Here is a 57671-nt window from a genome sequence, read left to right on the forward strand (position 1 = left end):
AATCCTCGGCGGCGCAACCCCACGTGAAATACTTAACGAACTATTCAAGCGTGGCGCATCCACCGCTTGATTCCGCCCAATAAGGGCTAAAGGGAGAAAAACATTAAACTTACGCTTCAGTTTCAACGGTTCTTGAGCCATCAGAGAGAAAATTAATGCTGGCTTTCTTTGCACCGAAGGGGCTACGTGAGTCATCGCTATTACCTCCCAGCCCCTTCGATATCCGCACTACCCGTCATCGTTAGGAAGGCATCCTCCAAAGTGTGGCTTTGAATTGTTGCACTAGCAATGGGGGATCCTTCAGTCACAATTGAAGTAATAATTTGGGACGACAGCTCCCTGTCTTGGTATCGCAATCGAATTTTTCCGTCATCAAGGATTGAGTAAGGGATACCTCGCCGGTCTAATACTTGCTCCACTTCGGAAGAATTCAGAGCATCAATCACAAGAGAAGGAGCACCGATTAGACTGCTAAGCTCCCCCTCATAACGCAAAGAACCTTCATGGATAATGCCTACGACATCAGCAACTTGTTCAATTTCGGAGAGGATGTGACTAGAGACGACTACGGTTTTTCCCATTTCTCTGGAAAATCGCAAAATTAACTCACGAATTTCTCTAATTCCATCTGGGTCTAGGCCGTTAGTAGGTTCGTCGAGCAATAAGATGTCGGGGTCACCAACCAAGGCTAGCGCGATTCCCAGTCTTTGCTTCATGCCCAGAGAGTATTCTCCGGCTTTTCGTTTTCCGTGATTAGAGAGACCTACCATCTCAAGAATGTGACTAGTGTTTGTTTTGACCCCCCTGAGCTTGCCAAGGTAGGAGATATTTTCCGCCCCAGTTAAATTAGGATAAAATGATGGCTCTTCGATCAGGCTCCCGATATGAGAGAGATAGCTTGTGTCCCCGCCAGCCACCGGCCTTCCTTCAAGCTCAACAGTGCCAGTATCAGGCCTCAAAAGACCCAAAATGATTTTCATCACCGTGGATTTTCCCGCTCCATTTCGGCCCAGGAAGCCGTAGACTTTACCAGTAGGAACGGTGATTGAAAGATCTTTGATTACTTCAGTCTTTCCGAGTATTTGAGTCACGTGGTTTAAGTGGAGTTTTGTTCCCCTGTCCATTTTCCCTCTTTCTTTAAGAACTTCGAAGCGGCCGTAGTGGCCTCGGAGCTCATTGTTCAATGAACGGGAGTAGAAATCCATCATAAGGAGACTTTTGTCCCCTACAGGGGACAATCCTAAAGCTGACGACGTAGAGTTAAACTGACTAGGAATTTCGCTTGAAGAAACTAAATCAATCTGCCATTGTGGACGTTAACTACCCCCCTACCGCTCCTCGAAATTTTTTGGACAAGATAGCTGAAGCGTGGCAATCTTCCCCCTCAGCTCCATTACTAGGGGCACTTCTGAGTGCGTCGATACAATTTGCAGTCTCGCTGTCCTTCCACGTAAATAGTCTTTTCGAGCCTGACTACCTGTGGTGGATATGGGTGTCGTCGCAGTCGATTGTGTTACTTTTCAGGCGGCGAGCGCCGTTCCTTATTCTCATTATTCAATGCATCTTTATGGTTTCTGCGGAAGTTTTTTATTCTGCAGGCGCTTTTTGCCTTATTCCACTACTCATATCCGTCCATAGCACAAGTTCTCGCTCTACCGCTTGGAAAATCGGGGTAGGACTCCTAATGGCCCTAGCGGCCGACTTCCCCGCTTCATGGAAAATGTTTCCTACTTACGGAATCAGCGCCTTCCTACCAGCTTTCTTCTATGTGGGAACAATCTCCACCATTTCTTTGGGGGCGAGATTTCGAAAGCTATCGTTAGCTCGCCAAGATGACGTTTTCGCAGCTGAGCATCATGCTAGATTGTCCGAAAACAAAAGGCTTCAGGCAGAACGTTCTACCCGTATTGCCACTGGTCTTCACGACAGCGTGGGACATAGTCTGACTGCTATAGCAGCGCTAAGCGAAGGTGTCAAAGGTCAGTTAGGCCGTCCTGATCTAGAAGAAGCTTTGGAAATGATTGATGAATTGGCGCGTGACGCTCTTGCAGATACGCGTCGGACTGTTTATGAGATAAACCAAGAGGAAGTACCCCCCGATCTAGCAACCTTAACCGAGGAGGGACAACACACATGGAATGATTTGGCTTCCCTCATAGAAGTAACTCGGAAAACTGGGATATCTGTTGCATTTCTAGAAAACGGTAAACGCACAGAGTACCAGTGTATCCAGGAACTGTGTTTTCAAGTCATAAGGGAATGCACGACTAACACGATTCGACATGCACAAGAAGCAAGCCAAATTACCGTTTCGTTAGATTTTTCTCCACATTCGGTTCGTATTCATTTTTCCGATAATGGAAAACTACAGACCTCTGTAGTGAAACCCGGAAATGGAATCCTAGGAATGCGTAGACGTCTAGAAAAGGTAGGAGGAAGCTTAACCGCGAGCTCTACACGTAGGGGATGGAAAGTGGACGCGATAATCCCTATTTACCCAGGTTCAAGGGAAGGAAACACCAGTGCAGAACGATATAAATAATGACTCTTCAATTAGAGTAATGATCGTGGACGACCAAAAGGCCGCTCGGTTCGGACTTTCCTTGCTCGTAAAAAAGGCAGCCGATATGCATGTAATGGTGTCCGCAACCAACGGTCAAGAAGCGATTGAAGTACTTTCCCGAATGAAGGAAGCCAATGATCTCCTCCCCCAAGTCATATTAATGGATATCCGCATGCCTTTTCTGAATGGAATCGAAGCAACAGAACGGATAATTGCTTCGTTTGACAAGATAAAAATATTAATAATGACTACATATGATCAGGATGATTACGCTCTTAGCGCTCTCGATGCGGGAGCCTCCGGATATCTACTTAAGGATGCCCGTTCACGTGATTTACAGAATGCTATTCGATCTGTATACGGGGGAGACGCAGTCCTTACTCCTCGGATAACGGCCACCCTTCTTCAAGAGCGCAGACCAGTAAAAGCTTCGACAAAGCGTCAACGAGACGCCCAAAACTCCATAGCATCACTGTCTCCGCGCGAAAAAGAAGTTGCAGAGTTAATCTCCCAAGGACTCAATAACAAGGAAATAGCGGAAAAGCTTGTAATACAGCGGGACAGTGTGAAAAAGACCGTTTCACGAATACTCTCCAGATTAGAGATGCGGGATCGTGTGCAGATAGCGATACTATGGAACGAAGCACACGCGCAATAATGGACTATCGCTTCATAAAATTCGCCCCCTGAATAATGACCGCTAGCGTTTGAGCGTATGCGAAAAGACTCCCCCTCGGAGATCCTTGGGCGCGCAGCTGAGGAACCCTTGATGCCTCACCTCGAGGAAACCGATACAAACACAAAATAGCCGCTACTCCGTGTCTGCGGATAGTGTATCAACGTGAGGCGGATTCTGTCGGGTATTTTCACCGGCAGCACGTTGTCACAGTGTCGCCTGAACTGGATAAAATTAACTATCTATATAGCGACTTGTTTTATGCTCTGCCGTCATGGGGTTGCGTCCATCAGTGTGGTGTATCTTTAGGCTGCGGTATGCCTCGTGCCAATGCGCATAAAGACGACCATCGCGGGTACTGAAGTGCCTTGGGTTTTTGCTCCTAGGTATTTGCTTTGATTTCTATTTTCCTGTGCCGGGTTCTAATTCCAAAATCCGGTTTCGACCTCGCCCCACCTGCGGAAACGCTAAGAAAGAGGACTGTTTCTGCCATTGCTGCGGCGCATCGCTTATTCCGACTGTCGCCCTGCATTCTCCGCCCACACACGCACGCCCACAGAAGCGGCAGTCATAACAATCATGAGGACGACTGCTAAACCGAGCCCGATGACGTCTGTCACCCACAAAATAAATAATGCTAAAGAGACAACAGCTAAAGCGAGTAAAACTCCAGTTTTTATCTTCTGTGTTCTATCCATAGCGCCATTATTCAATAATAAAACCCCACCATGTGAGGGATTTCCTCTTCTTGCAGAAGATTTCTTCGCTCCGAAACGTCTTCGCAGTATGGCATGGCTACTCAACGCACGTACTAAAGAGCGGTCGAATCCCAGCTTTAGACTAGCTCTTATTGCTTGATTGAACCGTGAATATGCAGTTAAAAACACTGCAATAGTCAATCTCTGCTCGGCTATACCAAGCATGTTGCCCCTCAATGTTCCCTAATCTCTGTCTTCACCTAGATGAAGCGCGTCGGCAATCATTACCCTTAAAGAGTGATTACGAACGAACTTCGAAATTTGCTAGCCAAAGCAACTACTCACGCACGGCGCTTTCAGGACGGAGGAGATCACACTGTAGCCGCAGCACTCCTTACCAAATCAGGCAAACACGTACTCGGTTTGAACGCGCACCACTTCCTCGATGGTCCTTGCGGGGAAGTCTCGGCTTTAGCCAACCATGCTGCTAGTTATCCAAGCAGTAGTCGCCGTATACGGACCTACTGGTCAAGTTATTCCGGCCTGCGGTAAGTGCCGCCAGGTACTTTTTGATGTTAACCCTTCTATTCGGTGCATCGTGCGCGGAAGCAATGGACTTGAAGCACCTACCGTAGAAGAACTCTTGCCATTCGCATTCAACTGGCGAGATATGGAACAAGAGCAGCGCATCTACATGTGGGAAGGCTACGAGGAATCAATTCGTAGCGGAGAAAAGCAACAGACAATTCGGGTAGATGATCCTTTCCATGAAGGAAATGCCCAAATAGTCTTCGAGAAAGAATCCGGAGAGGTCGTCACCATTCCTGCACAGGTCACGGCCGTTTCCTCTATCCAGCGAAGTAAATTGTCGGAAAAGCAAGCTCGAAATGACGGCTTTGGCTCTCTCGCCGAGCTTCAGAAAGCGCTAGATGCTCACTATCCCGGATTAGCTGCCGATGATGAAGTAGACGTCGTCGAGTTCAAACTGCGGTAATCCATCCAGACCGAAAGGTGGAATAGCCCTCCTCCCCGCGTGCAGAATTCACCTCATCCATAACGTCATTTTGCGGGGTGAAGATTGCGGCAGCTAGCGCTGAGGGTCTTCTATTTCCCTTATCCAGAAGTTCATCATCTCACCGATAGGATCCGAGGAGGAAAACACTTCGCTCGCTATTTCCCTAGGAGACCAAGTATCCGGAAGGTCTTGAAATCCTGCGCCGACCTTTCCAAGCGTCACTGCTGAGGAGTTTTTGACTGCGCTAAGGATGGTAACGACATCGTCATACGTAGCATAAAACGAGTTTTTCCCATTCGCCCCAGTTGCATCAGCAATACAGATCCAGTCATTGAGTTCCGCCATATCGCTCAAAATATTATCGACGATTTTTCTTGAATCTGTTTCCATATGCTCACTCATTGTGCTTGGCCTTCTACTTACACTCAACCTTAACTCTGAGAATTAGCAACCGCTTTGCCAATGTCGTCTACAAATTTTATCGAGCCAACAAAAGCGGCATGTGAGTTTGTGTTTTACCGGAATCTAAGGGATTTTCGCAGATACTTATTAAGCACCACTCACCCTCTACAATGACACCCATGGATGCACAGGAGTGGCAGGACTTGGAACGCTACGGCTCATGGGAGCGGATGACCAGTGGGGAGTGGTTCTTGCCGAGCATGCCGGAGGCGAAGGAAGAGCACCAGCGCACTTTCCGCTTGCTTAAGCAGCTCAATGAACTACAGAATACGGACCCAGAGCGTGCCAAAGGCATCCTGCGCGAGATACTGCCGGAAGAATCAGCGGTGCCGGGCCTGCACGTGCCGCTCAACCTGGAGTACGGCTGCAACCTAGTATGCGGCGAGCGCGTCTTCATTAACTTCGGCGCTACGATCTTGGCTCAGGCCCAGGTAACGCTCGGCAATGGTGTCATGGTGGGTCCCAATTGCTCCCTGATTACGGTGGGGCATCCGGTAAACGATCACGAGATGCGCGCCGGCGGCTGGGAGATAGCTAAGCCCATCACCATCGGTGATAATACGTGGTTCGGTGCTAATGTCACCGTGCTGCCGGGCATCACCATTGGAAAGAACTGCGTTATAGGCGCAGGCACGCTTATTACCACCGATATCCCGGATAATTCGCTGGTCCTGGGATCACCCGGCCGCGTGGTCCGCAAGCTGGAAAATAACGAGGAAGACTGGGAGCGCCAGGATCTCAACGGCCCCGTCGAGGGCTTTGGAGCCGCCCACTAAATGTTTGATCTCGCTCGCATCGGCGCGGGACTTCCCGTAGCCGAGACCATCGATTCGCTACCTAGCACCGGAAACGTCGTCATCCAGGCCCCGCCCGGCACAGGTAAAACCACACTTGTGCCACCGGCGTTAGCCAATCATGCGGCAGGGCGGGGCAAAGTCATCGTCACCGCCCCACGCCGTGTGGCCGTGCGCGCGGCCGCGCAGCGCTTAAGCGCGCTTAGCGGCACCCCAGACAAGGTCGGTTTCGCCATACGGGGCGAGTCCCGCAAGGGCAGCGACGTCGAGTTCGTCACGCCGGGCGTGCTGCTGCGCCGCCTGCTGAAGGATCCGGAACTCGAGGGCGTGGCCGCCGTTGCCATCGATGAGGTTCACGAGCGTCAGCTCGATACGGATCTCGTGCTAGGCATGTGCCTGGAGCTAGCCGAATTGCGCGAGGACTTTCGCGTCATCGCCATGTCTGCAACCGTGGATGCGCAGCGCTTTTCCCAGCTTATGGATGCGCCCGTCCACGTGACCGAGGCGGTGACCCATCCGCTCGATATCCATTACGCGCCCATGCCGGGCAGGGCGGCGGGAACGAGGGAGTTTTACGGGGACGTCGCCAAGCAGGCAGCCCGCCAGCACGAATCAACGCTGGTCTTTGTGCCCGGCGTGCGCGAAGTCAACCTCGTGTGTGATGCCTTAGCAGGCCGTAATGTATTTCCCCTGCACGGCAAGCAAACCACCGCGGAGCAAGACGCCGCGCTGTATAGCGAGGAGCAGCGCATCGTCGTGGCTACCTCCATCGCGGAGTCGTCGCTTACCGTACCGGGCGTGCGCGTGGTGATAGATGCCGGGCTCTCCCGCGTTCCCCGGCGCGATGCGCAGCGTGGCATGTCCGGGCTGGTGACGGTGTCTACCTCGAAGTCGAGCGCCGATCAGCGCGCTGGTCGTGCCGGCCGTGAGGCACCTGGCACCGTGATTCGCTGCTACTCGCAGGATGATTACCAGCACTTTTCCCCGCACACCACCCCGGAGATCCTCTCCGCGGACCTCACCCAGGCCGCGCTGTTTCTGGACTGCTGGGGCGCGGGCCCGGATTTCCCGTTGCTCGATCCGCCCCCGGCCCAGGCCCTCGCCTCCGCGCAGGCAACACTCAAGCGCATTGGCGCCACGCAGGAACTCGCCCTCCTGCCCACCGATCCGCGCCTCGGTGCCTCCTTGCTCCGCCACGGTAGCCAGGCCGCGCCCATTATCGCCTCGCTTGCCGACGCCCCCTTAACCCCCGATCTCTCCCGTCACCGCCCACCTCAAAAAGAGGTCAAGCGGCTGGCACGCCTTGTAGACGATCTCGGCCCCGCCGATCCCGGGAAGGTCGTAGCCACCGCCTTTCCCGAGCAGGTGGCCAAGCGCATGGGCAAAGATTACCTGCTGGCCAGCGGCACCCGCGCGCGCCTGCTCGATAACTCAGGTTTGGCCGGCGCCCCGTGGCTTGCCATCGCAGAGGTGTCCTTGTCCAACGCGGGCAATGCCATCATCCGCTCGGCCGCCCGCATCGAGGAATCGGCTGCCCTGGCGGCCATCGGCGTCACCGAGGAAACCCGCGCCTTCCTGCGCGATGGCCGCGTGCGCGGCGTCAAGGTCAGGGCCGCGGGCGCCATCACCCTTTCTGAGACCCCGGTTAAAGTCACGGGCCCCGCAGCCGAGGAGGCGCTTGCCGCCGGCATCCGTGAAGAAGGCCTAGGACTCTTTACCTTCAGCGAGAAGGCCCAAAGATTAAAAGACCGCCTGCACCACCTGCACTCCCACTTTGGCGATCCGTGGCCCGATGTCGATTCCGCGGATCCCGCCGAATGGCTCGGGCCCGAATTACATCGCATCGCCGAGGGCACTCCCGCCGCCAAGCTAGACATGTACCCCGCGCTGCAACGCCTCCTTCCCTGGCCGGAAGCCACCCACCTGGACGAGCTCGCCCCTGAGCGCCTTCCGGTGCCCTCCGGCCGCGATGCCATAATCGACTGGTCCGGCGATCGCCCCGTGGTTCATATCAAGTTGCAAGAATGCTTCGGCCTAGCCGAATCCCCCGAATACTGCGGCCACCGCGTGCAATTCCACCTGCTCTCCCCCGCCGGCCGGCCGCTCGCGGTGACCGATGATCTCGCCAGCTTCTGGTCCGGACCTTATGCCGGCGTGCGCGCCGATATGCGCGGCCGCTACCCCAAGCACCCCTGGCCGGAGGACCCGTGGAATGCGATTGCTACCGCGCGCACCAAGAATCGGATGTAATTAACCCCATTGCTGCCAGCCCAGGTAGCAGCTCATGACCACCACCAGGGTAAGCAACGCGTAGCGGATGAATTTGGCACCGCCGCCAAGTACGGTACGAGCACCGAGAAGTGCGCCGGCGATATTGGCTACGCCGAGCACGATGCCGAGCGTCCACCACACGTGCCCGCCAATAATGAACACGATGAGCGCGCCGAAATTGGTAGCGGTATTGACCACCTTGGCCATGGCCGCAGAGGTCAAGAAGTTCTGCGCAAAAATAGAGGTAAAGGCCATGATCAAAAACATTCCGGTACCCGGACCGAAGATGCCATCATAAAAAGAAATGATGCCGGAGAGTAACAGGACCACGACGGTCCGCCAACCGCCACGGGTACCGGCCGAATCGCTACTGCCAAAATCTGGCTTGAAGGCAACGAAGATACCCACAGCCACCATGAGCACGATGATGATGGGCCGCATAACGTCTTTATCGAGGCTCGAGGCCACGCTGGCCCCCAACCCGGAGCAGACCAGTGCGATGAGGATGAACCGCGCCATTTCTGCCTTGTCCAGCTTCACCTTGCGCGCAAGGGTCACAGCAGCGGATCCGGTGCCAGTCACCGCAGCAAGCTTGCTAGTGCCCAAAGCGGCGGCCGGAGCAAGGCCCGGCAGGACCGCCAGCAGCATCGGGATCAGGATCAATCCGCCACCGCCGATGACCGCATCGACCCACCCCGCGGCCGCGGTACCAAAGAAGAGAATTACCCACTGCACCACATCGATTTCCATGCCCCCGATCATAAATCTTGAATGATGTAAGGTGATAACCCGCCTACCGGCCTCCCCATAGTGGAGTAAAAGAAGGCATTATACTTTTGTCGCAGCAGAACGAGGAGGCTCGCATGGCCGCACAGCAGGAAGGCGCCGGGCTAAGTGCCCACACCGTGGCACGGTGGTCCATTGTCGTTCCGGCATCGGTCGTATTGGGCTGGCTGTTTAGCATGTGGCACGTACCTGCGGCCTGGATCTTGGCAGCGATCCTCTCCTCCGGCGCCATGGCGCTTTGTACTGGGGAAGATCTGCGCGTGAATCGGAGTTTTTATAGCATGTCGCGTGGTTTTATCGGCATGATGGCTGCCATCCCGCTGACCGTTGTGCCGGTGAGCCAATTGCTTGGCTTCCTGCCTGCCGCCCTGACGATCTCCTTTGTCACACTGATGGTAGGCGTTATCGGTGGCCACCTCTTACACCGCGCACAGCCGCACGATGTCTCCTCCGAAACCGGCATTTTATCCATGCTGCCGGGCGGTGCGTCCCTCATGCCCGCGCTTGCCGACGAACTCGGGGCCGACTTCCGCTACGTCGCCCTCACCCAATACCTGCGCCTGTTAGTAGTCTCGGTATCGCTACCGGCCGTGGTCGCCTTATTGGACACGCCTGCCGGCGAAGGAGCGGATCTTTCGGTCGACGGCGAAACTACCTGGTGGATAGTTGCCCTAGTGATTGCCATTGCCTGCATAGGAGAAAAGGTAGGCAAGTTCCTCCATCTCCCCGCCGCCGCGGTACTCGGCCCCTTGCTGCTGACGGTTCTAGCCTCTTTCGTGTTGCCGGAGGGCCACACACTCGAACCGCTCTATGCCTTTAAGGTGATGGCCTTTTTGTCCATTGGTTGGGTCTGCGGCGGTGGGCTTTCGCTGCCGGCGCTCAAGGCCTTTGCCAAGCAATTGCCCGCCACGGTTCTTTTCATCGTGGTCATCATCGGTATCTGCGCGGCCACCGCCTGGCCGCTAACCAAGTGGCTGCACATCACTTACTTCGAGGCCTACCTGGCTACCAGCCCCGGCGCGCTAGAGACGGTGCTCGCACTCTCGGCGGAGGGCGGGGCCGGCCCAGCGGTCATCGCAGTCCAGCTCACCCGCCTCATCGCGGTACTGGTCGTAGCGGGCTACTTGCCACAGCTGCTACGCCTGGCCCAGCGACTGCTGCGCCGCTAGTTATCCAGAACGGCCTCGCGCAGCACGGACATCGGCACGGAACCAAGGGCGAGGGCCTCGGAGTGGAACTCGCGCGCACTCATCCCCTGCTTCTCGGCCGCGGCGCGGGTCTCCTGCCACAGGCGCTGGCCCAAAGCATAGGACGGCGCCTGGCCCGGCCAGCCGAGGTAGCGATTGACCTCAAAATTGAGGTTCGCATCATCCATGGCGGTGTTTTCACGCATGAAGGTCTTCACGTGCGCCTTGTCCCACACGCCGGACGTCGAGCAATCCGGCAACTGCTTGCCCAAGTGCAATCCGATGTCCACGACCACGCGGGCGGCGCGCAGGCGCTGCGCATCCAACATGCCCATGCGGAAGCCCGGATCGTCCATGTAGCCCAGCTCGGCCATGAGCTGTTCGGCGTAGAGCGCCCAGCCCTCGCCATGACCAGAGTTCCACGTCACCGCGCGGCGCCACAGGTTGAGATCCTCCTGCACCAGTGCGGAACCTAGCTGCAGGTGGTGGCCCGGCACGCCCTCGTGGTGAACGGTGGTCAGCTCTTGCCACGTGTGGAAGGTGTCTTGTCCTTCTGGCACGGACCACCACATGCGGCCCGGGCGGGAGAAGTCATCGCTCGGCGGGGTATAGAAGATGCCGCCGGTACCGGCCGGATCGATGCAGCACTCGATCTCTTCTACTTCTTCCGGAATATCAAACTCTTTGCCGTTGAGCTCTGCGATAACGCCATCGGCGGTAGATTGCATCCACTCCACCAAGGCATCGGTGCCGCGCAGGGTATAGCGCTCCTCGTGGTTGAGCTTGCGCATCGCCGCGCGTACCGAGCAATCGGAACCATAGAGCTCGTGGGCGATCTTTTCCTGCTCCGCTCGCAGGGTGCGCACCTGATCAAGGCCCCATTCATAGGCCTCATCGAGGTTGACGGCATCGCCTACAAAGAGCTTGGAAAAGCGTTCGTAGCGCTCGCGGCCCACGGCATCCTTCGCGGGCGCTTGAGGCTGCAGGTCATTGGACAGCCAATCGGAGAACTCGCCAAAGGCTTTCTTGGCCTGCTCCACCTCAGCGGAGTCGGCGTCGAGGCCGAGGGACTCGAGCATCGAGTCGGCGTCGGCAAGCCGCTCGCACTGCACAATGACCTCGGAGATCTGGCGGTGCGGTGCCACCATGCCGTGGGAGGCCGCTTCCTCCAAGGAGCTGCGGTATCCGGCCAAGGAGGTCTTCACCTTGGACAGGCGGGAGCGAATAGCATCGCGGTCCTCGTCCGTATCCTGCGGCATGAGCAGCAGGGTATCGCGGATGGTCTGGACCGGTGAGGCGATATTATTTAGGCAGCGCACATCCTCGCTGTGGTGGTGCAGATCTAGATCGAGGCACAGGCGATCACGCAAAACGGCCGCGGTGACGTAGTCCACCTCATCAAAGTCATCCTCATCATCGGATTCATCGGTGGTGTCATCCAAGGCATCCAAGTCCGCGACCATCTCACGGGTGCGATCCGCGATGGCGGTGAAGTATTCGGGGGAGAAATCCTGCAATTCGCCCTCGAAGCCGTCAATGCCCCACGCGGTGGCATCAGTGGGGGAAAGCTCGGCTAGGTCGTGAACGAAGTTATCGCACGAAGCGTCCAGTAGAGAGGGCTGGCGCTTAGCGGTCTGCTCAGAACTCATAACGAGGAAGTCTATCCCTAAGTATCAGCTATAGGCCACCCGGGGAGGATGAAGTTGCGAACTTGTTAACTAATCGTTGTCCCACTTTGTGCCGGGATAGCTCCAGTGGCTGAATTCATCCAGGATGTCCTGCGGTTTCTCTTTCATTACCAGCGCGTCTACAAAGCGCGGCAGGATGAAACCGGATTCGGCCATGGCGGCGTACATGGCGTAGAAGGGGCGCCAAAAGTCCGCGGTATTAACTAGGCCTACTGGGCCGCGGATGTGGCCCAGCTGCTGCAAGGTGAGTACCTCAGTAAGTTCTTCAAGGGTGCCAACGCCGCCGGGGAGGCAAATATAGGCATCGGCAAGCTGCTCCATGCGGGTCTTGCGCTCGGCCATGGAGCCCACGACCTCTAGGGTGGTCAGGCCGGGGTGGGAAATTTCCAGGTCCACCAGTGACTGCGGCATCACACCAGTGACGGTGCCGCCGGCGGCTAAGCAGGCTTGCGCCACCTCGCGCATCAAGCCGATATTGCCGCCGCCATACACCAGGTTCAGGCCGCGTCGGGCCAGTTCGGTGCCCAATTCCTGTGCCGCCTGAGTGTAGGCCGGGGAGTTTCCTGTTGCTGAACCACAATAAACCGCTACTGACTGCATGCTCTCCAGCATAGATATCTGCGCCCCCACCACCACCTTTAGACTATTCGGTACATGAACCTTTTATCAGGTTAGACAAAGCAGTCTGGGATGCTTATACTCCTTTTTATGATCAAATCTGGCCCAGTGTTCACGCGGCCCCGCACGCCGGCCGCAAAGTGCCTCCATTTGGTGCGCCTGAACCCGATCATCACCCGGAGCGAGTTGGTGGAAGCCACCGGGCTTTCCCAGCCCACCATCACGCGCGCTACTACTTCCCTACTCAACGCGGGCCTCATCCAGGAACGCACCGACCTCACCCAGTCCCGTGGGCGCGGCCGGCCAACTGTGCCGCTTGAGGCGGCCGATAATGACTGGGCGCTCGGCGGCATCTCCGTGGGCACTAAGCAGACCTACATCGGCCTCTATGACATCAAGGGCCGCACCTTAAGCGAAGAAGAGTTGGCCACGCCGGTAGCAAACCTCAGCGAGGATGACTTCCTCGAGCACATCATGGCCGGCATCAATCGCATGATGACCAACCTGAACCACCGCTTGGTCTCCCTCGGCGTGACCACCTCCGGCACCGTGGATGACAACGGCCTGGTCACCGCGGAAAACCTCAACTGGCACGGCGTGGACATCGCCGAACGCCTGCGCTTCCAGTTCGGCGTACCCGTAGTAGTCTCCTCCGCCATCCCGGCCATCCTCGGCTCCGAAACCCAGGCGGCCGAGATTGGCACCAGCGAGCGAGTTCTGGTGCTCTTCGCGGATGATTCCATCGGCTCGGCGCTCTCCGTCGAGGACGAGGTCAGTCCCATTATTCCCGTACCGCAAACGCACTCTGAGCTCCTTGGCCACGGCGCTTCCGAGCGCCTGCTAGCCACCCGACACATCCTCGAGGCCATTCGGAAGGAAGGAGTGAAGGCTGCCTCGCTTACCGAGGCCGCCCAAATCGCCGAATCCAATCCCACCGTCCGCACCATTCTGGACGAGCGCGCCCGCCAATTGGGCACCATCACCGCGGAACTGGTCAAAGCCCACTCCCCGGCCACCGTGGTCATCGCCGGCGGCGCGTTTACCGACGACCCGAAGGCCCCCAAGCAATTCGCCGCCACCGTCCGCGCCTCCGCAGGCGATGAGTTGCAGCTGCGCATGATCCCCAGCCATAAGGAGATTGTCCGCGCGGTAGCCCGCACCGTGGCCACCGACCAGCTCCTGCGCCAACCGCTGGAGCTAGGCCGCTCACTCCAGTGTGCTTAGCACCTCACGTACCGAGTCGATGCCGCGAAAGAGGTGGGCATTGAGCCCGCAGTAGCTAGCACCCTCCACGTAGTCGATGCGGTCATCAAAAAAATGGGTATCTTTCGGCTGCGCGGACAGCGCATCCACGGCTACGCGATAGGCCTCTGGGTGCGGCTTTGCCAGCCCAATATCGCAGCTGAAGGTCACCGCCGCGCAGTCCTCTAGCCAGGTATGCTTCTCGCGCACCTGCCCAGCCAGCGTGGTGGGAATATTAGACAAGATGCCCACGCTATAGCCTTCTCCGATAAGCCCCTTGACCAAAGCGACCATCTCCTGGTCGGCCTCCAGCAAACCGCGGTTTTCACACGCTACCGCCTCCGCGACGGGTATCTCCCCCAACCCTGCGCGGGCCGCTACCTCATTCCAAAAGTGGCTATCACTAAAGATGCCGGCATCATAGTCCGGGCGATAAAACCCGTAGGCCTCCCACATCGCCTCGGCATCGGATGGCGCGAGGAGGCGCTCCAAGGCTGCATGACTTTCTGGGGTGGCCGGGCGCATGAGCACGCCATACATATCAAAAAGGAGTTTGGGCATAACGAGAGCCAGTTTATGCGCGTTTCGGCGCCTGGGTCAGCACGGCTACGATTCCCACACCGGCACCGGCCACAAAAACGGGCAGCATCGCGGAGACTTGTTCCATAGACAAGGCGAAAATGCCGCCGATCGCACCCATGAGCAGCATGCCACCAAGGCTATACAGCGAGCGAGTAACCAAGCCGCGCTTGCCCGCGGCACCGTACACCAGCAGCGCGAGCCCGGCGAATGGACCGAGCATGAGCGCCGCAGTGGTCAGGAATACCCCCAAGGCCACGTGGGTGGACATAATCGCCGCTCCCACGATGAGAAAAAGCGCCAGGATCAAAAGCGTCATGGCACAGAAAGCCTTGCGTTGTGTTGACATAGAAGCAATCCTCCCACGGCACTGCAGTGCCGTGGGAGGATTGCTCTAAATCTTGATGGGTTTGTTATTCACCCAGGCGCGCTTAGGCAGCGCCACCTTCGGTGCGACCAGCCAAGCGCTCATCGATGCGTAGCAGGCCAGAGCCGTCATTTCCTACCAGCTTGATCTGATCCAGAATCTCAGAAACGGTAGCTTCTTCTTCCACCTGCTCGCTCAGGAACCAGTCAACGAGCTGGCGGGATTCCAGGTCCTGTGCGTCCAGCGCCGCGCGAGCGATGGTGCGGATTTCCTCGGAGACCTTCTGCTCGTGCTCCAGGGAAGCCTGGAAAGCATCCTGCGGGTTAGCGGCCTTCACCGAACCAACCGGAATGTCATTGAGCTCTACGCGATAACCGCGGGAGAGCAAATGGTCCGCAATCTTTTCGGCATGCACGCGCTCTTCAGCGGCCTGGCCCATGAACCAATCGCGCATGCCCGGGAAGGAGAGGTTGTCCATCTCGAAGGCCAACTGGGTATAGACCATGGAAGCGCCGTACTCGCTAATGACCTGGTTGTTCAGGAGGGTTTGCAGTTTCTCGTCCATTGTAAAAACCTTTCTGTGCAGGGAAATCAATAAGTGCTAAACACCACACTACCGAAGATTCCCCTGCGATCCAGCAAGGCCTACTTAAGTAAACTTGCACGTCATTACGCTTTTTTAGATTGGATAACCTAAGTTAGCCAAGACAAAGCTTGCCACCACACGCAGGCAAAGTTCCCCTAAGAACGCGAGGTCATCGCGGATCCTTTGCATTTACACCAACGCGAACTCAAGGTCAGTTCGGCGCCTACTACTTAAGCCCCCGCACCCCAGTCCACAAATGTGATGTTAGTCACCTAGGCGGCCGCTAAGGCGATTAAGGCGCTGCGCACTAGCTCCCTCCAGGCCGCGAAACTCTACCTCGATGCCCCGCTCGGCGTATTTCTTCTGCACCGCATCCAGCGTCGCCACCGTAGAGGCATCCCATACCTCGGCCTCCGTCATATCTACCACCACGCGCTGGGTGTCCAGCGTGTAGTCAAAGGCATAGACCAAGTCATTGGAGGAGGCGAAGAACAGCTGGCCACGCACCGTATACTCGGCATCGCCTACTTGTTTTACCTCCACCAGATGCGCCACGCGGCGAGCAAAGCCAATGGATGCGGTCACCACGCCGAGCACCACACCGACCGCCAAGTTATGCGTAGCCAGCGTGCCTACGACCGTCACCAGCATCACCAGCGTTTCTGATAGCGGCATGAGCTTAAGCGTGCGCGGGTGAACCGAGTGCCAATCCACCGTAGTTGCGGCCACGATGATCATCACCGCCACCAGGGCAGCCATCGGAATGCGGCCGACGGTCTCGCCCAGAAGAAGGCAGAGGATGAGGAGGAAGGCGCCTGCGAGAAACGTCGACAAGCGCGTGCGCGCCTGGGATGCCTTCACGCCGATCATGGTCTGGCCAATCATGGCGCACACGCCCATACCGCCAATGGCCGCGGCGAGGATATTGCCCACGCCCTGGCCAAAGGACTCGCGCGTTTTATCGGAGTGGGTATCCGTAATGTCATCCACCAGCTTGGCCGTTAGCAGCGATTCCATGAGCCCCACCAACGCCATACCGAAGGCATAGGGCGCAATAAGCCGCACGGTATCCAGGTTCCACGGAATCTCCGGCACGAAAAGCCCCGGCAGCGAGGTAGGCAGCTCGCCTTGGTCCGCCACATCGGGGACCTTCCACCCGGCCGCGACCGCAATGATGCTGACCACCACAATGGTAACGAGCGGGGCGGGAATCACCGTGGTCAGCCGTGGTAGCCCCAGCATGATGGCTAGGCCGATGGCCACCAACACATAGACCATCCACGGCACATCACTAAGGTGTGGCAGCTGCGTAGTAAACATCATGATTCCCAGCGCATTCACAAACCCCGTCATCACCGAGCGCGGGATAAAGCGCATGAGCTTGGCGACGCCCACCGCGGCCAGCACCACCTGCATGATTCCCGCCAAGAGCACCGCGGCGACCACGTAGTCATGCCCATGTTCATGCGCGAGCGGAGAGACAACGAGCGCCACCGCGCCGGCCGCTGCGGAAATCATCGCCGGCCGGCCACCGGTAAAGGCAATGGACATTGCCATGACGACGGAAGAAAACAATCCCACCCGCGGGTCCAAGCCCGCAAGGATGGAAAAGCTTAAGACCTCCGGGATCAAAGCAAGCGCCACCGCGAGTCCGCCAAAGACTTCCTTGCGCAGACGAGCGGGCGAGGAAAATGCATAACGGAAACTGGCGATGACGCCGGTTGGGGCAGGCTGTTCTTTAATCACGCCTGCTCATCCTAGTGGACTTTAGGAGCCTTCCTTAAAGGAGCCATCTGCAGTGATAACTGGCAGCACGGACCAGGCGAAGTTGATCCACTGATCGGTCTTCTTCCACGAAAAGTCCGGTTCAAAGATGGTCTTCGGCTTGGTGTAAATGACGGCTGAGCGCACCTCGTCTGCGGTTTCCTTAAGTAGATTAACCACCAGATCCAGGGTCTTGCCGGAGTCCGCGACGTCATCTACGACCAGTACCTTCTTGCCCTTTAGCGAATCCGTGTCCAGCTGCGGGGACAAGATGATCGGCTCTTCCAGGGTCTGGCCGATATCGGTGTAGAACTCCACATTGATAGCGCCCATGGCCTTCACACCGATGGCATAACCGATAGCACCGGCTGGAATGAGGCCGCCGCGGGCGACGCCCACGATGAGGTCAGGGAACCAACCAGATTCCACAATCTGTTCCGACAGGTTACGGCTCGCCTCGCCGAAGACCTCCCAGGTGAGGTTTTCCCGGTCCGGGTGGATCCAATTTTCAGTCACGATTGTGTGGCTCCTTTTGCGTCATGGGATTTCTTTGTAGTTTAACGAGCATTGCCTGCCAAAGAAAAGGCACCTACCGGAATGGAACCTCGCCCAAAGTCCGGCGCAGCTTGCGAGTGCGCAGGCGCTCCGGATTTTCGGCTAGATGCTCCATCGCGCGCACCGTGCACATCACGTGAGCTTCCTTCGAGTTGGAGTAGAAGGCCTGCGCCTGGGCCGGCAGCTTCGGCACCGCATGCAATGGCAGGTCAGAGACCGAAAGGAGTGTGCCGTAGGGAACGCGGTAGCGATAGCCATTGGCCGCGAGCGTGCACGATTCCATATCGACAGCCACCGCGGTGGAGGTACGCAGCCACTCCCACAAATCCCGGTTAGTGCGCCACTCCCAATTGCGATCATCGGTGGAGAGCACCGTACCGGTTCGCATGAGCGAATTATCGTCGCCATATACCGCCTTCACCGCAGACTCAAGCATGCGCTGTACCTCCGGAATCGCCGGGATGGGAGAGGTCGCCGCAACCTTTTGGTCCAAGATGTGGTCATTGCGCTGGTAGGCATTGCCCAAAATCAAATCCCCGATGCGCATGCGCCCATCCATGCCAGCGCAGTGGCCAATCATGATCCAGGCTTCCGGCCGCAGTACCGCCAAGCAATCTGTGATCGTCTTGGCGTTGGAGGGCCCTACACCGATATTGATCATCGTGATGCCATCACCACCGGCAGTGATCAGGTCAAAGCGCGGCATTTGGAAGCGAGACGTCAAGGTCAGACCGTCCACATCGAGGTCCACCGCATCGTTGGGATGAATGGTCTCGCCATTGGGCAGCACCAAGGCGGTATAACGCGAGTCTTCCCTGGTCAACTCGCGCAAACCGAATTTCACAAACTCGGTGGTGTGCATCGCGTAGTTAGTAAACAAAATGTATTTTTGCACCGTATCGACCTCGATGCCGGTGTAATGCTCAATGCGCGCACACGCGATATCAAAGCGCTGGGCACCAAAATGAAAAAGCGGCTTTTCCGCACCGTGGAAGGCATCCCATTCGCCATCAATGATTGCATCATTGACCTCATCCAGCGTCGGACGCGGAATAGGCCCGCGTTCCTGCGGGGCTTTCCTTGTGTCCTTGATGTACTCCGGTGGAATGCGCTGGTCCGATTGACCGACGAAAATATCGCACGGATAGTTACCCGCCAGGCGAGTCAGCTGCTCGTGCAGGTAGTCCCGAATGATGTACGGCTTGGAGATTACCGCCGAGTACTTGCCGGCCTCGTTAACGTAGCCGAAGGGCTCGGAACGATCGATGGGCTGCCATTTGCGGATATCCACCGTGACCTTGGGATAAACCACGTAGCGATAGTCATCAAGGTTTCCTGATTCCAAAGTCTTGCGCGCAAGCTCGCAGGAATTCTCGTAAATCTCGATCAGGCGGTTTACCGCCTCATCAACGGAGTGGACATGCTGCAGATCGGTCATAAGCGCGAGTGTAGCGGGGACTTCGCAGCGCGGCAGCGGTCCGCGCATTTCATTATTCTTTTCCGCGGTAGCTTCAGTGATACCGATACTGACATGATTTACTGCGAGAAAATCAAAGGCCTAGGATCAGTCCTTTTAGCTGCTAAGAGTGTCAAAGCAAAGGTCTCAAAGGGAATGCGACGAAGAGCTCGACTATGTCAATTCGGGCATCGTCCCATCAATCCGAAGTATTCCTAATTCACATTGCCCCCACTATGAGAGCGAGAAGAGGCACTGGCCCCAATACTGCAGACGATTCCTACTAGGACTGCACCTAGTGCTCCTAACAGGATTCCCGTGGAGGAGGGCAACAGTAATCCACCCACTGCGGAGCCGACTGCCGAGCCAAGGTAGTTCGCAGATGCATTAGCAGCAACAGCAGTCGCCCCTTCATTAGGGTTTGCACTGAGCATCGAATGCTGCTGTGGCGCCATTGACGACCACCCCAAAAGCCCCCAAGCAAAAAGACACACCACTGCCACCACGTGGCTCGAAGGGAAGAGCAGCAGTAGAGCGAAATCAGTCACGAGTAATGCAATGATAGTGACCGTTAGTTTGCGTGAACTATTAACCTTGTCAAGCACCCTCCCAATCCCAAAAGCACCCACTGCCCCGCCGATACCCCAGACCCACATGCCAGCAATGGTGTCTACCTGCACACGATCAAGCACTACAGGAATATAGGTGTACAACCCCAGCGAACCCACTCCAACAAAGAAAGTAACTAAGGTCGTCAGGAAGTTATCCACTCGGCCGATGACTCGGAGTCGCTGCCCCAACGAGGAGGAGGGCACAGCTGGTACCACACTCGCTTTGCGCAACGCTAGACCCGCTAACGCCACTATTCCAATGGCCGAGACCAAACCGATGGTAGCCCTCCAGCCTAGCTGTTTAGCTACCCCCAATCCCACCGGTACGCCCACGACAGTTCCCACCGCTAAGCCAGCCAGCACCATTGACAGTGCGCGCCCGCGATACTTTGCTGGGACAGACATCCCCGCTACGGCTGAGGACAGCGGCGAATAAATTCCCGCTGCTGCACCTGCGATTAAGCGCGACACGAGAAAAACGCTCACTGTAGGCGAAACTGCAGTCACGACATTCGCCAAAGAAAACACAGCAACAGCTCCAAGCAGACCACTCCGCGGATCTTTGCCTGCCCTACCCGAGAACAGCGGACCAGATATTGCGTACGCGCCGGTAAAGGCGGTAACGCCCAAGCCGATCACACTGCCACTTGTACCCAAGTCGTTTGCAATCTGTGATAGCAGCCCAGCGATAACATATGCGTCCAATCCGAGCGCTACACTGCCCAAAACTAACGGCCACAGCTGTTTAAGCATTCGAAATCACCATATCGAGCAAACCAGGGAACCGTTCGTCTAGATCGCCTCTGCGCAAAGAGATAACACAAGTTCGTCCCTGGCTTCTTGTCCACGTCACACCGGCTTCACGCAGCTGCCGAGTGTGGTAGGTCAGGGTAGATCGAGGCAGGTCATCAGCGAGCGTCAAACTATCGTGCTCCTGACCGTCTGCCAGGCGCCTAACCATCTCTAACCGGATGGGATCACTTACCGCAGCCAGAACACGGACGAATTCAAGGTCCTCGGTGGCCGGATGCTCATACTTTCGTGGGCTCATCACAACTCCAATCGTGCAAGAATTCCTGAACGATCGACCACAGTAAGCTACCCGAGAGATTCGTGCAAGATTTCTTGCACGAATGCAGGTGCGCAGATAAAGCCCCACCCAGACAGCGATAAATGAACACCGGAGTCTTGAGGAGCTCTATTTTTAGATACCAAGCTTTCAACCCCAGACGTCTCTAATTCATAACCTTCAACGTTGGCACAATAAATCGAGCCAAGTTTATGAAAGTAGAGAGCCCTATTCCTTCTTCTAACGGTGCGTACAACGTAGCTTGATTTAATAGACCCTTCTACCCAAAAATATGCTCGAAGGTTCTTTGGTCAGGAAAGCATGACAGACACCGTCACCCCTTCAGGGAAAAGCAACTAATCTGCAGCACCAGAAATGATTTAGAGAACGAACAATCGCTGGTGACCAGTTGAAATGTTTAGTTCTTACGCGCTTGCAGTTGGTTAAATGCGCAGGGCACACCGAAGCCCTCGACGCATAAGCGTTATGGATACCAACTCGCACCCCTCCACTGCACAGAATTGCCACTGCAAGAGTAGTTCCCTGCAGAAAATGGCGTCAGCTACTCCTAGACTTCTGGGGAGGTAACAAAGCGGTATCCCAACCCGGGTTCAGTAAGGAGATATTGGGGATCAGAGGGATCGGTTTCCAGTTTGCGGCGCAGCTGCGAGGTATAGATGCGCAGGTAGTGGCTTTGCCCTTCGAATCCCGGGCCCCAAATCTCTGCGAGGAGGTCTTCTTTGCGCACCAAACCGCCGTGGGCACGCAGCAGCGTCGTAAGCACGCCCCACTCAGTAGGGGTCAGGTGAAGGGGCTTTCCTGCCTTGGTGATGGAGTGTCGAGGGACGTCGATCAGCACATCGCCCGCCCGCACCATCGTGGCTTCCCGCTGGGCAGATGGCTGCTGCGGGCTGCCATGCCGCAAAGCCACGCGCACGCGGGCCAAGAGCTCTTCCATAGAAAAGGGTTTGGTCACATAATCATCAGCACCGCGATCTAGGGCCGAGGCACTAAATAGGGGATCGGACCGGGCCGTAAGAATCAGAACGGGAATTGCTGACCACCCTCGAATCCCATCGAGGACCTCCCGCCCATCCATATCCGGCAGACCCATATCCAAAATCACCACATCGGGCTGATGCTGGGAGACCACCTGCAGACCCTCCGCCCCGGTGCTGGCTGAATACACCTCATATCCACGCGCCTTGAAGTTAATGCTCAAGGTGGTGAGCAAACGCGGATCATCATCCACGATGACAATCGTGGCCTTCTTATCAGTAATGGCTTTTCTCCTCCCGCAGCGGGAAACTCAGGATAAAGGTCGCTCCTGGAGTGGCCTCTACGGTGATAGTACCGTCCATGGCCTCCACAAATCCGCGTACGACGGAGAGGCCTAAACCCACCCCGTTGTCATTGCTGGTATCGCCCAAGCGCTGAAAAGCTTGGAAAAGCTCCTGCTGCTTTTCCGGTGAAATTCCCGGCCCTTCATCGCTCACACTCAGCTCCACGCGCTCATCTGTAACCTGCGCATCAACGTTGACTGGTCCGCTCGGCGCATAACGCAAAGCGTTATCGAATAGGTTCGCCAGCACGCGTTCCAGCAAAACGCTATCCGCGCAACAGGTGCTGCCACGGAGTCCAGAACCAATATGAATGCGACCAAGTTGGTCCTTGCTATGTCCAAAGGCACAGGAAGCAATAGCCCGATTGGCTACCTCGTATAACTCCACAGTATCCCGGCGTGCAGTTACCGCTCCTGCACTCAAACGCGAGTGATCCAATAGGTTGGTCACGAGCAGCGTGAGTTGATCGATGCTAGCTGCGGTTTCCGCCAGCAGTATTTCTTGATCCTCTGGGCTGAATTCGATTTCGGAATTCCGCAAAGAGGACACAGCCAGCTTGGCCGTTGCTAGGGGCGTGCGCAGATCGTGGCTCACGCTCGATAGCAGTGCACGACGCAATTCATCAGCGGCAGCAATGGCATCGGCACGTGCGGCTTCAGCCGAAAGCTTCTCGCGGCGCACTATGCCGGCTAAGTAACCTGCCACAACCGCCACCAAAGCACGGTCGCGGGCGGATAACGCTGGGCCTTCCATCACAATCTGGACCGTAGTGTCCTCGCTGGAGACCAACGTTTCTACCTCACGTTTATGAGTCTTAGCGGGGATATGCAGGTGTCTACTTTGCCGGGGCGAGGCCGCCGAAGCGTGCCAGGTAGAGAGTATGTCCCCGGAGGCGTCAAGAAGCACGGCCTTATGGCAGCCGAAGGTCTCTCCTACCTTGCGAAGCACTGCGTCGATGGGAGATACGTCCGCACGGCGGTTGAGGGCTGCGCGGGAAAAGACCGTCAAGAGCTCAGCATCGCGCGTGGCAATGGACGCATTATGGTGCTCTATTTTGGTGCGCCGCACTTGTAAACCCACGGCCAGGGCAATAGCTACCATGACCACGAGGATGACAGCGTTAGCTGGCTCAGCAATATCGAACGTGTACAGGGGCTCGGTAAAGAACCAATTGACCGCCAAGCCCGAGGCAAACGCAATAATTACCGCCGGCCACAGGCCAGCGAGCATGCTCACGAGGAGGATCAGTGCAAAGTAAAAAGCAGAACACGTGCCTGTTCCCAATGCTGAGCCGTCGATGCCTTGCAACAGTGCGGTCAAGGCGATGAAAGCGACAGCTGCGCCTACCCAAGACACCGCCCGGCGCGGAAGGGAATGCAATGGTCGCAGCAGTGGTGAAAGAGGCGAGGGTTTATCAGACGGAAGATTAACAATGTGACAATCGATCTTGCCTGAATCCCGCAACACGGCCTCAGCAACGGTGCCGCGCCAGTGCAGGCCTAAGCGACGCCGTGGTGAAACCCCCAGGACCAACTGGGTGGCGTTGACGCTGCGGGCAAAATTAAGCAGCGCTTCTGGCACCGAGTCACCAGTGACCTGATGCAAACGGGCACCCACGTCCTGAGCCAAGGATTGTAATTTGGCCAGTTGTTGAGCGGAACCTGCAACAGAAGATTCACCGGAAGAAAAGGAATCCCCAAAAATTACGTGGACCACATGTAGCTCGGCTGAGGATTTGGACGCGATGCGGCGCCCGCGGCGAATGAGCAGTTCTGCGTGCGCGACGTTCTGAATGGCCACGACCACCCGTTCCCGCGCTTCCCAGGTATCAGTAATGTCTTGCTCAGAACGGTAGGATGCGAGAGCCTCATCAACCTGGTCCGCTAGCCACAACAGGGCTAGCTCCCGCAGTGCAGTCAGATTGCCCACCCTAAAATAATTATTCAAGGCTGGGGCAATGCGCGCTTCTTTATAGACTTGGCCATCCCTCAAGCGGGTGCGCAAGAGCTGCGGGGATACATCCACCAACTCGATCTCATTCGCCGCACGCACCACCTCGTCTGGCACCGTCTCCTGCGGGGAAATACCGGTGATCTGGTTTATTACGTCATTGAGGCTTTCAATGTGCTGGATGTTCAGGGTAGAAATCACATCGATTCCTGCGGCTAGGAGTTCCTCTACGTCCTCCCAGCGCTTAGCGTGTTCCTCACCGCGCGGATTGGAATGGGCAAATTCATCGACCAGAACGGTTTCCGGCTGGCGCGAGATGATGGCTGCAGTATCGAGTTCTCCGGTGGATAGCCCGGCGGCGTAGCGCCGCGGGATGGTCTCAAGGCCATCACACAGCGCCCGAGTGAATTCGCGCCCATGATCTTCCACGATGCCAATGACCACATCGCGGCCGGCCAGCACAAGGCCGTGCGCCTCGTTGAGCATTGCACAGGTCTTACCAGACCCAGGCGCCGCGCCGAGGTAGATCTTCAAAGCGCCACGCTTGGTGCGCGCCGGAACTTTCTTGTCGTTCATATAGCACTCATCTTATGAGCAGGACGGGGGATTGGGCAGCGCTCGGTTGAGAGTAGTGACGTTGACTGCGTCTTGGCCCAGGAACCCGAGGCTGGCATGCTCCGTGTTGTCCTCGATGAGGCTTCGCACTTCTTCGGTGCTCATCCCCTGCTCTCGTGCGACACGCGGAGCCTGTAGTTCAGCGTACGCAGGGCTAATGCCAGAGTCGACACCAGAGCCGGAACCGGTTACCGCATCGGTGGGAACATCTTCTGGAGCGGCGCCTTCACGCTTGGCGATGTCCCCGCGCCGCTCCTGCACGGCTTTTTCTAGCTCGGAGCTACTAGCGCCGTAATTGCTCATGCCTTCGGAACGGGGGAAGAAGTACGGGCCTTCGGTCTGGCCATCTTGCAGCTGGGTCGAGCCAGCTAGGCAATCACCTTGGTAAATGAGGTTGCCCTCGGCGGAGTCCGGCTTGATGCGGGAGATTCCCCACACGGCAGCGGGATAAATCATTCCCAGTGCGATAACGCACAATAGTACGGCTACGAATCCAGCGGCGAGGTTACGAAAATAGACACGCATTTTTGGTCCTTCTTTTTCTATATACCTGGAAGCAGGTTGACTACCTGGTCAATGAGCCAGATGCCTAGGAATGGGGTGATAACGCCGCCCAGGCCCCAGATGCCCAGGTTACGGCGTAGCAGGGACGAAGCAGAGGCCGGCTTATAGGCCACGCCCTTGAGCGCCAATGGAATAAGAGCAACGATGATGAGCGCGTTGAATACGACTGCAGACACAATGGCGGATTGCGGCGAGTGCAGGTGCATCACGTTGAGGCGCTCAAGGTGCGGAAGCTGGGTAGAAAACAGGGCCGGCAAAATGGCGAAGTACTTCGCTAAGTCATTGGCCAAAGAGAAGGTGGTAAGCGCCCCACGGGTGATAAGCAACTGCTTGCCAATGCGCACGACATCGATAAGCTTGGTCGGATCAGAATCCAAGTCCACCATATTGGCGGCTTCCTTCGCTGCAGAGGTACCCGTGTTCATGGCCACGCCCACGTCCGCCTGCGCCAGCGCTGGTGCATCATTAGTACCGTCACCGGTCATAGCGACCATGCGGCCATGCGCCTGTTCCTCGCGGATCCTGGCCAGCTTATCTTCCGGGGTGGCCTCCGCGATGTAATCATCTACGCCTGCCTCTTTCGCAATGGCCGCTGCCGTCAACGGGTTATCGCCGGTCACCATGATGGTTTTGATGCCCATCTGGCGCAGTTCGGCGAAGCGCTCCGCCATGCCCGGCTTGACGACGTCGCTGAGCTGCACCACCGCAATAACCCTGCGGGTGCCGTCGGATTCTTCCACAGCAACGGGCAGCGGGGTTCCACCGCCTTCAGCAATCTGGGTCACGGAGTCTGCAATTTCTTGTGGCCAGTCGCCACCTGCTTCAGTTACCCACCGGCGCACAGCATCGCCTGCACCCTTACGCAGCTTTCGGCCTTTGAGATCAAGCCCAGACATGCGGGTAGAAGCGCTAAATGGAATGACCTCGGCGGTCTTTTCTTCCTCTCCTGCTTCGGCAGAAAGGTGGTAGTTTTCGGTCAACCACGACACGATGGAGCGACCCTCTGGGGTCTCATCGGCAACCGAAGCAACGCGGGCTATTTCCGCAGCTTCCTGCTCATCGACACCGCGCGCAACGATAAGCCCGGTAGCCTGCCGGTTGCCATAGGTGATGGTGCCGGTTTTATCCATGAGTAGGGTCGCTACGTCTCCCGCCGCCTCCACCGCTCGTCCGGACGTAGCCAGAACATTGTGGTGCACGAGGCGGTTCATTCCCGCGATTCCTACTGCGGATAGCAGGGCAGCGATGGTGGTTGGGATGAGGCAGACCAACAGGGCCACCAGCGAGAGCGGGGAGAGCTCCGCGCCGGTAAACAACCCCATTGGGGCCAGTGCGGTAACCGCAATGAGGAAGAGGATAGTCAGGGTAGACAGGAGGATGCTCAGCGCGATCTCATTCGGGGTCTTGCGGCGCTCCGCTCCCTCCACCAAGGCAATCATCGTATCGACGAAGGTCGATCCCGGCTCCGAGGTGATCCGTACCAAGATGGAATCAGACAAGACCACGGTACCGCCGGTTACAGCACAGCGATCGCCGCCGGCCTCGCGAACCACGGGAGCAGACTCGCCGGTAATGGCAGATTCATCGACGGTTGCCGCGCCTTCAATGACGTCGCCGTCGCCCGGGATCGTCTCTCCGGCCTCCACGCGCACGATAGCGCCCTTGGTGAGCTCAGAAGCGGCAATGACCTCGATGCCACCATCGGTGACCAGGTTAGCGGTGGCGTCATCACGCACGGCGCGCAAGCTATCCGCTTGGGCTTTACCGCGGCCTTCGGCATATGCCTCAGCAAATGCGGCGAACGCAATGGTAAACCACAACCATACGGTTACCACCCAGCCATAAACGCTGGGGCTAAAGATGGACCACAGGGTAGTCAGCGCGGCACCTACCCACACCACGAACATGACGGGGTTGCGGGCTTGGGCGAGTGGGGACATCTTGTGCGGCAACGACTTTAACGCTGCCGCAGCCAACCCACTGTTTGTGGTGGCAGAGCGCTGAGGAGTGCGTTGCTCAGTGGTCATAGTTGGTGTTGTCATGAGAGTGCCTCCGAAATGGGACCCAAGGTAAGAACGGGGAAGAAGGTAAGGGCGGCGACCAACACAATGACGCCGATGGTAAGCAGCGCGAAGGTCACACCGGACGTCGGCAAGCTGCCGGCGGTAGTGGCCTGCCGGCGTTGACCGGCTAAGCTGCCCGCCAAATACAGGGTGAAAACGATGGGGAGGAAGCGGCCCAACAGCATGGCGATTCCGAGCGTGACCTGCCACCAGGGCTCGGTTACCGTCAGGCCGGCGAAGGCCGAGCCGTTATTATTCGAGGCCGAGGTAAAGGCATAGAGCACCTCGGAGAGACCGTGCGCGTTATCCGGGGTTCCAGGCGCGCCGTAGTTGGTCGCCGAAAGCTCCACCAGCTTGCGCTGAGCCACCGATGCGCCCACGCCTACCAGGACGAGGACCGGCATGGTGAGGATGTACAGGCTCACCGCGGAGATTTCCTTGCGGCCGACCTTATTGCCCATGAACTCCGGTGTGCGCCCAACGAGCAGGCCGCCGATAAATACGGCGAGGATTGCTACCATCAGCAGACCGTAGAGACCCGTGCCCACGCCGCCTGGTGCAATTTCGCCCAGGAGCATATTGAGGATCAACAAGCCGCCACCCAATGGTGAATAGCTATCGTGCATCGAATCGACCGCACCGGTAGAAGTGCCCGTGGTAGACACCGCAAAGAGTGCGGAAGCGTCAATACCTAGGCGCTGTTCGATGCCCTCCAAGTTGCCGCCCGCAGCCTGAGCTGCCGCACCGGTGGTAGTGTGCTGTGCCCATACCACCAAGGCAACCATAACGGTCCAAATGCCGCCGATGACGCCAAGCAGGGTCCAGGCATGTTTTTGCGATTTCAGCATTACCCCATAGGCACGGATAAAGCAGAAAGAGATAACCAGCAAAGAAAAGATTTCCACGAGGTTGGTAAAACCAGTGGGGTTCTCAAAAGGGTGCGCCGAGTTGGCGCCGAAGATGCCACCACCATTGGTTCCCAGCAATTTAATTGCCTCCTGGCTAGCTACCGGAGCGCGCGGAATATCCACGCCCGCGGAGCTCACCAGGTTGGACCCGAAGGTTTGCATGGTTCCGCCCAAGATGAGGACGAAGGAAATCAATAGAGAAAGCGGCAAAAGAATGCGCACCAAACCGCGGGTGAGGTCAACCCAGAAATTTCCGATGAGGTGCTGTCCGCTCTCAGAGCCCAGCTTGTCACGACCATATCCCAAGTGACCGATACCGCGAATGAGCGCAACCGCCACACACATGCCGACAGCCGCGGAGGCAAAGTTCTGGACGGTCAGGCCAAGCATCTGCGCACCATTGCTCAGGGTTTCTTCGCCCGAATAGGACTGCCAGTTGGTATTGGACACGAATGACGCCGCCGTATTGAACGCCATCCACGGTTCCACCGCTGCGGAGCGGGAATTGCCAAAGCTAGGCAAAACGGTTTGTAGGCGCTGCACCGCGTAAAGAACGAGTACGGATGCCAAGCTGAAACCAAGCAATGCACGGCTGTAATTCTTGCTGTTATGCCCGCGGTTTGGGTCAACGCGCAGGACCTTATACACCGCACGCTCTATCGCCCAGTCCTTGTCAGAGGTGTAGCTGCGTGCGATCCAGTTGCCCAAAGGAACATATGCCGCCGCGAGCAAGACGACGAGGGCGAGGAACTGCGGTAACACCGCCCCAACGCCGGCGATCATGCGAAACGCTCCGGATCAACTAAGGAAATGATGAGGTAGGTCACCAACGCCACAACAATGACGAGGCCAATGACCGCTGTAATGGTGTTCATGGTTATGCATCACCGTCCAGAAGCTCGTTGAGGACGGAGGGACAGCCAACCGTCAGGATGGCTATCAGGATTGCCACGATGTCTAACATGTGGGAAACTCCCTTGTGCGAGTGAAACTTTCCTGTGCCTGACAGGTATGCCTGCCAGGTGCCGGTACCAAGGCAGCACCTGCTACGCACAAACGTTAGGACCACACCTCCGCTGCCCTAGGCAATCTTTGCGCTATCTTTACGCCTCCCGCTCGCAATTTTTATATTTCCTTTACACCCCTTTTGCGCCACCTTTTCTTCAGGCCGGGAACCGCCCTTTATCCACAACGAAGGCCCGCCGACAGCGCATCGGCGGGCCTTCTCCCCATGACTAATCTCTCGGTACCCAAGGAGGGAATGGAGCGCACCCTCCTGCAAGCACCGCCCGTGATTAGGCAAGCCTAAGTTTATAAACCTTTCGTAGGATGGTCAAGGGTTTGCCCATAAATTTCTTAACTCCTGACAAAAACACAGTTAACCTGCAATAACGAGTACAATCCGGAACCATGGCTGAGTTGAAATCCACTATTTCCGAACAACTCCGCAAATTCTGGCGTGCCAGCGAGAAGGAATTGACCGATTCCCCGCGTCGCGGTGTCGCCTCCCCTGCCGAAGCCACGGCACTGCGCGAGGAGGTCGCGGCCGAGATTGCGGACCTCATCAAAGCGCAAAAGGTCAAAACCAGCCCCGGCGATACCGCCCTCGACGCCGATGCGGCCGCCACCCTCCCGCTAGGCGCACGCATGAAGCCACGTGGGATCTTCGAAGATGACTGGGGCGCACGTCCTACCGCACAACGCCCCTGGCCGGTCATCCTCATCCACGGCACCTGCGATACCAAGGGCGTATGGCAAATCCTCGGCAATGAGCTGCGCCAAGACGGCTGGGCGGTCTTCGCCCCTGACTACGGCCGCCGCGCCACCCAACCCCTTGCAGAATCCGCCGAGCAACTCGATGCCTATATCCGCACCGTGCGCATGGTCACCGGCGCGAACAAGGTCATCCTCATCGGCCACTCGCAGGGCGGGCTCCTCGCCCGCTATTGGATGCGCATGATTGGCGGCGCCGAGCATGTCCTCCACCTGATGTGCATCAGCGCGCCAAACCACGGAACTACCTACGGCGGTATCGTCAGCCGCCTCATTCGCACCCCGCGCCAAGAGGCGGTAATGCGCTCCGTCATCGATGGCTGGTTTGGGCCGGCGGGAATGGACCAAATTGTCGGCAGCGAAGCGCTACGCGAGGCCAATCGCGATGGCGACTTGGAATCTGGCGTGAGCTATACCTGCATTGCCACACGGTCTGATGCCGTCGTGGTCCCACCCGAAACCTGCTTCCTTGATCCCCGCGGCGTCGCAGAGGGCACCGTGCGAAATATTTATGTCCAAGACTTCGACCGCCGAGCAGTGGTCATGCACGAGGATATGCCCATGGATAAGCGCGTCCATGCCATCGTGCGCACCATCTTGGAATTAGTAGAGACTATCCCCCGCTAGTTAGAGCTCCAGCTCATCAAGGACCGCGTCAAAGGCTGGGCCCACCTGCGTGCGCCACAGCGTATCCACCTTCTGATCACCCCGGCCGGGGCCGCCATTGATGACGGCTACGCGCTTGCCCTGCTTCTTTGCCTCCAGCACAAAGCGATACCCACTCATCACCGCAAGAGAGGACCCAGCCACCAGCAGCGAGCGCGCCTGTCCCAACACGGCAAAGGCGGCATCGCGGCGCTCAGCCGGCACGGGCTCGCCAAAGTAGACGACGTCTGGTTTCAATAATTCCGATCCACAGCTCTCGCATCCGGCCATGCGAAACGCTGCCACGGCGGCCTCATCCAGGGTCACGTCACCATCCGGATTCACTTGGTCCGCCTCCACCACTAGGCGCTCCAAGTACCCCGGATTGGCTGCGGCCAAGCGCGCATCGAAATGCGTCCGCGCCTCCCGATATCCGCACATCAGACACACGACGGTTTCCATATCGCCATGCAGCGCCACCAAGTTCGCGGTCCCGGCCTGTTTATGCAGGCCGTCCACATTCTGAGTAACCACGCCATTAATCAGCCCGGCGCGCTCCAGTTCCACCAGCGCATAATGCGTACGATTCGGCGCCGCAGCATCCATGACTCGCCACCCCACAAAACTGCGGGCCCAATACCTATGGCTCGCGGCCGGGTCGTGGCGAAATTCTTGATAGGTCATCGGACGGTGCCTACTCAGCGAGCCACGCGGCCCCCGATAATCTGGCACCCCTGAGTCCGTAGAAACCCCGGCCCCCGTTAGCACCATCACTGGGCCCTCGCGCAGCTGCTTGACGACGTCCCCTAAAGCCCTCCCCGGCTCCGTATGCGGCGCCGATTCCTCTACCACTCGGGCGATCGAGCGCAGCGCGGACTGGTGGGCAAGGGAGACGGCTGGATCCATTCTCCCGATGCTAGCTTTCGGGCAAGTGCTCTACGTATAGCCACTCCGAATCCAGCTCCCCGTGGCGCGAGCACTTGGTATGCCAGCCATCGGGGCGCACCTGGGCCACCATGCGCCGGCCACAAATTTGGCAATAGCGCGGCACATCGAGGCCAGCTGCGGCTGCAGGGTGCAGCGTAAAGACCTCCTCAATCGGCTTGCCGGTATTCGGATGGAAAATCGGCTCCTCCCCAGCCAGAACGGCAGCGGCCAATTCGGAAGTCGGCTCGGATAAACCAGCCACTACAGGGCCTTAATCGGCAGATCGATGCGGTTCAACATGTCCACATCCTTTTCAATCTGCTGGCCCAGGGTGGTCAGGTAGTTGCCCGCAATGATGGCGTTGATGCCACCGAGCAGGCCGCGCTCCGTGCCGTCGTCGCCAAGCGAAAGCTCGCGGCCGCCAGCAAAGCGCAAGGTGGTATACGGCATAGCCAAGCGGAATGCCGCCACGGCGCGCAGGCCTTCACCCAGCGGAACCAGCGGGCGATCCGCAAATGGGGTGCCCGGGCGCGGATCCAGGAAGTTCATCGGCACCTCGCAGGGATCAATTTCTGCCAGCTGCGCGGCGAACTCGGCGCGCTGTTCCAAGGACTCGCCCATGCCGATGATGCCGCCGCAGCAGACCTCCATGCCTACCTCGCGCACATAGTCAAGGGTCTGCTTGCGTTCCTCCCAGGTGTGGGTGGTGACCACATTGGGGAAGAAGGAACGGGACGTCTCCAGGTTGTGGTTATAACGCTGCGCGCCCATGTCCTTTAGGCGCTGCGCCTGCTCGCGGGTCAGGGTGCCCAGGGAGCAGGAAATCTCGATATCGACGGCGTCATTAATCGCTGCAATCGCCTCGCCTACCTGGTCCAGCAAGCGATCATCCGGGGACTTCACCGCAGCGACGATGCAGAACTCAGTAGCACCGGTCTTGGCGGTCTTCTGCGCTGCCTCCACCAACTCCGGGATGTTGAGGCGCACGGCGCGCACTGGGGACTCGAAGAGGCCGGACTGAGAACAGAAGTGGCAATCTTCTGGGCAGCCGCCAGTTTTAATGGAGATAATGCCTTCCACCGATACGTCTGGACCACACCACTTCAGGCGGGTCTGGTGGGCGATATCGGCGATTTCCTCCAATTGGGAATCCGGAACCTGTAGTACTTGCAGCAGTTCTTCCTGGTTGAGGCCTTTGCCTTGCTCCAGTGCTTTTTCGCGGGCGATGTCAATAATGCTCATAGTGTGAACCATACTTGAACAGCGTTCAGCTTTGGTTAAAATCACATAAAATTTTTCCCAGCGTTAGGCTCGATAGCATGACGCTTTATGATGACACCCTCTCCCTCCTCCAAGAACTTATCCGCAATGCCTGCGTAAACGACCTCACGCCGGACTCCGGTCACGAGGTACGCAATGCGGATAGTTTAGAAAAATTCTTCGCGGGCGAAGACGTGCAGATTGAGCGCTTCGAGTCCCACCCAGGCCGCGTTTCCATCGTCGTGACCGTCCCCGGCGATCCGGACAAAGAACCGCTCACCCTCATGGGGCATACAGACGTCGTCCCCGTCGACGAACCTAAATGGACCAAGCCTCCCTTCGAGGCGCTCATCGAGGACGGCAAGCTCTACGGCCGCGGTTCCGTAGACATGCTATTTATTACCGCCACCATGGCCGCCGTCACGCGCGAGGTCGCCCGCACCGGCAATACGGGCGGCACCCTTGCCTTCGTCGGCATGGCCGATGAAGAGGCCCGCGGCGGTCTCGGCGTGCGCTTTATGTCCGAAAACCACCCCGATGCCTTTTCCTGGAAGAACTGCTTATCTGAAACCGGCGGCAGCCACCTGCCCGGCGCGGTGGGTTTCAACGTGGGTGAAAAGGGCGCCGGCCAGCGCCGCCTGCACGTACATGGCGATGCCGGCCATGGCTCCACCCCTTATGGCAAGGACTTTGCCATCGTAAAGATCGGTGAGGTGGCCCGCCGCATCGCCGCCGCTGAGCCGCCCACGGCTTCCAATGAGATCTGGGAGGGCTTCGTGCGCACCTTCAAATTTGACCCCCAGACCGAGCAGGAGCTTATCGACGGCACCGGTGACTACTCCAAGTTCGGCAACCTCGCCGCCTACGCGCATGCCTTTAGCCATACCACCATCGCCGAGACCGTCCTGCGCGCCGGCGGCGCCATTAACGTGCTGCCTTCACATGCCTACCTGGAAATGGATGTGCGCCCCTTCCCCGGCCAGACCCAAGAGGATCTAGATGACTTCCTGCGCAGCGCGCTTGGAGACATGGCCGATGAGGTAGAAATCGAACACCTCATTACTGAAGATGCCACGCAATCCTCCACCGATACCGAGCTGTGGCGCGCCATTGAGTCCACCTCCAAGGAATTCTTCCCCGATAAGGACGTCGTCCCAGTTCACGCCACCGGCGGCTCGGATCTGCGCTTTGCTCGGCGCAAGGGTGGCAACGCCTATGGCTTTGCCATGCACGCCGAGGGCCGCGATATGGCTAGCGCCAATTCGCAGCTGCACAGCCACGACGAGCACCTCTACTTGGAGGACCTCGAGCTCACTGTGCGCGCTTACCGCAGCCTGGTCAATCGCTTCCTAGGCCTGTCACAGGCTTAACAAGTGTGGCAAGATGTCTGGCATGAGCTTTGCACGTAAGTCCGCGCTGCTATCTGCAGCTACCGCCCTGACCGTAACCCTCGCCGCCCCTGCCGCTGCCCATGCCGACGCCGTTGACAACCTCCTAGCCAAGATGCCTGCCGGCCAGATTTCCTGCTCCCAGGCGAAGCAGTACTGGACCAACTCCGCTGACTACAACCAGAAGAAGTCCCAGGCCCTCGCCGTTGCCACCGTGCACCCACGCGGCAACGAGGTTCGCGACGCCATCGGCCGCATGGACGAGGCTATTGCCCGCTGCGGCCTAAACGGCACTACTGGCCAGGGCAAGCCGGTCAACACTGGCGGCCAGCGCGGCAATGCTCCCGCACCAAAGCCGGCTCCGGCTCCGTCCCCAGCGCCAGCCAAGAACGCCAAGGTCATCGAGCTGGGCACCATCCCTGGCCAGCCGACTGTCGACGTCCCGTTCTTGGGCCAGACCTTCCGCATCCCGGACGCGGCCAAGATTGCCCAGAACGCTGTATCCCAGTTCCAGCTGCCACAGATTCCGCAAATCCAGCAGCTACAGCAGCTGTCTTCTTTCTAGCGGTCTAGCTGAAAATAGATCCCGGCATGCGCGCTGCAGCCGGGATTAAATTTATGCCCGCAGTGGGGACACGCAGGCACGGCGGAATAAGCGTGGTAGTTCATCTCGGTGCGGCAGGCGCCGCAGAGGACTGAGGGGGCGTCGGCAAGCATGGGCCCAAACTCATGGTCAGTAAGCTCGGCGTGGCACAGCGCGCAGGCAAAATACTTCTCGCAGGTAGCGCACTTATTGGCCACCACATCCAGCGGGGAATGCCAATGCCTGCACCGACCTTCCGCATCAATCGCGCCGTGAATCTTCATGGCCGTCAGCATACGCGCCACCCTGTTGCCACTGCTGCTTCTTTTCTTCAGACTTCTTGGCATTGCGCACTGCCTGAATGCCCACCACGATGGCAATGATGATCGGCACCCACACCTTGCTGTAGTCCATCAAGAATACGAGCCAATCGGGCAGGTCTATGTCAATATTAAGGTCGATATTTGGCACGGGCAGCTCAATCTGCGGCAACTCCGGCACTGGGAGCGCGATATCCGGCAAGTCGATATCCGGCAGCTCCCAATCCGGCAACAATCGGGACAAAATGCGGCTAATGATCGGACCAAGCACGATCACACCAATGGCCCAGCCGGACTTTCCCAAGCCGCCCAGGAGCGGATACAACACCCGCTTAAAGGAGCTTTCCTCCATGGCCTTGCGGCGCTTTTCTCCCAGTGAGCCGGCCGGTGGATCGAGGGCAACTGCCTCCTCGCCATTGCGGTAGTAGACGTCTAGAAGCTCGCCAAAGGGAGAGGCTTGGATATCCAGATAAGGTTTGCTGCGCGAGGCGGAGTTCTCAAAAAGGGTGAGGTCTTTTTCAATCTTCTTCTTAAGCGAATACCGGCCCGCACGGGGCCGATCGTGGCGGCTGCGTACCTGACCGTTCACCACAATCTGCAGGCGTGGGCTCGGATTCTTCCGCCAGAGCCGGAGGCGTTCCGGCAGGGTGGCATCGCCTGGAACCGGGGTGAAGTCCTTCGCTTTCTTAGGCCACTCACCTAGCTCAGCGAACTCGGCATCGTATCCGCGCTGCACCTCAATGGTGCCCACCTCGGGGTGCTCTAGGCGCCACGTCTCCATTAGCTCTTCCCCGCCTTGGAGCCCACCACGGCACCCAGCTTGCTCGCGGCCCATGCCAGGAAAACAAACACTGGGAGATATATCCACGTTCCCTCATTGAAATACAGGGACATGGCGGCAAAATAGGCCAGCCCTGCCACACTGAAGATGGTCCAGGAGGCGCGGAAAGTGGCGCCGTCGGCAAGAGCAATGATCACCGTCAGCACGGCCATGAGGATGAGCAGGGCAAGGCCGGGAACAAGGTGGTAGACAGCGGGCGGCAGGCCAACGAAGACCGCGACCATGGCGATGGGCGCCCACCATTGCCACCAGACGCGGCTGGGCTCGTCTTTCGTTTCCGCTTCTTCTAGTTCCTCAAACACGCACCCAACCTATCACAGGACTTAACAAAGCTTATGGGGGAGAAATCCTCCCTATGGCCGGCTTAATCCTCCCGGCGGAGGATACCGCGCTGAGCAGTGCGTACCTAGCGTTGAGTACATGAAAAGCACACCACTCATCCTCGCGGCGGGCGTGATATTTGGTGCCATCTACGGCACCAATGCGCTCATACCAGACATGTATGACAACCCCACCTCTGAGGTGCAGGCCGGCCAGGCCCGCATCCCCGGATTATCCTGCACGGAAGAAGATGGCTCCACCAGCAGTGAACCACGCTGGGACTGTGACGGCACCCAGATCCGCGCTAAAGAAGTCGGCGTACAGGACAAAGACCAAGCCACCCGGCGCTACCTCCGAGCAATGGGTGAAGGTACGGCCATGCCGGAAGGAGAAATCGACCACGACGGGGATAAGCGCACGCTTAGCGATGGCGACCTCGTAGCCATCAGCATCGAGGGCGATGGCCCCACCACGTTCCTCTCCCTGCGCGGACCGCGCGCTGCAGAACTTGCCCAGGAGGTAGAAAAGGCATGAAGAATCTGTACTGGCTATCTATCGCTTTCGGCCTTGTAGTCGCCGGCTTCTTCTTGGCCGATCGCCGGTTTACCGAGGTTGGGCTCATCGGTGCGCTCATCTGCGCTGGCCTGACGCTTGGACTGGGATTCTGGTGGTTTAAGCCGCGGCCGATGTGGCAGGGCATCCTATGGGGTGCACTCGCCCAGCCGGTGGTGTTTAGCCTCAACAACCAAATGGTGGGGATCTCAAACAAGCTGGGGATCACCCACCTAGACGCAGCCTTATACTCGCCGCTTCCGGAAGAAACCATCAAGCTCCTCGGCGTTGTCATTATTGTTGCAGCCTTTAAGAACGTGCGGCATCCCTACCAAGCCGCCGCGATCGGAATGGCGGTAGGCCTTGGCTTTGATGTCATGGAAAATATTCCATTCATCCTGAGCGCGACCATCACTAACCTGGATGGCGATCTCTGGGGCGCCATTATTACCGGTACCGGGCGAATCCTCACTGGTGCCTTTAGCCATGCACTGTATACGGGGGTTGCGGCGTGGGGCGTCGGCAAGCTCTACGCGGGGGCACGCCACGGATACTGGCAGGTGGCCGGATTCTGGCTGGCCGCTATCGCCCTGCATACCCTGTTCAATGCCTCGCTGATCATTACGGGTGATTGGCCGGTGACCTTTTTCCTTACCGCTCTCATTACGTGGACACTGATTATCTGGGGCCTGCGTTTCATACGCAAGCAAGAGAAGAAATATGCGGCACAAAGAAGCGAAACTACTCTACCCACTAAGGATCCAGAATATAGCTCTTGAGCTGTGTAAATACGAAGGAAGGGGCTCGTGTCCGAGGGGTGTTATAAGGTGTGAATCGTACACAAGTTCACACGATAATTTAGGTACGATGCGCCATGGAAGAACCCTACTTTTCCACGACCAACGCCACCGACCCCACCACACGCTTAGCCTTTGAGATGCGAAAGGCGGAATACGAGTTCTGGGTGAACCAAGTCCCAGAACTCGATTCTGATTTCGAATTAGTCACCAACTCCCTCTACCGCACCACCGGCGTCAATGAAGGCCGGATTGGCCATATCCTCATGGCACTGCACCGCTTGGAGGAGCTTCCCAAGCTCCAGGCGCTGCAGCACCGCCTCTATCACTTAGACCTCGACCGGATTATTGCCATCAACAAGTCCCTCAACCGTTTGGGCAACCCGACTCCAGAGGTAGTCGCCCGCATCGATGAGCAGCTCACCGCCTACCTCACCCCTACCCGGCCGAACCAGACCATGCGTACACAGGCACAGATCAAGCGCAAACTCAACGAGCTCATCAACCTCGCCGATGACACATTGGCCGTCACCCAGGGCCCCACCCAACCGCGCTACACCATGGAGAACTGGGGCGATAACACCTCAGCGGTGACTTTGAGCGCGGACCCGGCGGTTATCGCGAGCGTCGATAAGTGCATCCGGCAGACCGCGCTGGAGCTAGATTGCTCGCTTGCCGACGCCGCCGTTGCACTCCTCACCGGCCGCGCCCAAGCCCCCGAAATCATCCTCAACGCCTATAAAGCCACCGACGTACCCAATTCCCCGGCCTTTATTGAATCCGTGGGCTGGCTCGACCCGGCGCGCTCGAATGCGCTGCCCTACACCAAAATCCGAGAGATGGATCCTAACCAGGAGGTAAAGGGCTACGTCACCCCGGCGGCCATGGCTGCATACCTGGAAGGATTTGACGGTACCTGCCGCTATCCCGGCTGCAATCGCCCGGCCACGGCCTGTCAGAAGGATCACCGCATCAACCACGCGGACGGTGGCCCGACCACTCCGGCAAACCTCGCCTGCCTCTGCCAGCACCATCACAATGTGAAGACCGATGGTCGTGCTTTCTACGTCATGGATCCACATACGCGCGACATCATCTGGCTATTTGAAGACGGAACCTGGACCGCTACGGAGCCCTCCGGCCCGCTGGCACCCAAGAACAAGAATTGGGTGCAGACCTTTGCGCAAACCATGACCGCCCACCGCGCCCGAGCATATGAAGAGGCCCAAGAACTCATGCGCCAGCAGAAAACCACCCCTAGGGAGGAGGAATAATTCCACCAGCTGCCCTACAGTGGCTGGCATGACGCAAAATTTATTCACACTGGATGAGCTCGTAATTACCCAGACCAAGTCCTTCCTCAATGATCAGTTCATGATCACCGATATCGACGGCACCCCTGTGGGCACGATCCTGCAATCCACCAGTCTTAAAGATATGGTGTTTAAATCCTCTCGCAGCTTGGAGGTCGCACTCACGGATGCCGAGGGGAACCCCCTCCAGACGGTCATGACGATTTCGGATCCGCCGAATTTTCTGCGGGATACCTACGAGGTGCACTTGCCGGGAATCGAACAGCCCATGGCTGTCATTACCAAGCGTTTCTCCATGCTCAAAACAAAGCTGGAGCTGACCATGAAGGGCTTTCCTGACGTCGAAATTCGCGGCGATTTCTGGGACTGGAATCTCTCCATCACCTCCCACGGCCGCCAGCTTGCCAACGTCACCAACGAGTGGACCGGCGTAGGCAACTACTTCATGGGTAAAAATACCTACTGCCTAGCCATCACCCCAGGTCTCAACGAGCAACAACATGCTGCCATCATCGGCGCCGTGATGAGCATGGATATGCTGCGCACTAAGGAAAAGAATAGCGACTAGGAAAATAAAAAGGTGTTGTTGCAAAGTTGGGCGGAGAGCAGCGAAGACTCAGTTTCTCATTCCCTGATGGCCGCTGCGTGTGGGCGTTGTTAGGTCGTCTCGAAGACCTGGTTGACGATCACCGCGTCCGGGTTCGGTTGCCCGTAGGCAAACATCGCGCCTTGCCCTTTCCACAATGATTGCATCGCCTCCATCCCTTTCAACGTCCGATATACAGATGTCCGGTTCTTAAACGCGCCTTTCGGCCCGAGGATCCGCTTCAGCCGACCATGGTCGCCTTCCAGGATGTTGTTGAGGTATTTCACCTACCGGTGTTCCATTGTTGGCGGGCAGATTCCCTCTGACTTCAACTCGGCGATTGCCCTGGCAAGGGAGGGTGCTTTATCGGCGTTGATCACTCTGAGATACCCGGCTGACGCATTGGATCTGACGGCCTTGGCCAGGAAACGCTTCGCTGCGGCCACGTTTCGCTCCGAAGAGAGGTAAAAGTCCAGGGTCTGGCCACCGGCGGTGATCGCCCGATAGAGGCAGCACCACCTGCCGCCGACCCGGATATAGGTCCCATCCGCCCGCCAAGAACTGGCCTGCCAGTCAGGTACCTGCCGGTACCACCGTGTTTGCTGGTCCAGCTCAGGCGCGTATTTCTGGACCCAGCGGTAGATCCTGGTGTGATCGACCGGCACGCCCCGCTCGGTCATCATTTCCTCCAGAGCGCGGTAGCTCACCCCGTAGCGGCAGTACCACCGCACTGCCCATAGAATGATGTCACGGGGAAATGACAACCGGAGAAGATACCCATGGCTGTGATTACATCACGTCGCTCTTCCTACTGCCCCAACTTTGCAACAGCACCTTTCAGGGTCATATGGGGGCAGTGGAGAGAAGTGGTGGATCAGTGGACGGCGGTGGATGCCGGAGTAGGCGTGGTGTGTTCCTCCTTCGACTCGGTCGAAGCCAGGCGAGCCGGATCCAGATCAATGCGGCGCAGCAGCTGGGCGTTCAGGGCCACCACGATGGTCGAGGCAGACATCAAGATCGCGCCCACGGCCGGGGACAGCACGAACCCGATCGAGGCGAGCACTCCGGCAGCCAACGGCACGGCGAGGATGTTGTAGCCAGAGGCCCAGATCAGGTTCTGGATCATCTTGCGGTAGCTGGCCTGGGACAGCTCAATCATCGACAGCACTGCCCGTGGGTCATCACTGGCTAGGACCACCCCGGCAGATTCCATGGCCACATCCGTGCCGGCACCGATGGCGATACCGACGTCCGCGCGGGTCAGAGCGGGGGCGTCATTGACACCGTCACCGACCATGGCCACGCTCAAACCCCGGTCCTGCAGCTGCGTGACCTTGGTGTCTTTGTCCTGGGGCAGGACCTCGGCGAAGACCGCATCAATGCCTAGGTCCTGACCAACCGCCTGGGCCACCTGCTGCGCGTCGCCGGTGATCATCGCGACCTTCACCCCGCGGTCCTGCAGGGCTTTCACGGCGGCGCGGGATTCGGGGCGGATCTTGTCCTCGACGGCCACCGCACCGATGATCTGACCGTCGCGGACAATATGGAGCACACCGGCCCCACGCCCGGTCCAGGCGCTTGTGGTGTCGGTGAGCTCGGCCGGGGTGGTGAGGTTGAACTCGCGCAGCATGTTCGGCCCGCCCACGAGGATCTCAGCGCCATCGACAGTGGCCCGAACCCCCCGGCCGGAGGCGGCACTGAAACCAGTTGCACGGATTTGCCGACGGGAGGCCTCGGGATGGGCGGCCGCGGCCGCCACGATGGCGCGGGCCACGGGGTGCTCGCTGTCGGCCTCCGCGGCGGCGGCCAGGGCCAGCAGCTCGCCCTCGGTGACGCCGACAGCTGCCGCGACACCGGTGACCGCGTGCGCACCCTCGGTCAGGGTGCCGGTTTTGTCGAAGAGCACCACGTCGATGGTGCGCATCCGCTCGAGCGCCATCCGGTCCTTGATGAGCACCCCGGATTTCGCGGCCCGCTCGCTGGAGATCGCAATGACCAGCGGAATCGCCAGGCCCAGGGCATGCGGGCAGGCGATGACCAGCACCGTGACCGTGCGCACCACGGCATCGTCCGGGCTGCCGATAATGGTCCACACCACCGCGGTGATCAGAGCGGAGATCAGCGCGAACCAGAACAACAACGCCGCCGCCCGATCCGCCAGGGCCTGGGCCCGGGAGGAGGACTCCTGGGCGTCGGCAACCATGCGTTGGATCCCGGCCAAGGCGGTGTCCCCGCCGGTAGCCTCCACCCGGATGCGGACGGTGTTGTCGGTGGCCACGGTACCGGCGACCACCTTGTCACCGGTGTCGCGGAAGATGGGACGAGATTCGCCGGTGATCATCGCCTCATCGAATTCGGCGGCTCCGTCGAGGATGGTTCCGTCGGCCGGCACCCGGGCACCGGCCCTCACCAGCACGACGTCGTCGACGACCAGCTCGGAGATGGCCACGGTGCGGGTGGTCCCGTCGATGACTTTCTCGGCCTCATCCGGCAGCAGGGCAGCCAGCGCATCAAGCGCGGAGGACGCGGCCCCGAGAGCGGACATCTCCAGCCAGTGGCCCAGCAGCATGATGGTCACCAGCAGGGCCAGCTCCCACCAGAAGTCCAGCTCAAAACCGCCCAGCCCCAGGGTGGTGACCCAGGAGGCGACAAACGCCACGGTGATGGCCATGGCGATCAGGAGCATCATCCCGGGTTGGCGGGATTTCAGTTCTTTCCATCCGCCCTTGAGGAAAGGCGTTCCGCCGTAGACGAAGATGATCGTGCCCAGCACCGGGGGGATCCAGGTGGATCCGGGGAATGCCGGGAGGTGGTAGCCGAGCAGGTGGGCGACCATGGGGCTGAAAATAACGACGGGAATGGACAGAATCAGCGACCACCAGAAGCGGTCCCGAAACATTGCGGTGCTGTGTCCGGCGTGTTCGCCGTGACCATGAACGTGGTGGTCTTCGTCCAGGGCGGAGTGCGGGTGATCGTGGGGCATCGCCCGGCCGTGGGTGTCGGCATCCACGTGGTGTTCGTGGCCGGCATGATCCGGGTGGTGGGTGTGGTCTGTTTCCGGAGCGGGGTGATCACCATGGTGATCACCGGAATGGTGGGGAGTGCTCATGACGTTCCTTTCGCTCAACCCGGTCGGGGTCGAGATGATGGGTAAAACTGATCAGGATAAGACGATGTAGCCGGCCTCCTCGATAGCCCGGCGAACCATCTCCGGAGGTACGACACCGGTGACCGTGACGGTGGAAACACCACCAGCAGCGAGATCAATCTGGACGTCGTCGACCTGAGGGAGGGTCTGAAGGGCCTGGGTCACGCTTTTCGCGCAGTGCCCGCAGGTCAGGCCGGTGACCTGGAAGCTAGGGGAGGACCCTCCTGCTGACGAGTCGCTGGCGGCAGGGATGGAGGCAGTGTCTGCACGTGAGGCAGGTCCGCAACAGCTGCAACCGTGGGAGGCCATCGGCAAAAGGCGGGGCGGGGAGGTGATCATGGAAAAGCTCCTTCGGTTCGGTGGGGTGCGGCGATGCCGCCCTCTAGCGTATACCCCCAGGGGGTATATTTTCAGCATACCCCCCCGGGGTATATTTTCAAGGGTGGAGGGCGCGGCCCTCACGCGGGGCAGGGTGTGGTCACCGAGCAGCCTCCTCACTGTCGGGAGGGGACAGCGGGAGGCGGAGGGCAAACACCGCTCCGCGACCGGGTCCGGGGGAGGTGGCGGTGAGAGTGCCACCGTGGGCCTCGATCAATGCCTTGGAGATGGTCAGACCGATACCGGACCCGCCGTCGTCCCGGCTGCGGGCGGCATCCCCCCGGTAGAAGCGTTCGAAGATGTATCTGAGCTGGTCAGGTGGGATGCCCTCGCCGTCATCGGCGACGTGGATGAGCGCGGTGGACGCCCCCTGTCGGTGGACGCTGATCCGGACCTGCCCGCCAGCCGGGGTGTGCCGTAGCGCGTTCGACAGCAGATTGCTCATTACCTGGCCGAAGCGTTGCCGGTCCACGAACACCCGGGCGGTGTCTGTAATGGTCTCGACCTGTAAATCGACGCCTTTGTCAGCATAAGCTTCCCCCGCGGCAGCAGCGGCGGTATGGAGCAGATCCCCGAGCCCTTCCTCCGCCAGGTCCAAATCGATCCGGCGTTCCTGGGCCCGGGAGACATCGTCGATGTCTTCCATCAACCGGGTCAGGCGGGTGAGTTGGTCAGCCATGATCGTGTGGGTGGCATTATTCCAGTCCACGACCCCGTCCTGGAGACCATCGAGGTAGACCGTGAGCACCGATAAGGGGGTGCCCATTTCGTGGGCCAGATCAGAGAGCATCTGGCGGCGGACCTGTTCGGTGTGTTCCAGCCGGTCGGCCATGGTGTTGAAGGCATGCGTCAGGGTGGTGACCTCGGGGCCTGCTTTTCCGGCGGGCACGCGGATACGGGAGTTGCCGGCCGTCAGATTGGTAGCGGCGCGGGTGAGATCCTGCAGGGGGGTGCGCAGACGACGCGATAACCACAGGCTGGCCAGCAGGGCGCTGATCAAGGCGGTGGGCAGGGCGACGGCCAGAGTGATCAGGTTGGCTCCCCGGTAGGCCTGCTCGGCATGGAACAGCTCCAGCGAGGGGTCCTCCCGGCCGGTCATCAACATATGATCATGGAACAGGGTCGGGCCCACCATCGTGGCCACGGCCGCGGCCACCAGCAGGCTAATCACCACGACCAACACCTGGGCGGCCAGGAAGCGGAAGGTCAGGCCGGGTCCGTGATTCATGGCAGCCCCACCCGGTAGCCCACGCCACGCACGGTGTCGATAAACCCCCGGCCCTGGGTGTCGGTGCCGAGCTTGCGACGCAAGTTGCCGATGTGGACATCGACGATGCGTTCATCACCGACCCAGGTGGTGTCCCAGACCTCGGTGACCAGGTCGTGGCGGGTCAGCACCTGGCCGGGGCGCAGGGCCAGGGCAACCAGCAGCTCGAACTCCGTGCGGGTGAGCTCCACGGTCGTCTCCCCCACCCGCACCTGATGGGCGACGGGGTCAAGGATGAGGTCACCAACGATCAAGGGGGTGGTCACCTGCGGTGGGGTGGTGCTGGTGCGCGGGCGGCGCAGCACCGCATGCACTCGGGTCACCAGTTCCCGGATGCTAAAAGGTTTGGTGATGTAGTCATCCGCCCCCAGGGTCAAACCGCTGATCTTATCGTCCTCGCTGCCACGCGCGGTGAGCATGAGGATGTAGCAGTCCGAGAAGGTGCGGATCCGTCGGCACACCTCCAGGCCGTCGAGTTCGGGCAGCCCCAGATCCAGCACCACAACATCGGGGGAAAAGCGACGGGCGTCGTCCACGGCCTGGGTACCGGTGTGCGCCTGGCGGGTATCGAAGCCGGCCCGGATGAGGTAGGAGGCCACCATCTGAGCCAGGGGTTGTTCATCATCGACGACCAGCACCCGCCCCGGGGGCGTGGCGGTGGTCGGTGTGCGGTCAGCCATAGACCCCAGTATCGCTCCGGTGAGGGGGGAATACCACCCTCGCTCAGTGCCCGGCGGGGAAATCTTCATCAAATCTTCAAACATCACCCTTCGACCGCCGTCACCACTGTGCCCCACCCCGGGCCAGCGGCATCGCCTCCCCTGGTCGGTTCAGCAGGCGCCACCAGGGATTTCACTGCCTGCACCGCATACCCGGGGCGGGTAGAAGGACATCGCCCACGGCTGTGGGGTGGTGTTCCGGTGGTGACCCAGCCCACCGAGTCCACCCCCTTTTTCGCCCTGTTATAAGGCTGCGAGCAGGGTTTTTGATTTCTAGTCCGTCAGGCACCCGTGCTAGACAAAGGTATGGCATCGACCTTGAGGCGGTGTCTTCTCACGGTCTTACCACGATCCAAGGAGATTGACGTGAAACGAGCAGTGATCGCAGCCGCCGCCCTTGCCCTCGCCCTCACGGGGTGTTCGGCTGCCGACCCGGAACCCACCGCCGACGGGACGGTATCCCAGGATGCATTCCTGACTACCCATGGCCTGGCCGACATGGACGCGGTGGAGATCATTGATCACCTCGACCGGCAGAAGGTCACTGAGCGTCCCACGGATCTGAAAGCCTCAGTGCGTGCCGATGAACTGCTGCTCTCGAGCGATGACCAGGAAGTCGTGGTCGATCTTCCCGACAATCAGACGTATGTCTCGATCGCACCCTATCTCACCTCCACCCACGACTGCTTCTACCACAGCCTCACGACCTGCCTGGGGGAACTCGGCAATGAGGATATCCAGGTCACGATCACCGATGAGGCGACCGGTGAGGTGCTGGTGGACGAGGCGACAACCACCTTCGACAACGGGTTTATTGGCTTCTGGCTTCCCGATGATGCCACCGGCCTGATTGAGGTCAGCTACCAGGGGCGTACCGGCACCGCGGAGTTTTCCACCGCCGACGACGGTGCCACCTGTGTCACAGACCTGCACCTGACGTGATGGCTCAGCAGGGTCCTCACCTGCGCCTGTCTCCCGTGTCACTGAAATCTAACACCAAGGAAGGTTAAATCATGATGAACGGATTTTCCCGACGACAGTTTCTGCTCGGTGGGCTCGTCCTCGCCGGCACCGGGGCCGTGGCCGCCTGCACCAGCGACCCTGGACCCGCTGCCTCGGCACCAGGTTCCTCTCTTCGCCCCACTCCCACCCGCACTGCGCTCGGTGAGCCGACGGTGCGCCGGACACTGACCGCCCGGCCCCTCTCTCTGGATATCGGCGGTATCGAAGCCAAGACGTGGGGATACGTCTCTGACACCGGGGATGCGGCCATTGAGGCCACCGCCGGCGATGTCCTCCAGGTCGATATCACCAATGAACTGCCTGAGAGCACCTCCATCCACTGGCATGGCATCGCACTCCACAACGCAGCCGACGGTGTGCCCGGCATGACCCAGGACCCCATTGAACCTGGCGAGTCTTTCTCCTATGTTTTTGAAGTCCCCCACGGTGGCACCTACTTCTACCATTCCCACTCCGGCCTGCAGCTTGATCGCGGCCTCCACGCCCCACTGATCGTCCGTGACCCACAAGACGCTGAGGACCAGGACGTCGAGTGGACCATCGTGCTCGACGACTGGGTCGATGGCATTCAGGGCACTCCCGACGATGAGCTCGACAAGCTCACCGGAATGGGTTCGGGCGACCATAACGGGAAGAAGGGGATGGGAGGTCACGGCCAGATGATGCACGGCACCCCGGACCGGGTACTGGGCGGGGATGCCGGCGATGTGATGTATCCGCACTACCTCATCAACGGACGTATCCCCCGTGCTCACCGGACCTTCGAGGCTCGCCCGGGCGACAAGGCCCGCCTGCGGTTTATCAACTCCGGCAGTGACACCATCTTCAAGGTGGCCCTCGGTGGTCACCGCATGACCGTCACCCACACCGACGGCTTCCCCGTCCAGCCCCGGGAGACCGAATCGATCTACCTGTCGATGGGCGAGCGTGTCGACGTCGAGGTCATCCTCGGCGACGGCATCTTCCCGCTCACGGCTTTGGCGGTGGGTAAAGACGACCGCGCCTTCGCCGTCATCCGCACCGCCGGTGGCCAAGCCCCCCACCCCGATGTCGACTTCCCCGAGTTGTCGTCCACCGGACTGCTTCTGTCCTCCCTGAAGCCAGCAGACCGTGCACTCCTGCCCGAGGACACACCAGACCGAGAAGTCAGCATCGACCTGGGCGGGCAGATGATGCCATATGAATGGAGCATTCTCACCGACGGCCAATCCTCCTCCGCGACCGTGCAGGAGGGCCAGCGCCTGCGGATGGTCATGCACAACAGGACCATGATGCCCCATCCCATGCACATCCACGGCCACACGTGGGCGCTGCCCGGCAGCGGCGGGCTACGCAAGGACACCGTCCTTCTCCGCCACGGTGAAACCATGATCGCCGACCTGATCGCTGACAACCCCGGTGAGTGGGCATTTCACTGCCATAACGCCTATCACATGGAAACCGGGATGCTCAGCTCGCTTCGCTACGAGTAACCCCCACAGCAGGGTTGAATGCCGAGGTGGGCGGGAGTGTCCCCCGAGTAGTGAACACGGCGTTGGTGTCAGGGGTGAGCAATGTGTGCCAGGAGTCAACGGGATTGAAGTATGCATCAGCGCGCACGGCAGCAAGTCCAATGATGCGGTCGTAGCGCTTGTTAAAGCCGGTGGTTTCGGTATCAATGACCGCAAAGACCGGCTTGCCCGGTGTGCGCGGGGCGTAGCAGTTCAGGAGGTTTTCTAAAAAGCCCATGCCCTCAAGCCTAGAGGCCCATACCGACATGCCCGCCTAAACGCTATCGAACAGGTGCTGTTGCAAAGTTGGGGCAGTAGGAAGAGCGACGTGATGTAATCACAGCCATGGGTATCTTCTCCGGTTGTCATTTCCCCGTGACATCATTCTATGGGCAGTGCGGTGGTACTGCCGCTACGGGGTGAGCTACCGCGCTCTGGAGGAAATGATGACCGAGCGGGGCGTGCCGGTCGATCACACCAGGATCTACCGCTGGGTCCAGAAATACGCGCCTGAGCTGGACCAGCAAACACGGTGGTACCGGCAGGTACCTGACTGGCAGGCCAGTTCTTGGCGGGCGGATGGGACCTATATCCGGGTCGGCGGCAGGTGGTGCTGCCTCTATCGGGCGATCACCGCCGGTGGCCAGACCCTGGACTTTTACCTCTCTTCGGAGCGAAACGTGGCCGCAGCGAAGCGTTTCCTGGCCAAGGCCGTCAGATCATGACAACAAGCAAGATGAGTTGTTGACACCATCGAAAACAAAAGTACGAAAGCCGAGAGCGGGAGTTAGGATGTAAATCCCCACACTTACAATCCTCGACCGGAAAAGTTCAGAAAAAGAAATAAACCGGAGGTCACGAACCCTTTCGAGTTTGTTACCTCCGGTGTCGCAGTTTGTACAACTGCTCATGGTGTGATGTTCACGATGGCAGCTCAACATGGCTTTTCAAGAAGCGTATCCCGAGCTGCCGATATGAAATCTCCCGAGAATTAATTCCGCTATTTGGGCTCTTCAATCGGCCGCGAAATAGGCCCTAGAATCACCGCCTGTCCACTTGTCTCTTTGGCCTGGCACATACTGCGGACATGAGAAAAGCTCGCCCAGCATGGCCAGACGAGCTTTAGAACATTTGTCTTATAAAATTGTCCAGAGCTTTTAGTGGACAAGATTTCACCACTAGGAAGTCAGTCTCACGTGTTTGAATCCTCAAAACGCCAAGGCGCGCTTTCGGAGGAAAAGGTTGTAAGCATCATCTCACACCAAAGACGAGCGGCATTCACTGCCAGCTCCGCATGCCGCTGCTCTAAACCTGACCGCAAACTCCCAGGTCCGTGCCCAGTCCCATAACTGTTGCGCAATTCTGCAAGCCCCATGGCAACATTACCGGCACCATTAAGTATCTGCCTTACAGCCTGAAGCTTGTCCGGCCCGAGCTGTTGATTTCCGTCCGACAATCCAATGGAGTGCTGGGCTTTTCTGAGTAAAGGTCTCATTTCGAGTTTCGGGTCGTATTCAACCTTTCGCTCGTTGAGGATCAACTTTGCTGTGGTTTCAACAAGTTCCTTCGCTTGTCCAATAACCAATTCTGGATCCGAATCGCGTAAGGCCCCAGAGAGACGATCTAAGTGGACAAAAATAGCACCCGGATCGGTTAAACCTTGCAAATCTTCTGGCGAAATCTCAAGACGCTGCGGCATTTGAATCAGCCACTTGTCCGAAACTTCAAGACCCGCAGCCTCAATTTTTCGCGTGAGCTTGCCAAACTCCCTGTCACGGAGAGCCAGGTATTCTTCTGACCATCCATTCCAAACTTCCAACAGAGTCTCTTGAAAAACCCTTAGAGCACGTGCGACCTCCCCGTGAGACGTCCAGTCGACTTGACGAATATAGGCTTCATACAAGGACACCCTCTCCCCTCCGATTGGTTCTATCGAAGAAGGCTCAGCAAATCCCTCCGACTCCCACATGCTTCGAATTTCACGAAGCACAATGCCGCTGGTCATATCACGCACAAAGACACGAATACCTACAGGTACAAGCTCTTTCGGTTCCATTCCACCTCTACCATTCATCAGGTCCAATTATCGTTATCGTACCCCGCAGTCTTTGACCTAAACCGCGACTTCTGACTCCATCAACTTCGATTTGCGGGCCACTGACGCCCTATATCCTCAGCCCGCAAACACCCCAGACAGAATCAGTTATACGTAGGACCCTCAGGTACACAATTACGTTCGAGGCGGGACTTTGGCTAGGTCTCGGCCAGTGTCCTCACGAACCATACGGAGCCGTCGTGTCATCGAGTCCTGACCTGCGGTTTTCCGCTCGAATGACTCTTGGATCGCAAGATTCGTCGAGGCCACCCACAGCGCGAGCGTGATGTAGAGCATCGGCTCACGCCTCACACCTCGCTTGAAGGATTCCATGCCAGTAACGTGCGGCGATTTCATAATCGAAAAACGTTGCTCGGTAATAGCGCGAGCTGCTTCATAATAAGTCGCATGCTCCCAGGAGCCAGGAACGAGCCCCCACTGGGAACGTTTCCACTGCTCAGGGGTAAGTGTGTGGGTAATACTTGACCGCGCGCAGCATTTATAGTGATCTGCACTCCAGCTAGGTGAAATTACTGGGGCTTCCTCGGATGCGAGCGTCATCGACGCCGGTTTGAGCAGGCATCGCACGCGTCCCTGCACAGCCGGGCATACCAAATCTATTTTCACCGGCTTCTCTGAGTTGTCTTCCTGCTTACGAGGGCGGCCACGGCCTTGACGCGCCCGATAAGGCCTCGAATTCGTGCCCATAATCAGCGGAAACAGAGCTTCGAGTCGAGCATCGTGGCGCTCAAAACCATCGTCCTCTCCAAGCAGCTCCATCGTGCGTCGGACAATCTTCCCGTCGCCTGCGATCGCACGCGCAGCAGGACAATAAAATTCGCCCGCAATTTGCACAGGGCCACTAGCAGGCTCGTCCCCTGCAGCGCTGTCAGATGCAAAAACAGTACGCCAGGATGTGGGATAGCGAACCACCGGAGCATAGCCTGCGGCAAGAAGCTCGTCATTAAAGTGCTTTTTCACGTTATAGCCCATATCGACGGTCAGCAACGGCACACGTCCACGCTTAATGCGCTGGTCAAAACCATTTTCTTGATGAAAACGAATAGCACGCGCTAAACCCTGCACCGAACCTGAGCTTGGTTTATCAATCGAAATCCCCGTAATCACCGGGGCAACCGAGTACACCGCTTTCGGTGGTCCGACGCGACACACCGCAGTAATGCCAACGGCCACGCCACCTTTGGTACTACGCCGGGTACCCAGCTCGGCGTGCAGGGAGTGATCCTCGCGATCGCGGATATAGTAAGCACCCGAGTACGCGGCACCTCGATGTTTCGTGTCCCGGCTGCCTAGCCCCATCGACTGGCCTGCCAGGTCGATGATGGTTTCGTCGGCGATGATATCGCCTCGATACCCCTTGGGGGCTTGCTCATGGATTGAGCCTGCCACCAGGGCGTTAACCACCTGGTGGAGCCTCTCGGACGCAACCTCGGAGGCTTGCTCTTGCTCCGGAGAACGCGAAGCCATCATTCGACGATGATCCCCATTTTTCACACGACGCGCAGGAGCATCCGGCAGTGAATCAAGTGGTTCAAGCCGCCGTGTTAGCCACATGGCAAAAGCCCTGTAGGTCCCCTCGCCACAGGAAAGATCTAAGCCAAGCCGCTCCTGTTGGGCAGGGTCTAGAGTCCATAGGGTGCGCCAAATCTCTGCCATCGAGGGCACACGCCGAATCCTAATCAGGGCCAACCCCACGGTAAGCACCGCCAGCATTGAGTATTTCGGGCCGGTGGATCTCCGTCCGCCCACGCCACGGTCCTGGTGAAAATAGAAATCAATCATTTGGTGAGCACCGGATTTTTCAATAATGGCAGCACAGTTCTCAACGAAATCGGGGGAAATTATCATCCGTTGATCTTGGATTACCACGGTCATCAGAGGATCTCCCCTTCGCAGTGCAGCAGGGCTTTTGCCTCGTCTTCCGGTGTAAACGTCGGCAGGTCGGCTTCCAGATCATGCAAAACCCGCAGGTCAGCAATGCCTGCCATTTTCATCAGCATCGCAGCCGGAACCCCCGGGTCGGAGGCCAGTTTTACCACCCACCGATTCCGCAGCGCTGCCGCATTAAATCCGGGAAAACCCTGCTCAACGAGCTCTTCCGAAACATGACAAATCGCATTTCGAGGCATAGTTTCCCCAACAATAGGAAATACATATCCGTTGCCGACCTCGCGTGCACGAGTCAAAAGGCGATGACCTCGAACTGGGCATACGACCGGCACCACACGAGAGACAACACCCTTTTTCCTCACAGCAATCTGGACCACCGTGCGCTCTGGCAGCTCAAGAGGGGAAATGTCGCTGCCCCGCAGGTGACGGATCTCCTGAGACGACAGGCCGGCCCCGGTAGTCAGATCTAAGATCGTCAGCAGTTGCGCGCGCAGCATCGGTCGGAGGTTCGGAGCAATCGCATACAGCTCGGTCTCCAGTGACAGGCGCGCGGCCGGGACCGCTTTGCGGCGCGGTCCTCGTTGACGATGCGGCTCAGGAAACTCATGAGGATACAAGACCCGGCCTGCAGCATAAAGAATTGTCCGATAAGTGCGCTGTGACCTGCGAGAAAAGACATCATCCCGAAAGAGCCATTTATCCACGGCAGGCCGTGTCAGCGCTCGCTCTTCGTCAACACTGTTGAACAAAAGCGCCTCATCGTAGAGATATCGCGCTACAACGCGGGCCGCCTTGGCATCAGCGACCTCATCTATAGCTCGGGTGTGTGCTTGGACAAGGGCCGCACGGTCGATGGCGTCACTCCGCAGTGGTCCCGCTGGGCGCTGGATTCCGATCTCCCTCAGTCGCAGATAGCGATCTGTATCAGGAAGCGTGCGTCGAGTAAGGCGGCGCACCCTCGACGGGGATGCCTGACCAATCACCGACACAGCAGGAGTACTGCTACGCTTTGATTCCTCGACGACCACTGGTGCTGCTGCAAGAGCCGTGAATCTACCCACGCGCGCTCACCACCCTCGTGCTTGAGGCGTTGGATCGGCTGATACTGTTGCTAAATATTTTGAGGCATGACAAGATAGACGCATCTCCATTCATGTAACTTGCAGTGAATTGATTGGATTCTTTCGCTCAACGTTTTGCAGAACGTCGGCGACCACAGGGCGCGATCTTGCAGGATCGGGCCCTGATTATGTTTCGGATTTGTCCGATAATTGCTATTAGGTCAGCGTTCCCCCACTTTCCTCATGCGAATCTTCGGTCCCACCGTCGAGCACCTCGAGATCCCGCAGCCAGCGCCCCATAATTCGCGACATTGAGCAGCCAATTTCCGCAGACTCAGACGCTAGGCGCTGGACTATTGGTGCAGGAAGCATGAGCTCGACACGGACTGACTCATCCGCGGAGACTACACGGGGTTTTCTCCGGCCGAAATGTGGGGGCGGAATTTCCATAAACGAGCTCCTATACACCATCCGTAATGATCTGACAATCATTCGCCGGTTTCCCGGCAGCAGCGAGTGATTCGCTGCACACGTTACGGTGGTTGGACCCGTAATGGGGCGGTTAGTCCCGGGCTCGCTTCGTGTAAAAGTCAGTAATGTCCCGTGGCTTCAAGCTGACTCAACCTTGAAGCCATTACAGACAGTACCGGATGGAACCGGTATCTGCATAAAAACGGAATAAAAAAATTACAACAAGATGTTTTCCCAGGTAAAAGGGAGGATTCCCTCCGATTTTTAGCGCAAAATGTTTGAGATGATTCGAAAAACTCTGACTGAGATACCAATCCAAATGCGTCACTGGCAAGACGCCAAGATTCACCTTCAGCACCCCGACTTGATTAGACAGCAGCTAAGCTGCGGTATCCCTCGAACGCCCCAACAAACAATGATCACGTTCAGGATCTTTGATCATCGAGTTCCGGACCAAACCCTTAAACCCGACATCCCACAATGCTTACCAACGGATGGCAACCTCAACGTCGCAACCCGTAACTTGTGCCCTTCAAAGTTAGAAGGTACTTAGCAGTATTCCCGAAGAGAAAGTCGCAAAGCGACCCCCACGGACTTCACCAGCACGAATCGCTTTAGGGAAAATGTGCCTGCTAGATAGGTATCAAGATAGAAGAAATCATTCTACGTGTATGCACGGATGTACCTGTATGCATATGTAGCAAATGTAGAAGCTAACCACCTGCCGAAGCATTTTCCGGGTGCAGACACCCTATAAGGCGGCATAGTACTAGGTGTTCGCAGCACACTGCCCCACTCCCTGCAGAAGGAAGCGTCCTAAACTACTCGCAGATGGTGAAACCTGGTATACTCGTTGCCAGCCTGAAAAGGCAGGGTATCTGTCGATGACAGCGAATCCTGGCCGATTTTGGGCGCGCCCCACGTCAGTGGGGATAGCTCGCAAATGGGCAGGATCAATTGCTCGGCAACGTACCCACGCCCCACATCAGTGGGGATACCCCACCCTCCTATGCCGCTCGTGAGAGCACGGATAGGAGGGTTCTTTTAACCCTTAACCCCCAAATGAAGCATGTTTGAACACATTGTGTATGTGTCGACGAAAGCACAGGTGAAGTGACTATAAATAGAAAAGATGATGCGCCCGAATTTTCGTATGACGAATTGGCGCGATGGGCTGAATCAGAAGAGTTCTTTCACGCACTGAAGTCTTCCTCCAAGTTGGCGAAATCGAACGAGACTGCGCTGCGCAAAGCACAAGATATACTCCGTAAGCAGCGTGGAGAATTGCGGTGAGAGTCCCTAGGTGCGGTGGTGACTGAACTGGACCCCATCCTGGGCGGGGATCCTGCCACCGCGGCTGGGGTGTGGGACCCTGTCAGCCTTGCCTGGCGGTAGGCGACGTCTCCTGCCCGCCACCGGTGCCCGGGGAGCGGGGCGGGCATGACCCGCGGTGTGTTATCGCTGGCGGATTTTCTCGGCCTGCGCCTGGACCATGCGGGTGAAATCTTCGGGTGCGACTTCGGGGGAGCCGGAGACGGTGTAGGTGGCCCCGTCGATCTCGACATAGGCGATGCGGCTGACGGAGCCGTTGTCACCGGAAAGGGGGGAGGAGGACTGTGTCAGGGTCACCTCGGCGGCGGTGACGGAGTCGGCGCCGTCGACGCGCAGCTCCATGGGTGCCGCAGTATAGGACGTGGATCCGCCGGCGAGGGTCCTGGTGATCGACTCGCATACCGACACGTCACGGGGGTGGTTCAACAGCTGCGGGTCGGATGAGACGGCCACGCTGAGTGTCGCGTCAGTGGACTCGTTGGTGAAGTCGCGGGCCGCGATAGCGTCGGGGTTCTGAACGATTTTGGAGATGTAGGTCACGCCGGTGGGGATTAAGGCGGCGCATTCGGCCGGGTCGGCGGTGACTTCCTGGGCCATAGAGACCATGTCCTGGTTGATGCCGGGGCTTTCGGCTTCCTGGTCCTGGATCATCTGGTTGATGCTGTCCATGCTGTAGCCCTGCGGGGCGGCGGTGTCGTCGACGACGGTGGTGTGGGGGTCGACGGGGCCCTTGTCGACTGTCGGAGAGGCAGAGACCCCGGTGGCGGGGTTGTCCCCGGTGTCCTGGTTGGTGGAGCAGGCGCCGACGGTGGTGCAGGCGGCGGCGAGGGCGAGGGCGGGCACTATGTGTCGGTTCATGCACACACAGTAACAAACACCCCGGTCATGCCCCCTGGCCGGCTGGGGATCGGAGGTGCGCGGGGGCGAACATGTGTCGGGTCCCGCCGCCATGAATTCCGGTGCGGGGGCACGTGGGGTGAGTTACCATTGCCGCATGCTGTCGCTTTACGAGGAATTTCCCGACGACCCTGTTACGCAAAGGAGCGCTAAGGAAGAGGAAGTCGAATTCCACTTCATCGTCTCCTCGGTGCCGGAAAAGAGGGTCGTGGATGATGACTGCGCCAAAGACAAGCTCAAACTCCAACTTATGCTTATGCCTGGTGTGGCTCTCCGGCTACTTCCCGACGGGGAAGTAACCACCGGGAGTATCCATGTGCGTTACCCGCACCTGTTTCATACCCGGCAGGGAAAGACGCTCTGGGATCCGCGGGAAATCGCCGATCTGGAGCCGTTCAAGGTGTATCGCGCGCGGGGTAGCTACTTCTTTTCCGATATCAGGAAGGAACCCTACGTCACCATTTGGGAAATGCTTGACCCGCTGCCCGACCCAGAGATGGAAGAACTCTCAGCCAAGACTGCCGAACCGGTAATCCTGGAGGCCAATATCGGACAACTGGTCCTTGACCGGACGTTCTCGACTTTCGAGGGTAAAGCGGACGACCTCGGCGTCAAGGTCAGTATGTGGTACGAGGGGCCAGAACTGCTCCTCGCGGGCCAGGGGAACATGGCGAAGAAGTTCAAGTCGGCGCTGAACTTCATCAACAACGTCCTCTCCCAGGAGTACCTCGATAACGCGCGCATGCTGGGGGCCGAAAAAGCGCTTCCGGCCGCGAACCGGTGGCGCCACGATGTGGCCGAGGCGGAAGGGAGGCCGACACCCGCCCCGAAACTCGGGGTGGAGGACGTCTACGCCAAGCTGACTCCGACTGTGGTGAGCATTCCCCACAGGGGAAACGTTGGTGTCGAGTTCGACGACGGGTACATGTTCGGTGGGCACCCCGTGACGGTCAAGACGAAGAGGGACGGAACTCCCACCTCGATCGAGATGGACGTCTAACCCGACAGTCCTTCTCCCACCTTGCCCTGCCGGGCAGGATGAGGGGTGCTTGCCGGAGCGGAATGCGCTCACCGTGAGGTGTTTTCTCTGGTGAACACCCACTTGCTCTACAGGATGAAGTTGAGGGTGGTGACTGTTGCCTGCGTCACCCACGAGAGGAAAACCGTGTTTTCGAAATCCGCCAGCGGGATACGGGCGAGCTTGTTGACCAGCACCGCCATGATCAAACACGCGGTGTAGACGATGAAGGCCTCAGCTTCTCGGTGGTGGACCGGTTGCCGGAGAAAGTGACAACGCTATTGCCGTAGTAGGCGAACAGGCTGCCGAGGATGTAACTGATTGCCCGGCTGATCAGGGCGTTTGCCCCGGAGGTTTCGAGGAAGTGTGCGGTGCCGAAGTCGATGGCGGCACCGATGACTCCCACGATGAAGAACAACACCACTGCCCGGGCGTTTTTCGTGCACCTGCCCGTCGGCCGTGGTCTATCATGGGCGTCGTCGACTGTCTGGCTTGGGATGAGGTGCGTCTGCGGGGGTCGGGTAGGCCAGCTGGGGCTTTTTATAAGGTGAACTAGATGAGGCCATGAATATCGGCGAAGGGGTCGACAGTGCTGTCTGTTTGTGGCTGATATTCTGCTAGCGTGGTCGCTTCTTCAAAAGCCTCTGCACCGAAGAGGTGCTGGATCAGCGAGGCAGTCATGTCCAAACCCGCCGCAACGCCCGAGGATGTCCATATTTTTCCATCCTCCACCCAACGGGCTTGAGATTGCCATTCAACATCATCATCCAAGGAAGAAACCCAACCGAATGCCCTCTTGTTGCTCGTTGCTCGGCGCCCTTTAAGGAGCCCCGCGGCTGCCAGTAGGGCTGAACCAGTACAAACCGATGCCACCATCTCGGCGCGCTGTCCCGTTTCCTTTAACCAGGACAGGAAGGTGGTGTCTTGAACTAGGGTTCGCGTCCCCGCACCCCCGGGGATCAGGAGAATATCCGGATTCTCGAGGTTTGTGTAAGGCAGATCTGTCAAGACACGTACGCCCTGGGCGCTCTGGACGGGCTCTTTTTCCTTTCCTAAAAAACTTATACGTATGTCCGGAACCTGACTCAAAAGCTCCACCGGCCCAAAGACGTCTAACACCTCGAA

General features: G+C 58.3%; 55 protein-coding genes and 2 pseudogenes (1 of these 57 running past the window's edge). 18 read left to right on the forward strand and 39 right to left on the reverse strand.

All coding sequences use genetic code 11. The features are described from left to right. Positions 1-195: hypothetical protein (locus WMQ00_RS10100; RefSeq protein WP_340441000.1), on the reverse strand; the 195-nt coding region annotated here is incomplete at its 3' end. 5 nt (positions 196-200) lie between these two features. Then, complete coding sequence (locus WMQ00_RS10105; RefSeq protein ID WP_340441001.1) at positions 201-1208, reverse strand: ABC transporter ATP-binding protein; 1008 nt, start codon at positions 1206-1208, stop codon at positions 201-203. A gap of 476 nt (positions 1209-1684) precedes the next feature. Between WMQ00_RS10105 and WMQ00_RS10110 the strand changes: the two genes are divergently transcribed. Both WMQ00_RS10110 and WMQ00_RS10115 read left to right on the forward strand, forming a co-directional pair. Next, positions 1685-2542, forward strand: a complete 858-nt coding sequence (locus WMQ00_RS10110; RefSeq protein ID WP_340441002.1) for a sensor histidine kinase — start codon at positions 1685-1687, stop codon at positions 2540-2542. Beyond that, the gene (locus WMQ00_RS10115; protein WP_023020302.1) at positions 2523-3221 is read left to right on the forward strand and encodes a response regulator; all 699 of its coding nucleotides are present in this window, start codon (positions 2523-2525) and stop codon (positions 3219-3221) included. The genes WMQ00_RS10110 and WMQ00_RS10115 overlap by 20 nt, the downstream gene beginning before the upstream one ends. A 527-nt stretch (positions 3222-3748) precedes the next feature. On the opposite strand, the gene WMQ00_RS10120 is transcribed toward WMQ00_RS10115, so the two are convergent. Next, positions 3749-4162: a hypothetical protein gene (locus tag WMQ00_RS10120; RefSeq protein ID WP_340441003.1), complete on the reverse strand. Its 414-nt coding sequence runs from the start codon at positions 4160-4162 to the stop codon at positions 3749-3751. Positions 4163-4418: 256 nt separating this feature from the next. Between WMQ00_RS10120 and WMQ00_RS10125 the strand changes: the two genes are divergently transcribed. Further along, positions 4419-4931 carry an ASCH domain-containing protein gene (locus WMQ00_RS10125; protein WP_340441004.1) on the forward strand — a complete coding sequence of 171 codons (513 nt, stop codon included), beginning with the start codon at positions 4419-4421 and terminating at the stop codon, positions 4929-4931. A 93-nt stretch (positions 4932-5024) separates the two neighbouring features. Here the strand turns inward: WMQ00_RS10125 and WMQ00_RS10130 are convergent, their stop codons facing one another. Further along, positions 5025-5354 (reverse strand): hypothetical protein, encoded by a 330-nt coding sequence (locus WMQ00_RS10130; protein ID WP_023020300.1) that lies wholly within the window; start codon positions 5352-5354, stop codon positions 5025-5027. Positions 5355-5524: 170 nt separating this feature from the next. On the opposite strand from WMQ00_RS10130, the gene WMQ00_RS10135 reads away from it, so the two are divergent. Both WMQ00_RS10135 and WMQ00_RS10140 read left to right on the forward strand, forming a co-directional pair. Further along, positions 5525-6190, forward strand: coding sequence for a sugar O-acetyltransferase (locus WMQ00_RS10135; RefSeq protein WP_340441005.1), 666 nt, complete (start codon positions 5525-5527; stop codon positions 6188-6190). Next, positions 6191-8458, forward strand: a complete 2268-nt coding sequence (locus WMQ00_RS10140; protein WP_340441006.1) for an ATP-dependent RNA helicase — start codon at positions 6191-6193, stop codon at positions 8456-8458. Here the strand turns inward: WMQ00_RS10140 and WMQ00_RS10145 are convergent, their stop codons facing one another. Then, entirely contained in the window at positions 8459-9229 is a 771-nt protein-coding gene (locus WMQ00_RS10145) for a TSUP family transporter (protein ID WP_200288417.1), read from the reverse strand. Positions 9230-9342: 113 nt separating this feature from the next. Between WMQ00_RS10145 and WMQ00_RS10150 the strand changes: the two genes are divergently transcribed. Further along, complete coding sequence (locus tag WMQ00_RS10150) at positions 9343-10434, forward strand: AbrB family transcriptional regulator (RefSeq protein WP_200288418.1); 1092 nt, start codon at positions 9343-9345, stop codon at positions 10432-10434. On the opposite strand, the gene WMQ00_RS10155 is transcribed toward WMQ00_RS10150, so the two are convergent. Then, positions 10431-12101: a DUF885 domain-containing protein gene (locus WMQ00_RS10155; RefSeq protein WP_316330973.1), complete on the reverse strand. Its 1671-nt coding sequence runs from the start codon at positions 12099-12101 to the stop codon at positions 10431-10433. The genes WMQ00_RS10150 and WMQ00_RS10155 overlap by 4 nt on opposite strands. A 69-nt stretch (positions 12102-12170) precedes the next feature. Continuing rightward, positions 12171-12740, reverse strand: a complete 570-nt coding sequence (locus WMQ00_RS10160; protein ID WP_034656137.1) for an LOG family protein — start codon at positions 12738-12740, stop codon at positions 12171-12173. A gap of 108 nt (positions 12741-12848) precedes the next feature. On the opposite strand from WMQ00_RS10160, the gene WMQ00_RS10165 reads away from it, so the two are divergent. Further along, positions 12849-13982, forward strand: coding sequence for an ROK family transcriptional regulator (locus WMQ00_RS10165; protein ID WP_034656134.1), 1134 nt, complete (start codon positions 12849-12851; stop codon positions 13980-13982). Here the strand turns inward: WMQ00_RS10165 and WMQ00_RS10170 are convergent. From WMQ00_RS10170 to kdpF, 13 genes are all read right to left on the reverse strand, one after another. Continuing rightward, the gene (locus WMQ00_RS10170) at positions 13965-14561 is read right to left on the reverse strand and encodes an HAD-IA family hydrolase (protein WP_023020292.1); all 597 of its coding nucleotides are present in this window, start codon (positions 14559-14561) and stop codon (positions 13965-13967) included. The genes WMQ00_RS10165 and WMQ00_RS10170 overlap by 18 nt on opposite strands. A 13-nt stretch (positions 14562-14574) precedes the next feature. Continuing rightward, positions 14575-14928, reverse strand: a complete 354-nt coding sequence (locus WMQ00_RS10175) for a hypothetical protein (RefSeq protein ID WP_023020291.1) — start codon at positions 14926-14928, stop codon at positions 14575-14577. Between the two features lie 82 nt (positions 14929-15010). Beyond that, the gene (locus WMQ00_RS10180) at positions 15011-15511 is read right to left on the reverse strand and encodes a ferritin (RefSeq protein ID WP_023020290.1); all 501 of its coding nucleotides are present in this window, start codon (positions 15509-15511) and stop codon (positions 15011-15013) included. Positions 15512-15796: 285 nt separating this feature from the next. Beyond that, entirely contained in the window at positions 15797-17278 is a 1482-nt protein-coding gene (locus WMQ00_RS10185; RefSeq protein ID WP_023020289.1) for a SulP family inorganic anion transporter, read from the reverse strand. A 21-nt stretch (positions 17279-17299) separates the two neighbouring features. Further along, complete coding sequence (locus WMQ00_RS10190; protein ID WP_005326355.1) at positions 17300-17812, reverse strand: phosphoribosyltransferase; 513 nt, start codon at positions 17810-17812, stop codon at positions 17300-17302. A gap of 73 nt (positions 17813-17885) precedes the next feature. Next, positions 17886-19289 (reverse strand): AMP nucleosidase, encoded by a 1404-nt coding sequence (gene amn / locus WMQ00_RS10195; RefSeq protein ID WP_340441007.1) that lies wholly within the window; start codon positions 19287-19289, stop codon positions 17886-17888. A 233-nt stretch (positions 19290-19522) separates the two neighbouring features. Further along, positions 19523-20671, reverse strand: a complete 1149-nt coding sequence (locus WMQ00_RS10200; RefSeq protein ID WP_023020287.1) for an MFS transporter — start codon at positions 20669-20671, stop codon at positions 19523-19525. 884 nt (positions 20672-21555) lie between these two features. After that, positions 21556-22269: a response regulator gene (locus WMQ00_RS10205; protein WP_200288998.1), complete on the reverse strand. Its 714-nt coding sequence runs from the start codon at positions 22267-22269 to the stop codon at positions 21556-21558. Further along, complete coding sequence (locus tag WMQ00_RS10210) at positions 22262-24856, reverse strand: ATP-binding protein (protein ID WP_316330972.1); 2595 nt, start codon at positions 24854-24856, stop codon at positions 22262-22264. The genes WMQ00_RS10205 and WMQ00_RS10210 overlap by 8 nt, the downstream gene beginning before the upstream one ends. A 12-nt stretch (positions 24857-24868) precedes the next feature. Continuing rightward, positions 24869-25420, reverse strand: coding sequence for a potassium-transporting ATPase subunit C (locus tag WMQ00_RS10215; RefSeq protein WP_259824816.1), 552 nt, complete (start codon positions 25418-25420; stop codon positions 24869-24871). Positions 25421-25437: 17 nt separating this feature from the next. Continuing rightward, positions 25438-27501: a potassium-transporting ATPase subunit KdpB gene (gene kdpB, locus WMQ00_RS10220; protein ID WP_234288140.1), complete on the reverse strand. Its 2064-nt coding sequence runs from the start codon at positions 27499-27501 to the stop codon at positions 25438-25440. Continuing rightward, the gene (gene kdpA / locus WMQ00_RS10225) at positions 27498-29213 is read right to left on the reverse strand and encodes a potassium-transporting ATPase subunit KdpA (RefSeq protein WP_239206731.1); all 1716 of its coding nucleotides are present in this window, start codon (positions 29211-29213) and stop codon (positions 27498-27500) included. The genes kdpB and kdpA overlap by 4 nt, the downstream gene beginning before the upstream one ends. Then, positions 29210-29305 carry a K(+)-transporting ATPase subunit F gene (kdpF, locus tag WMQ00_RS10230; protein ID WP_005328272.1) on the reverse strand — a complete coding sequence of 32 codons (96 nt, stop codon included), beginning with the start codon at positions 29303-29305 and terminating at the stop codon, positions 29210-29212. Before kdpF ends, kdpA begins: the two co-directional genes overlap by 4 nt. 535 nt (positions 29306-29840) lie before the next feature. Here kdpF and WMQ00_RS10235 point away from each other — a divergent pair. Beyond that, positions 29841-30830, forward strand: coding sequence for a lipase family alpha/beta hydrolase (locus tag WMQ00_RS10235; protein ID WP_200288427.1), 990 nt, complete (start codon positions 29841-29843; stop codon positions 30828-30830). On the opposite strand, the gene WMQ00_RS10240 is transcribed toward WMQ00_RS10235, so the two are convergent. From WMQ00_RS10240 to bioB, 3 genes are read right to left on the reverse strand one after another with little or no spacing between them, the layout of a single operon-like run. Then, complete coding sequence (locus tag WMQ00_RS10240; protein ID WP_200288428.1) at positions 30831-31754, reverse strand: Sir2 family NAD-dependent protein deacetylase; 924 nt, start codon at positions 31752-31754, stop codon at positions 30831-30833. It lies immediately after the preceding gene. Positions 31755-31764: 10 nt separating this feature from the next. After that, positions 31765-32037, reverse strand: coding sequence for a biotin synthase auxiliary protein BsaP (gene bsaP, locus WMQ00_RS10245; protein WP_086589013.1), 273 nt, complete (start codon positions 32035-32037; stop codon positions 31765-31767). Then, positions 32037-33017, reverse strand: a complete 981-nt coding sequence (gene bioB / locus WMQ00_RS10250; RefSeq protein WP_316330971.1) for a biotin synthase BioB — start codon at positions 33015-33017, stop codon at positions 32037-32039. The genes bsaP and bioB overlap by 1 nt, the downstream gene beginning before the upstream one ends. Positions 33018-33094: 77 nt before the next feature. Here bioB and WMQ00_RS10255 point away from each other — a divergent pair, with 77 nt between their 5' ends. After that, positions 33095-34405 carry a M20/M25/M40 family metallo-hydrolase gene (locus WMQ00_RS10255; protein WP_200288430.1) on the forward strand — a complete coding sequence of 437 codons (1311 nt, stop codon included), beginning with the start codon at positions 33095-33097 and terminating at the stop codon, positions 34403-34405. Between the two features lie 22 nt (positions 34406-34427). After that, the gene (locus tag WMQ00_RS10260; RefSeq protein WP_248099333.1) at positions 34428-34988 is read left to right on the forward strand and encodes a hypothetical protein; all 561 of its coding nucleotides are present in this window, start codon (positions 34428-34430) and stop codon (positions 34986-34988) included. Here WMQ00_RS10260 and WMQ00_RS10265 read toward each other — a convergent pair. Genes WMQ00_RS10265 through WMQ00_RS10275 form a run of 3 tightly spaced genes read right to left on the reverse strand, consistent with a single transcriptional unit; the run spans position 34985 to position 36469 of the window. Continuing rightward, positions 34985-35290 (reverse strand): CHY zinc finger protein, encoded by a 306-nt coding sequence (locus WMQ00_RS10265; protein ID WP_284798811.1) that lies wholly within the window; start codon positions 35288-35290, stop codon positions 34985-34987. The two genes, WMQ00_RS10260 and WMQ00_RS10265, sit on opposite strands and share 4 nt — an antisense overlap. Further along, positions 35268-36107 (reverse strand): hypothetical protein, encoded by an 840-nt coding sequence (locus WMQ00_RS10270; RefSeq protein WP_284798812.1) that lies wholly within the window; start codon positions 36105-36107, stop codon positions 35268-35270. Before WMQ00_RS10270 ends, WMQ00_RS10265 begins: the two co-directional genes overlap by 23 nt. Then, positions 36107-36469 (reverse strand): heme transporter, encoded by a 363-nt coding sequence (locus WMQ00_RS10275; RefSeq protein WP_284798814.1) that lies wholly within the window; start codon positions 36467-36469, stop codon positions 36107-36109. The genes WMQ00_RS10270 and WMQ00_RS10275 overlap by 1 nt, the downstream gene beginning before the upstream one ends. 118 nt (positions 36470-36587) lie before the next feature. Between WMQ00_RS10275 and WMQ00_RS10280 the strand changes: the two genes are divergently transcribed. The 4 genes from WMQ00_RS10280 to WMQ00_RS10295 all read left to right on the forward strand — a co-directional run bounded on the left by WMQ00_RS10280 (position 36588) and on the right by WMQ00_RS10295 (position 39718). After that, on the forward strand, positions 36588-37022 hold the full coding sequence (locus tag WMQ00_RS10280) for a hypothetical protein (protein WP_284798817.1): 435 nt from the start codon (positions 36588-36590) through the stop codon (positions 37020-37022). Continuing rightward, on the forward strand, positions 37019-37819 hold the full coding sequence (locus WMQ00_RS10285; protein WP_284798818.1) for a PrsW family intramembrane metalloprotease: 801 nt from the start codon (positions 37019-37021) through the stop codon (positions 37817-37819). Before WMQ00_RS10280 ends, WMQ00_RS10285 begins: the two co-directional genes overlap by 4 nt. Positions 37820-37914: 95 nt before the next feature. Next, positions 37915-39111 carry an HNH endonuclease signature motif containing protein gene (locus WMQ00_RS10290; RefSeq protein ID WP_284798820.1) on the forward strand — a complete coding sequence of 399 codons (1197 nt, stop codon included), beginning with the start codon at positions 37915-37917 and terminating at the stop codon, positions 39109-39111. 28 nt (positions 39112-39139) lie between these two features. Next, positions 39140-39718, forward strand: a complete 579-nt coding sequence (locus WMQ00_RS10295) for an LURP-one-related/scramblase family protein (RefSeq protein ID WP_259824826.1) — start codon at positions 39140-39142, stop codon at positions 39716-39718. An 89-nt stretch (positions 39719-39807) separates the two neighbouring features. Here the strand turns inward: WMQ00_RS10295 and WMQ00_RS10300 are convergent. The 5 genes and pseudogenes from WMQ00_RS10300 to WMQ00_RS10320 form a co-directional block, all read right to left on the reverse strand. Continuing rightward, positions 39808-40517, reverse strand: a pseudogene (locus tag WMQ00_RS10300) (IS6 family transposase). A gap of 93 nt (positions 40518-40610) precedes the next feature. Beyond that, the gene (locus tag WMQ00_RS10305; protein WP_340441008.1) at positions 40611-42845 is read right to left on the reverse strand and encodes a copper-translocating P-type ATPase; all 2235 of its coding nucleotides are present in this window, start codon (positions 42843-42845) and stop codon (positions 40611-40613) included. A 51-nt stretch (positions 42846-42896) separates the two neighbouring features. Continuing rightward, positions 42897-43223, reverse strand: coding sequence for a heavy-metal-associated domain-containing protein (locus tag WMQ00_RS10310; RefSeq protein WP_200288441.1), 327 nt, complete (start codon positions 43221-43223; stop codon positions 42897-42899). 139 nt (positions 43224-43362) lie between these two features. Beyond that, entirely contained in the window at positions 43363-44490 is a 1128-nt protein-coding gene (locus WMQ00_RS10315) for a sensor histidine kinase (RefSeq protein WP_340441010.1), read from the reverse strand. After that, positions 44487-45209, reverse strand: a complete 723-nt coding sequence (locus WMQ00_RS10320; protein ID WP_284798823.1) for a response regulator transcription factor — start codon at positions 45207-45209, stop codon at positions 44487-44489. The genes WMQ00_RS10315 and WMQ00_RS10320 overlap by 4 nt, the downstream gene beginning before the upstream one ends. A gap of 405 nt (positions 45210-45614) precedes the next feature. On the opposite strand from WMQ00_RS10320, the gene WMQ00_RS10325 reads away from it, so the two are divergent. Next, a complete protein-coding gene (locus tag WMQ00_RS10325; protein WP_200288444.1) occupies positions 45615-46190 on the forward strand; it encodes a CueP family metal-binding protein in 576 nt (191 codons plus the stop codon). 71 nt (positions 46191-46261) lie between these two features. Next, positions 46262-47743 carry a multicopper oxidase family protein gene (locus WMQ00_RS10330; RefSeq protein WP_317001840.1) on the forward strand — a complete coding sequence of 494 codons (1482 nt, stop codon included), beginning with the start codon at positions 46262-46264 and terminating at the stop codon, positions 47741-47743. Here the strand turns inward: WMQ00_RS10330 and WMQ00_RS10335 are convergent. Then, entirely contained in the window at positions 47721-47999 is a 279-nt protein-coding gene (locus WMQ00_RS10335) for an exonuclease domain-containing protein (protein WP_340441011.1), read from the reverse strand. The two genes, WMQ00_RS10330 and WMQ00_RS10335, sit on opposite strands and share 23 nt — an antisense overlap. A gap of 107 nt (positions 48000-48106) precedes the next feature. Here WMQ00_RS10335 and WMQ00_RS10340 point away from each other — a divergent pair. Beyond that, positions 48107-48483 (forward strand): annotated as a pseudogene (locus WMQ00_RS10340) (IS6 family transposase); the annotation flags it as partial. Positions 48484-48953: 470 nt separating this feature from the next. Here the strand turns inward: WMQ00_RS10340 and WMQ00_RS10345 are convergent. The 5 genes from WMQ00_RS10345 to WMQ00_RS10365 form a co-directional block, all read right to left on the reverse strand. Continuing rightward, positions 48954-49835: an abortive infection family protein gene (locus tag WMQ00_RS10345; RefSeq protein WP_317001844.1), complete on the reverse strand. Its 882-nt coding sequence runs from the start codon at positions 49833-49835 to the stop codon at positions 48954-48956. Between the two features lie 156 nt (positions 49836-49991). Next, on the reverse strand, positions 49992-51752 hold the full coding sequence (locus WMQ00_RS10350; RefSeq protein WP_340441012.1) for a hypothetical protein: 1761 nt from the start codon (positions 51750-51752) through the stop codon (positions 49992-49994). Next, positions 51752-52828, reverse strand: coding sequence for a hypothetical protein (locus tag WMQ00_RS10355; protein WP_317001837.1), 1077 nt, complete (start codon positions 52826-52828; stop codon positions 51752-51754). The genes WMQ00_RS10350 and WMQ00_RS10355 overlap by 1 nt, the downstream gene beginning before the upstream one ends. Before the next feature lie 216 nt (positions 52829-53044). Continuing rightward, entirely contained in the window at positions 53045-53278 is a 234-nt protein-coding gene (locus tag WMQ00_RS10360) for a hypothetical protein (RefSeq protein ID WP_317001836.1), read from the reverse strand. A gap of 1476 nt (positions 53279-54754) precedes the next feature. Then, positions 54755-55489 carry a hypothetical protein gene (locus WMQ00_RS10365; protein WP_317001835.1) on the reverse strand — a complete coding sequence of 245 codons (735 nt, stop codon included), beginning with the start codon at positions 55487-55489 and terminating at the stop codon, positions 54755-54757. Between the two features lie 136 nt (positions 55490-55625). Here WMQ00_RS10365 and WMQ00_RS10370 point away from each other — a divergent pair, with 136 nt between their 5' ends. After that, on the forward strand, positions 55626-56528 hold the full coding sequence (locus WMQ00_RS10370; protein WP_317001834.1) for a DUF2262 domain-containing protein: 903 nt from the start codon (positions 55626-55628) through the stop codon (positions 56526-56528). 223 nt (positions 56529-56751) lie between these two features. Here the strand turns inward: WMQ00_RS10370 and WMQ00_RS10375 are convergent, their stop codons facing one another. Continuing rightward, positions 56752-56967, reverse strand: coding sequence for a GtrA family protein (locus WMQ00_RS10375; protein ID WP_340441013.1), 216 nt, complete (start codon positions 56965-56967; stop codon positions 56752-56754). 131 nt (positions 56968-57098) lie between these two features. Continuing rightward, positions 57099-57671, reverse strand: partial view of a DJ-1/PfpI family protein gene (locus tag WMQ00_RS10380; protein WP_317001832.1) — the 3' portion only. The gene runs 51 nt beyond the window's last position; only the last 573 of its 624 coding nucleotides appear in the window; the start codon falls outside the window, past its right edge; it ends in the stop codon at positions 57099-57101.

The organism is Corynebacterium sp. KPL2825 (assembly GCF_037908445.1).
GTDB lineage: Bacteria > Actinomycetota > Actinomycetes > Mycobacteriales > Mycobacteriaceae > Corynebacterium > Corynebacterium kefirresidentii.

Bases quoted from the DNA above. Each gene is read 5' to 3' on its own strand.
- WMQ00_RS10215 (WP_259824816.1), bottom strand. From the start codon at position 25,420: ATGCGTGTCTATTTTCGTAACCTCGCCGCTGGATTCGTAGCCGTACTA.
- WMQ00_RS10295 (WP_259824826.1), top strand. From the start codon at position 39,140: ATGACGCAAAATTTATTCACACTGGATGAGCTCGTAATTACCCAGACC.
- WMQ00_RS10335 (WP_340441011.1), bottom strand. From the start codon at position 47,999: ATGGGCTTTTTAGAAAACCTCCTGAACTGCTACGCCCCGCGCACACCG.
- WMQ00_RS10260 (WP_248099333.1), top strand. From the start codon at position 34,428: ATGAGCTTTGCACGTAAGTCCGCGCTGCTATCTGCAGCTACCGCCCTG.
- kdpA (WP_239206731.1), bottom strand. From the start codon at position 29,213: ATGATCGCCGGCGTTGGGGCGGTGTTACCGCAGTTCCTCGCCCTCGTC.
- WMQ00_RS10330 (WP_317001840.1), top strand. From the start codon at position 46,262: ATGATGAACGGATTTTCCCGACGACAGTTTCTGCTCGGTGGGCTCGTC.
- WMQ00_RS10255 (WP_200288430.1), top strand. From the start codon at position 33,095: ATGACGCTTTATGATGACACCCTCTCCCTCCTCCAAGAACTTATCCGC.
- WMQ00_RS10160 (WP_034656137.1), bottom strand. From the start codon at position 12,740: ATGCAGTCAGTAGCGGTTTATTGTGGTTCAGCAACAGGAAACTCCCCG.
- WMQ00_RS10365 (WP_317001835.1), bottom strand. From the start codon at position 55,489: ATGAACCGACACATAGTGCCCGCCCTCGCCCTCGCCGCCGCCTGCACC.
- WMQ00_RS10305 (WP_340441008.1), bottom strand. From the start codon at position 42,845: ATGAGCACTCCCCACCATTCCGGTGATCACCATGGTGATCACCCCGCT.
- WMQ00_RS10155 (WP_316330973.1), bottom strand. From the start codon at position 12,101: ATGAGTTCTGAGCAGACCGCTAAGCGCCAGCCCTCTCTACTGGACGCT.
- WMQ00_RS10310 (WP_200288441.1), bottom strand. From the start codon at position 43,223: ATGATCACCTCCCCGCCCCGCCTTTTGCCGATGGCCTCCCACGGTTGC.
- WMQ00_RS10315 (WP_340441010.1), bottom strand. From the start codon at position 44,490: ATGAATCACGGACCCGGCCTGACCTTCCGCTTCCTGGCCGCCCAGGTG.
- WMQ00_RS10290 (WP_284798820.1), top strand. From the start codon at position 37,915: ATGGAAGAACCCTACTTTTCCACGACCAACGCCACCGACCCCACCACA.
- WMQ00_RS10105 (WP_340441001.1), bottom strand. From the start codon at position 1,208: ATGATGGATTTCTACTCCCGTTCATTGAACAATGAGCTCCGAGGCCAC.
- WMQ00_RS10130 (WP_023020300.1), bottom strand. From the start codon at position 5,354: ATGAGTGAGCATATGGAAACAGATTCAAGAAAAATCGTCGATAATATT.
- WMQ00_RS10235 (WP_200288427.1), top strand. From the start codon at position 29,841: ATGGCTGAGTTGAAATCCACTATTTCCGAACAACTCCGCAAATTCTGG.
- WMQ00_RS10180 (WP_023020290.1), bottom strand. From the start codon at position 15,511: ATGGACGAGAAACTGCAAACCCTCCTGAACAACCAGGTCATTAGCGAG.
- WMQ00_RS10135 (WP_340441005.1), top strand. From the start codon at position 5,525: ATGACACCCATGGATGCACAGGAGTGGCAGGACTTGGAACGCTACGGC.
- WMQ00_RS10370 (WP_317001834.1), top strand. From the start codon at position 55,626: ATGCTGTCGCTTTACGAGGAATTTCCCGACGACCCTGTTACGCAAAGG.
- WMQ00_RS10265 (WP_284798811.1), bottom strand. From the start codon at position 35,290: ATGAAGATTCACGGCGCGATTGATGCGGAAGGTCGGTGCAGGCATTGG.
- WMQ00_RS10200 (WP_023020287.1), bottom strand. From the start codon at position 20,671: ATGCTTAAACAGCTGTGGCCGTTAGTTTTGGGCAGTGTAGCGCTCGGA.
- WMQ00_RS10240 (WP_200288428.1), bottom strand. From the start codon at position 31,754: ATGGATCCAGCCGTCTCCCTTGCCCACCAGTCCGCGCTGCGCTCGATC.
- WMQ00_RS10280 (WP_284798817.1), top strand. From the start codon at position 36,588: ATGAAAAGCACACCACTCATCCTCGCGGCGGGCGTGATATTTGGTGCC.
- WMQ00_RS10125 (WP_340441004.1), top strand. From the start codon at position 4,419: ATGCTGCTAGTTATCCAAGCAGTAGTCGCCGTATACGGACCTACTGGT.
- WMQ00_RS10165 (WP_034656134.1), top strand. From the start codon at position 12,849: ATGATCAAATCTGGCCCAGTGTTCACGCGGCCCCGCACGCCGGCCGCA.
- WMQ00_RS10120 (WP_340441003.1), bottom strand. From the start codon at position 4,162: ATGCTTGGTATAGCCGAGCAGAGATTGACTATTGCAGTGTTTTTAACT.
- kdpF (WP_005328272.1), bottom strand. From the start codon at position 29,305: ATGAACACCATTACAGCGGTCATTGGCCTCGTCATTGTTGTGGCGTTG.
- bioB (WP_316330971.1), bottom strand. From the start codon at position 33,017: ATGAGCATTATTGACATCGCCCGCGAAAAAGCACTGGAGCAAGGCAAA.
- WMQ00_RS10175 (WP_023020291.1), bottom strand. From the start codon at position 14,928: ATGTCAACACAACGCAAGGCTTTCTGTGCCATGACGCTTTTGATCCTG.
- WMQ00_RS10140 (WP_340441006.1), top strand. From the start codon at position 6,191: ATGTTTGATCTCGCTCGCATCGGCGCGGGACTTCCCGTAGCCGAGACC.
- WMQ00_RS10145 (WP_200288417.1), bottom strand. From the start codon at position 9,229: ATGGAAATCGATGTGGTGCAGTGGGTAATTCTCTTCTTTGGTACCGCG.
- WMQ00_RS10285 (WP_284798818.1), top strand. From the start codon at position 37,019: ATGAAGAATCTGTACTGGCTATCTATCGCTTTCGGCCTTGTAGTCGCC.
- WMQ00_RS10345 (WP_317001844.1), bottom strand. From the start codon at position 49,835: ATGAATGGTAGAGGTGGAATGGAACCGAAAGAGCTTGTACCTGTAGGT.
- WMQ00_RS10110 (WP_340441002.1), top strand. From the start codon at position 1,685: ATGGCCCTAGCGGCCGACTTCCCCGCTTCATGGAAAATGTTTCCTACT.
- kdpB (WP_234288140.1), bottom strand. From the start codon at position 27,501: ATGACAACACCAACTATGACCACTGAGCAACGCACTCCTCAGCGCTCT.
- WMQ00_RS10350 (WP_340441012.1), bottom strand. From the start codon at position 51,752: ATGACCGTGGTAATCCAAGATCAACGGATGATAATTTCCCCCGATTTC.
- WMQ00_RS10210 (WP_316330972.1), bottom strand. From the start codon at position 24,856: ATGAACGACAAGAAAGTTCCGGCGCGCACCAAGCGTGGCGCTTTGAAG.
- WMQ00_RS10360 (WP_317001836.1), bottom strand. From the start codon at position 53,278: ATGGAAATTCCGCCCCCACATTTCGGCCGGAGAAAACCCCGTGTAGTC.
- WMQ00_RS10170 (WP_023020292.1), bottom strand. From the start codon at position 14,561: ATGCCCAAACTCCTTTTTGATATGTATGGCGTGCTCATGCGCCCGGCC.
- amn (WP_340441007.1), bottom strand. From the start codon at position 19,289: ATGACCGATCTGCAGCATGTCCACTCCGTTGATGAGGCGGTAAACCGC.
- WMQ00_RS10150 (WP_200288418.1), top strand. From the start codon at position 9,343: ATGGCCGCACAGCAGGAAGGCGCCGGGCTAAGTGCCCACACCGTGGCA.
- WMQ00_RS10270 (WP_284798812.1), bottom strand. From the start codon at position 36,107: ATGGAGACGTGGCGCCTAGAGCACCCCGAGGTGGGCACCATTGAGGTG.
- WMQ00_RS10320 (WP_284798823.1), bottom strand. From the start codon at position 45,209: ATGGCTGACCGCACACCGACCACCGCCACGCCCCCGGGGCGGGTGCTG.